Below are 45,727 nucleotides of genomic sequence, written 5' to 3' on the forward strand. Positions count from 1 at the left end.
GCCCACCTCGCGCGAGGTGGGCGGCCGCCGTCGTTATTGACTCTGTTGCCGTACTAGCTGGCCGGGTAGTTGCGCTCCGGCTCCCCTGTGTAGAGCTGCCGCGGACGGCCGATCTTGGTCTGGGGATCGTTGATCATCTCACGCCACTGGGCAATCCAGCCCGGGAGGCGTCCAATGGCGAAGAGAACCGTGAACATCTTCTCCGGGAAGCCCATGGCCTTGTAGATGAGGCCGGTGTAGAAGTCGACGTTCGGGTACAGCTTGCGCTGGATGAAGTAGTCGTCAGCCAGTGCCTTCTCTTCAAGGCGCATGGCGATGTCCAGCAGTTCATCGTTGCCGCCGAGCTTGCCCAGAACTTCGTGTGCCGTTGCCTTGATGATCTTGGCGCGGGGATCGTAGTTCTTGTAGACGCGGTGCCCGAAGCCCATGAGGCGGACGCCGTCTTCCTTGTTCTTGACCTTCTCCATGTAGTCCTCGGGCTTGATGCCGTCGGCCTGGATCTGGCGGAGCATCTTCAGCACGGCCTCGTTGGCGCCGCCGTGTGCAGGGCCAAAAAGGGCGTTGATGCCGGCGGACACCGAGGCGAAGAGGTTCGCGTTGGACGAGCCCACCAGTCGCACGGTGGACGTGGAACAGTTCTGCTCGTGGTCCGCGTGCAGGATGAGCAGCAGGTCCAGGGCCTTGACGACCACCGGGTCCATTTCGTACTGCTCGGCGGGGAGACCGAAGCTAAGACGCAGGAAGTTCTCCACCAGGTTCATGGAGTTGTCCGGGTAGAGCATGGGCTGCCCGATGGATTTCTTGTGGGCGTAAGCAGCGATGACCGGCAGCTTGGCCATGAGGCGGATGGTGGATACTTCCACGTGCTCCGCATTGAAGGGGTCCAGCGAGTCCTGGTAGAACGTGGACAGCGCCGAAACAGCCGAAGAGAGCACCGGCATGGGGTGGGCGTCGCGCGGGAAGCCACCGAAGAAGCCCTTGAGCTCTTCGTGTAGGAGCGTGTGGCGGCGGATCTTCTGGTCGAACTCTTCCAGCTCCGTGGGAGTGGGAAGGTTGCCGTAGATCAGCAGGTAGGAAACTTCGAGGAAGCTCGAGTGCTGCGCGAGCTGCTCGATGGGGTAGCCGCGGTAACGCAGAACGCCTGCGTCGCCGTCGATGTAGGTGATGGCCGAGGTGGTGGCCGCTGTGTTCATGAAGCCGGGGTCATAGGCGACGGCGCCCGTCTGCTTCAGCAGCTTGGAAACGTCGTAGCCTTCGTTTCCTTCTACAACCTTGATGCGCGGCAGTTCGAGCTCGCCGCCGGCATGGCGCAGTGTCGCGCTGGTGGTCTCAGTCATGGAGTCCCCTTCATGAGGCCTCAGGGCCTCTATCGAACGCTTGTCCAACCACCTTCTGGTGTCGCCGCCTTCGGCCCTACTGTTGCAGGGCTCCAACGGCCGAAGTGCTTTCTTAGAGAAGGCCACCATTGATAGTCAGTTAAAAAGCTACCGCCAGTAACCCTGCGGAACTAATCCGCATCATCCGGTTACTGGCGGAATGACGCCTTTAGTGGCGCAAGTCACAGCATTGTTATGAGGCTGTGGCAAGCCGTTCCACAGCGGAATCAATTCGCTCGTCACTGCCGGTGAGGGCAACCCGGATGAAGCCGTTGCCGGCATCCCCATAGAAAACACCCGGGCCAACTACGATGCCGAGTTCAGCGAACCGCGCCACCGTGTCCCATGTGGCTTCGCCGGCAGTGGACCACAAATACAGTCCTGCCTTGGATTGGTGGATCTCCAGACCGAACTTCTCCAGTGCCGGGACGATCCTCTCGCGGCGCCCCCGGTAAAGATCCTTCTGGGCCAGGACATGGCTGGCGTCACCCAGTGCGACACGCATGGCTTCCTGCACGGGGTAGGGAACGATCATGCCCGCATGCTTGCGGCTATTGACCAGATTGGCGATGATCGCGGAATCTCCAGCGACGAACGCGGCACGGTAGCCGGCAAGGTTGGACTGCTTGCTGAGCGAGTAGACGCACAGCAAGCCATCGGTGGAACCCCCAGTGACCCGGGGATCCAGGATGCTGGGGACGGCTTCTCCGTCACGCTGGGCATCCCACTCGCCCCATCCAAGCTCTGCGTAGCATTCGTCAGAGGCCACCACGGCACCCAGCTCCCGGGCCTGGCCCACGATCCGTTGGAGCGACTCAACGTCACTCACGCTGCCAGTGGGATTGCCTGGCGAGTTGATCCAGATCAAGCGGACCTTCGCACGCGTTGCCGGATCAAGTTCATCCAGGTCATCAGCGGCAACGGCCGTGGCGCCTGCCAGCGAGGCGCCGATGTCATAGGTGGGGTAGGCAACGGTGGGACGGACAACGACGTCGCCAGCGCTCAAGCCCAGCAGGAACGGCAACCACGCCACGAGCTCCTTGGATCCCACAGTCGGCATGACGTCTTTGGGGTCCAGCCCCGGGACGCTGCGACGGCTGGCGAACCAGTCCACAACCGCCTGCCGTAAGGACTCCGTACCGTGGACCGTGGGATAGCCATGGGCATCAGCGGCATTTGCCAGAGCCTCGCGGATCACCCCGGGCGTGGGATCAACCGGCGTTCCGATGGAGAGGTTAACTATACCGCCAGGGTGCTTGGCAGCCGTGGCAACATACGGCGCCATGGCCTCCCAAGGGTAGTCAGGCAGGTTCAGGCCGAAAGCCGGCGCCGCGGAAATCAAGGAAACTACCGCCTAGTGGTCTTGGTTCTGCGGGGGCAGTGCAGCGATGTACGGGTGATCCTTGCCGGTGTTGCCGATCTTGGCGGCACCGCCCGGGGAACCGAGGTCATCAAAGAACTCCACATTGGCCTTGTAGTAATCGGCCCATTCTTCCGGAGTGTCATCCTCGTAATAGATGGCCTCAACCGGGCACACGGGTTCGCAAGCACCACAGTCGACGCATTCATCGGGGTGGATGTAGAGGGAGCGCTCACCTTCGTAAATGCAGTCGACCGGGCATTCTTCAATACATGCCTTGTCCTTGACATCCACACACGGCTGCGCGATTACGTACGTCACGTCCCAGACCTCTCCACGGTTTGTCCCGGCGATGGCCGGGGTAATACGGCCGGCATCATGCCGGGCACTGAACTTCCGAGCCTATTATCCAACAGTGCGCTGACGCCAACCTAGCCCGCGTCTTAGTATGAAACGGTGACTCCCCCGAATTTGCCGCCCCGACAATTCCTCCTCACCGCAGAACCAGGCATTCGGGTGGTGGTCCGGTACAGGATTGATGACGGGTTGACCGACGCTTTGGGCTATCTGGTGGAGACCACCGAAGGTTTCTGTACCGTCCGCACCCGTACGGCCGACGTCGAAATTCCGCTGGATATGGTTATGGCGGCGAAAGAGGTTCCACCGCCACCGCCCCGGCGGCAGGGCGTCCGCGTCGCCAACTGAGGACTTGTCGGCTGCCGACCACAAGCATGATTAACGTCACTACACCGATGCCGAAGACCCACACATTGCCCGCGGCGTCTCCAAGTATCAGCCGCTTGGCCGGACCGGATGAGGACAGGATTCCGACGGCGGCGTAGCTCACCACGCCTGCCACCGCCGTCGGAATCACCGAGCGGGACCATGCAGCCAGCCACAACTGCACTGACGCAAGCAGCAGCAAGGCTGCTGCCACGCCCCACGGGAGTTCGACGCCGGCCCAAAGCATGGCCTGCCGATGCAGTACTGTGCCTGCCAGGGCAACGAAAAGAGCCGCCGGCACGGCCGCGGCAATGCCACGAACCGAACCGGCGGCTCCTTTCTTCATTCAGCTGTTCCGAACTGGTTCAGGCCAGTTGGGACTAGGACTTGGCGCGGGCGCGGTTGGCCTTGGCGCGTTCGTTGGAGTCCAGGATGACCTTACGGATACGGATGGCATCCGGGGTTACCTCAACGCACTCGTCTTCGCGGGCGAATTCGAGTGACTCTTCGAGGGTGAGATCGCGCGGCGGCGTCAGGTTTTCGAAGGTGTCGGAGGAAGCGGCACGCATGTTGGTGAGCTTCTTTTCCTTGGTGATGTTGACGTCCATGTCATCAGCGCGGGAGTTCTCGCCAACAATCATGCCTTCGTAAACCTCGGAGGTGGGCTTCACGAAGAAGGAACCGCGCTCCTGGAGGTTAATCATGGCGAAGGGCGTAACAACGCCTGCGCGGTCGGCAATCATCGAACCGTTGGTACGGTATTCGATCGGTCCGGCCCAGGGCTCGTAACCTTCCGAGATGGAGGCAGCGATACCCGCGCCACGGGTGTCCGTCAGGAACCGGGTACGGAAGCCGATCAGGCCACGTGCAGGAACGATGAATTCCATGCGGCACCAGCCGGTGCCATGGTTGGCCATGTTGGTCATGCGGCCCTTGCGGGCAGCCATGAGCTGCGTGACGGCGCCGAGGTATTCCTCGGGCACATCGATGGTCATGTGTTCCATCGGCTCGTGCAGCTTGCCGTCGATGGTCTTGGTGACAACCTGCGGCTTGCCAACGGTCAGCTCGAAGCCTTCACGACGCATCTGCTCAACCAGGATGGCCAGCGCGAGCTCGCCACGACCCTGGACTTCCCAGGCGTCGGGACGCTCGGTGGGGAGAACCTTGATGGAGACGTTACCGATCAGTTCCTTGTCCAGGCGATCCTTCACCTGGCGGGCAGTAACCTTGGCACCCTTGACCTTGCCGGCCAGCGGCGAGGTGTTGATACCGATGGTCATGGAGATCGCGGGATCGTCCACGGTGATCAGCGGCAGCGGCTGCGGGTTCTCGGCGTCGGTGAGGGTCTCACCAATCGTGATTTCCTCGATGCCGGCGACGGCGACAATCTCGCCGGGACCTGCGGATTCGGCAGGAACACGGGTGAGTGCCTTGGTAGCGAGGAGTTCGGTGATCTTGACGTTCTTGAGTTCACCGTTTGCCCGTGCCCAGGCAACCGTCTGACCCTTGCGGAGCGTGCCGTTGTAGATGCGGAGCAGGGCGAGGCGGCCAAGGAACGGCGATGCGTCCAGGTTGGTCACGTGTGCCTGCAGCACGCCATCCGGGTTGTAAGTGGGAGCCGGGATGTGCTCGATGATGGTCTTGAAGAGGGGCTCGAGGTCCTCGTTCTCCGGAGCCGAGCCGTTGTCCGGCTGGTCCAGGGAAGCGCGGCCAACCTTGGCGGCTGCGTAGACGACGGGAACTTCCAGGACCTTGTCCAGGTCCAGGTCCGGAACTTCGTCGGCGAGGTCCGAAGCGAGGCCCAGGAGCAGGTCCATGGACTCGTGGACAACTTCGTCGATGCGGGCGTCGGGACGGTCGGTCTTGTTGACCAGGAGGATGACCGGGAGGTGCGCGGCAAGGGCCTTGCGGAGCACGAAGCGGGTCTGGGGCAGGGGGCCCTCGGAGGAGTCGACCAGCAGGACGACGCCGTCAACCATGGAGAGACCGCGCTCTACCTCGCCACCGAAGTCGGCGTGGCCGGGGGTGTCGATGACGTTGATGGTGATGGTTTCGCCGTTGGACGACGGGCCGTTGTAGGCAACCGTGGTGTTCTTGGCGAGGATGGTGATGCCCTTTTCGCGCTCCAGGTCACCGGAGTCCATGACACGGTCCTCAACCTCACCATGGGAAGCGAAGGAGTTGGTCTGCTTGAGCATGGCGTCGACCAGGGTGGTCTTGCCGTGGTCAACGTGTGCGACGATCGCGACGTTGCGCAGATCGCTCCGCGACGCAGTGTTGGTGATGGTTTCAGACATGCGTTAATGACTCGTTTCAGTGGTGAAGTCAGCTGTTTGTATCCGCGCGCATACCTGATCGACTTGATCGGAACACACAGCGAAAAGACCCCGGGACACAGGGCACCTGCATCCAGTCTAAACGCAGTTGCATTTCTGAGCCTAAAAAGCAAGCTAATCTGCGCTGCAATGTGGCGCTGCTCACACTTGGATGCCGTTACGTAATCGCAAGTCCAGATGCTGGATTTTCCCTCCTCCGTGCACCATGATGGGCTGCAGAACCAGTGCCACGTGGAGAACAACGATGCGACAAGCTCCGGCCGTGTTCCGACTGCTCGCACCATTGATCGCCATAGGCGTTCTCTCGGTAGGCTGCGGATCAAGCCCAGCGCCAATCACCGCCCCCTCTGGATCAACCGCGCCCGGACCAGCGCAGACAGCGGCAGCTGATAAACCGCTCAGGATTGCACCTGCCCCCAGCTCGCTCAACCTGCCCGTGGGCTCGCTGTACAAGAACCCCGCCAACAACCGCAGCGAACTGGTTCTCGCGGACGTGCGCCACACCGCAGTACTTATTGGCGACTCCCAGTCGATGCCGAAGGACTCCTGGCCGCAGCAGGCCATCGCCGCCATGGGCTACAAGTTGCACGTAGTGGGCATGGGTGGCACAGGCTTCGTGGCCACCAACGGAAAGACCGGCAACTACATCGACGCACTGCAGCGCGGTGACTGGGTGCTGCCCTTCGGCGACCCGCCGTTGATCGTGATCCAAGGTGGTGGCAACGATGCCACCCAACGTGCCACCGACGCCCAGATCACCAGCAACGCCGAGCGGCTTCTCGCGGCCCTGAAGAAGCGCTACCCTGGCACCACAATAGCCATGATTGGAACCCTGGCCAGGGGCGTGAGCAACGGAGGCGGACGCCGCACGGAGATAGATGCCCTCCTGGGTCGTATCGCCGCCAAGCACGGAATACCGTTCGTCAGCGCAGGCGACTGGCTCACCCGCTACAACGCGATCGGCGACCTCCAGGACGGAGTTCACTTGAAGCCGGCCGGGCATGCAAAGCTGGGCGCCGCGCTGGCTCACGAATTCGCCGCCCTTGGCCTGACGGCACGCCCCGACAGCGCCGAGCCGGCGAAGTAGCCGCCGCCGTCGTCGTAGCTTTCGTTGTAAGGCCCGCTCTGCGCGCTTCGTGAGCGCTACGACACGCACAGCGGGCCTCACAATGCGAGGTAAACGGCAAGAGCCGGCGGTTCCCTTAATCGGGAACCACCGGCTCTGTTGCAGAACGGCTAACGAAACTTACGACGCCGGTCAGGCCACTTCAGGGGGCAACAGCAGGGAACCGCCCGGGATAGCGTCCAAAAGGGCCTGCGTGTATGCCTCACGGGGGTTGTCAAAGACGTCATCCGTGCTACCCGTTTCCACGAGCTTGCCCTTCTGCATGACACAGACGTGATCCGCGATCTGCCGCACCACAGCGAGGTCGTGCGTGATGAACAGGTACGTCAGGCCGAGGTTGTCCTGCAGGTCAGCCAAGAGATTCAGGACCTGGGCCTGAACAAGGACGTCCAGCGCCGAGACGGCTTCGTCGCAGATGATGACTTCCGGGTCCAAGGCCAAGGCGCGAGCAATGGCAATGCGCTGACGCTGGCCTCCGGAGAGCTCGTTGGGGTACCGGCGCATGGTGGACTGCGGCAGGGCCACCTGATCCAAAAGCTCGCGGACCTTCTTTTCACGACTGGCCTTGGTACCGATCTTGTGGGTCCTCAACGGTTCTTCAATGGTGCGGAAGATGTTGTACATGGGGTCGAGGGAACCGTACGGATCCTGGAAGATCGGCTGCACCCGACGACGGAACTTGAACAGGTCCCTACTGCTGAGGGTGGATGTGTCGACGCCGTCAAAGATGATTTTTCCGGATGTCGGTTCCAGCAGGTTGAGAACCATCTGCGCCACGGTTGACTTGCCGGATCCCGACTCGCCAACAATTGCCGTGGTAGTTCCGCGTTTGACAGCAAAAGATACAGAGTCGACGGCAGTGAAATCCGTAGACTTACCGATGCCGCCGCGAAGCTTGAAGACCTTGGTCAGGTTTTCAACCTTCAACACTTCCTCCGGCAACGCCGCCTCGATAACCACCGGCTCAGTAGGAGCCAGCAGCTCGTCCGATTCGATGCCCTGCTCCTTGGCAACCTGAATACGGCGTGAAGCCAGCGAAGGCGCCGAAGCGACAAGTCGTTTGGTGTAGGGGTGTCGTGGGTTGCGGAGCAACTCAAGTGAAGGACCTGACTCCACAACCTGGCCTTTGTACATGACAACCACTTTGTCCGCGCGCTCGGCTGCGAGGCCGAGGTCGTGGGTAATAAGAAGTACGGCCGTTCCCAGCTCAGAGGTCATCTTGTCCAAGTGATCCAGAATCTGGCGCTGGACCGTGACGTCAAGGGCGGAAGTCGGTTCATCCGCAATCAGGAGGCGCGGCTGGCACGAAAGTCCGATCGCAATCAGTGCGCGCTGGCGCATGCCTCCGGAGAATTCGTGCGGGTACTGCTTGGCCCGGCGGGAAGCATCGGGCAGGCCCGCCTCGGAAAGCACTTTAGCCACGTCATCAGGCCCGGAAGGAAGACCGTTCGCTTTCAACGTCTCCTTGACTTGGAAACCGATTTTCCACACGGGGTTCAGGTTGGACATCGGGTCCTGTGGAACCATGCCGATGGAATTGCCGCGCAGCTCGATCATCCGCTTCTCGCTGGCATGGGCAATGTCTTCGCCGTCAAAGAGAATTTCTCCGGCGGCTACCCGCCCATTCCCGGGAAGCAAGCCAATGGCCGCCAAGGCGGAGGTGGATTTGCCTGAGCCTGACTCCCCCACAATCGCCACAGTTTCGCCGGGCATGACCGTGAGATGGGCGTTCCTCACCGCGTTAACCTCACCGTTACTGGTGGTGAAGTTGATAGCGAGGTTCTTGATCTCCAGCAGCGGACGCTCCGAGCCGGCGACTTCTTCCTTGATGTGAACTGAAGAGTTCATGGCTTCGCCTTTCATCGTTTACGCGCCTTGGGGTCCAGGGCATCCCGCAAAGCATCGCCCAACATGATGAAGCTCAAGACTGTTATGGAAAGAGCTATGGCGGGATACAGCAAGGGCATCGGGTTGGACCGCAGTGATGCCTGCGCCGCTTGAATGTCATTACCCCACGACATGACGCTCGGGGGCAGCCCAATACCCAGGAAGGAAAGGGTCGATTCAGCAACGATGAAGGTGCCGAGGGAGATGGTGGCCACGACGATGATCGGGGCCAGCGAGTTTGGCAGCACGTGGCGCAGGAGCGACCGGAAACGCGACACACCAAGTGACCGGGCCGCCATGACAAAGTCAGCATTCCTGACCTCAATCACCGCGCCTCTGGTAATGCGGGCGATCTGCGGCCAGCCAAAGACGATGAGGATCAACACCAGAGTCCACACCGTGCGGTTGGCCCGGAAAACGGGAAGCTGCATCATGACAATTGCGCCCAGGATAAGCGGCAATGCAAAGAAGATGTCCGTCAGGCGGGCCAAGAGGGCATCAGCCCAGCCACCGTAGTAGCCGGCGAGTGCACCAACAACACCGCCGAAAAGAACGACGCCGATGGTCGTGAAGAGGCCAACGGTCACCGACGAGCGGGTACCAAAGATCACGCGCGCGTAGACGTCACAGCCCTGCTGGGTAAAACCGAGCGGGTGTCCGCTGGTTGGTCCGCCGTCCGAGTTGGCCAGTTGGCAAGCCTCGGAGGACGGATCGATCTGTGAGAACAAGCCGGGGAAGAGTGACACCACCACAACGGCCAGGATCATGATCGCCGAGATGATGAACAGTGGCTGCTTGCGCAGGTTCTTCCATGCCTCGCCCCACAGGCTTGAGGGGGCACTGTCTTCCTTGACCTTGTCGGTGGCCTGGAGCGGCGTTTCGTCAAGATCGGCAACGAAGTGCTCGATGTGTCGCCGGGTGGTGTCCTGCCCGGTCAGGTTACTTTCAGGAGTCATAGCGGATCCTTGGGTCAAGCCAGGCGTATAGGAGGTCAACAAGCAGGTTGGAGAGGCAGTAGATCAACACCAACACCGTGACAATCGAGACCACTGTGGGTCCCTCACCCGACAAGACGGCCCGATAAAGCCTGTTGCCCACGCCGGGAACGTTGAAGATACCTTCTGTGACAATCGCTCCACCCATGAGGGTGCCAAGATCCGCTCCCAGGAACGTCACCACCGGAATAAGGGAGTTCCGCAGGATGTGGACATTGACAACCCTGAATCGGGACAAGCCCTTGGCCGTCGCTGTCCGGACGTAGTCGGCGTTCATGTTCTCGATGACGCTGGTCCGGGTCAAGCGCAAAACGTACGCAAAGGAAGCCAGGCCCAGGACAATCGCTGGAAGGATAAGGTCTTGGACTGTGGCTGCCGCACTGACAGTCGGTTTCGCCCACCCCAACTGCACACCGATGAAGAACTGAAGAATGAAGCCGAGCACGAAGATCGGGATTCCGATAACGATCAGCGACGCAATCAGTACGGTGCCGTCGAAGAGCTTGCCCTTGCGAAGACCTGCGATGAGCCCGAAGGCGATGCCGAAGACCGCTTCAAAGATCAGAGCCATCACAGCAAGGCGGGCTGTGACCGGGAAGACTTCGCCTAGAACCGCGGCGATCGGCCGACCGGAGAAGTCCTGGCCGAGGTCGAACGTGAAGATGCTCTTCAGATAGAGCAAGTATTGAATGATGAAGGGCTGATCCAGGTTGTACTGTGCCCTCAGTTTCGCAGCAACAGCTTCATTAACGGGCTTATCGCCGAAGAGGGCGGCGATGGGGTCGCCGGGAAGACTGAAAACCAGGAAATAGACCAGCAGCGTAGCACCCAGGAAAACGGGAATCAGCTGGAGGAATCGCTTAAGGATGTATGCGGCCATCAGCGCATCACACCCCGATCAGCAGGCACCCTGTCCAGGGGTGCAGCGGTGTTGTTCATTGAAGAACCTTTTCGTCTGATGTGCAAACGTTCCATGCCAAGGCAAAGTAAGCCTGCACAAGGACGCCCAACCGGAGTTGGGCGTCATTGATTTGCAACAAGATACGGCGGCGAAGGCGCTCAACAGAGCACCCACGCCGCCGCTTCGCTTACTTGCCAGTGATGTTGTAGTACAGCGGGACGCCGTTCCAGCCGTAGTCAACGTTCGTGACGCTGTCGCTCCAGCCGCCCTGGGCCACTTGGTACCACAGTGGAATAGCCGGCAGATCCCTGAGCAGGAACTCCTGCGCCTTGTTCATCGCTTTGTTGCCGTCAGCAACCGAGGGTGCCGATAGTCCATCAGAGAGCGTCTTGTCGAACTCGGGGTTCTCATAGCGGGCATCGTTCGAGCTGACGCCAGTCTTGTAGATCGGTCCGAGGAAGTTGTACAGCGACGGATAGTCGCCCTGCCATCCGGCGCGGATGGCTCCGGTCAGCTTGCCTGTGGTTGCGAGATCGCGAGCTTCCTTGAACGTTGCGAACGGAAGGCCCTCGGCCTTGATGCCGAGGTTGTTCTTCAGCTGGTTCGTAAGAGCTTCAACCCAAGCCTTGTGCCCACCCTTGTCAGCGTTGTACGCAATGGTGAATGCAGTGTTCGGGTCCCACTTTTGGATGGCATCAGCCTTGGCCCAGAGATCCTTGGCCTTGGTGACGTCGAAGTTCAGATTTTCCGAGCCCGGAATGCTGTCGCTGTAACCGTCCAAGACAGGGGCTGTGAAGTCCTTGGCTGGCTGACGACCGCCGCTGAAGATCACCTTTGTGATCTCTTCCCGGTTGATGGCCATGGAGATTGCCTGTCGACGGAGCTTACCGGCTTCACCGCTCCATTCCGGAAGGTATTCCGGGATGGCGATGGTCTGGTTGCCGGCGTAAGGCTTCTCGATGAAGCGGTCACCCAGATCCGACTTGAAGTTTTTCAGCGCACTCGTGGGAATGACCTGCAGGATATCCAGGTTATTGGACAGAAGATCCTGGTAGGCGGCGTCATCGTTCTGGAAGATCTTGAATGTCACACCGCCATTCTTTGCCTTGCGGGGACCGTTGTAGTCGGGGTTCGGGACGAGCTGAATCTGAACGTTGTGCTGCCAGCCGCTTTCGGCCATCTTGTAAGGACCGTTACCTACCGGCTTCTCCCCATACGTCTTGGGATCAGCAAGTGCAGGTGTCGGAACGGGCATGAACGCGGTGTAGCCGAGTCGAAGCGGCCAGTCAGACTCCGGTTGCTTCAGTTCGACTGTGAAAGTGGTGTCGTCCACTACCTTCAAGCCGGACATGGTCTCGACGGTGGAACCTTCTGCGCTGGTCTCATCGAAACCCTTGATGCTGGAGAAGAAGTCCGCGCCCAACTGTGCGTTCTTAGCAGCGGCACCATAGTTCCACGCATCAACGAATGTCTTGGCCGTGATGGCCTCGCCGTTAGTGAACTTCTGGTCCTTCTTCAGCTTGATGGTGAAGTTCTGCGCGTCAGGTGCCTCGATGGACTCCGCCAACTCGTTGACGGGCTTACCGGAAGGGTCGTAGCTAACGAGGCCGGCGAAAAGGAGCTCGGCAATCTTGCCACCGCCGACTTCGTTGATGTCTGCGGGCATCAGTGGGCGCTGTGGCTCCGAACCGTCAGCAATGATGACCTTGTTCGGATCACCGGCCGATGTGCCAGAGTCGTTGCTGCCGCCACCGCATCCGGTAGCTGCGAGGGCGATGATCGCCGCTACGCCTAGAGCTTTGGAAGTGCGCGAGAAACGCATTCCGCCTCCTATGAGTCGTGGAGTTGAACAGGGGAAATTCGTGATTTCCCCCAGGCAAGGCACAGATAGCTACTGTGACGTTGCCTACATGTGTGTGTAAGCCTACCCACATTGCGTCCGGATGTTGGGACATGCTGGCCAAACTGTAACCGTTCCGCAACCTCCACATGCCTAAATTGGCGGGGATTTCAAGTCAAACCCTACTCGGTGGTAATATTCGCTGTCTGACAGCAGGACAGGACGGATTCCGCGCAAAAAAGGACCCCGGTTCTGTTGAACCAGGGTCCTCGGAATTCCCATGCTTACCGCTTGAATGATTTACGTCGACCCCCTACTCGAGGAGCCGGTACCCGCGGACTGACTGAATTTCGTTCTTGAAGAACGTCCGGCTGTACCAGCCGACATCGAAGCCATAGGTCGCCCCGATGATGAATTCCGCTGCGACTTCTTCCCGGTTATCGAAGCCAACGCCCCGGGATATTCCCAAAGTCCCGCAGTTGGTGGTCTTCACCAGGACTGAGGCGGTCGAAGCTCCCCCTCGTGTTCCGCCTGAGCTGGTTCTCGGCTCTGCCGATACGACCTCGCACTGAAATGTCCGCACGTCTTTCGAGTCCAACCAGGGACCAAGAAGGACGAAGACCAGGACAGAGACCATAGGAACGGCCAGCCAGGCCAAAAAGAAATCCATACCTGACAGCTTCTTGCGCTGCGTCTGGGTCGCCTGGGTAGCTTGACGCTCCACAGGTGCTAGTCCAAGTTCGCTTAGGCGTGAATTAAGCTTGAGGGCAGCCGCCTCCTGCTTTTTGCGCGCGTACACGGATCGACACTGCGCCGTGGTCCAACCGGCTTTCCGGTAAGCTGCCCACTGCCTGCGGGCAGGCGCCTCAATGACGAACAAGACCAAGGCCACGACGAACGCAAGTACCTGGCTGAGGCCTCCGAACATGAGGCCGAAGACGGCTATGTTAGCGACCATCTCCGGATCCGCATGAAGCTCATGACCGGTACTGTCCATGTATCCAAAGAACATTCCCATGACAATGGCCGGGAGGGGAATGAACAGGGCATACCGCCAGAGATAGGACCAAAAGAGCCAATGGGCCGGAGGCGTCGTTCCCACTGACGGCAGGGATGTTCCAGTCACGGTCCCATCACTCATGGTTCTCTCCTCGGGCGATGATGCGAGGCGCGACTTTTCGGTCGTCTCTGACTGCGGGATGGCCGTCTCGCGGCACACGAGTCACTGCCGCGGGACAACATCAGAACAAACGACGAAATCACACGTTGAAGCGGAACTCCACCACGTCGCCGTCGGCCATCACGTACTCTTTGCCTTCGATCCGCACCTTGCCGCGGGACTTTGCCTCGGCCATGGAACCGGCATCAATGAGGTCATCGAAGGAGACAACTTCTGCCTTGATGAAGCCGCGCTGGAAATCAGAGTGGATCACGCCTGCGGCCTGGGGTGCGGTGTCGCCCTGGCGAATGGTCCAGGCACGGGTTTCCTTGGGACCGGCCGTGAGGTAAGTCTGCAGGCCGAGGGTGTGGAAGCCGACGCGCGCCAACTGGTCCAGGCCGGATTCGCTCTGCCCGTTCATTTCCAGCATCTCGCGGGCCTCTTCCTCGTCCAATTCAACAAGGTCGGCTTCAAGCTTGGCATCAAGGAACACTGCATCTGCGGGAGCCACCAAAGCGCGCAGCTCGTCCTGCTTTTCCTGGTCACCCAGGATTCCTTCATCGGCGTTGAAGACGTAAATGAAAGGCTTGGCCGTGAGAAGTCCGAGCTCCTTGAGGTGCCCCATCTCCAGCTTGTCGCTCTTGATCGAGGAGAAAATGGTGTCGCCGCGTTCCAGAACTGCCTGGGCTGCGTTGATGGCGGCCAGTTCGGCTGCATCGCGCTTCTTGATCTTGACTTCTTTTTCGATGCGCGGGATCGCGTTTTCAATGGTCTGAAGGTCTGCCAGGATCAGCTCGGTGTTGATGGTCTCCATGTCGGAGCGCGGATCAACCTTGCCGTCAACGTGGATGACGTCGGGGTCGTCAAAGACACGAACGACCTGCGCGATGGCCTCTGCCTCGCGGATGTTAGCGAGGAACTTGTTGCCCAGGCCTTCGCCTTCGGAGGCGCCCTTCACAATGCCGGCGATGTCCACGAAGGACACGGGAGCGGGAAGCAACTTCTGCGAACCGAAGATCTCTGCCAGCTTCGCCAGACGGGGATCCGGGAGGTTGACTACTCCCACGTTCGGTTCGATCGTTGCGAACGGATAGTTCGCAGCGAGCACCTGATTACGGGTCAGTGCGTTGAAAAGAGTTGATTTGCCGACGTTGGGCAGTCCGACGATGCCAATAGTAAGAGCCACGAGCATTGATTCTACCCGTTGGAACCATGTCCGCGGTTGTTCCCTCCCTCAATCGATACAGCGGCTGCAGCCTCGCTAAAACTGTCGTACCCCTATGACAGGGTTGCTTCATGGATGGATTTGGATTGGTTTTGGCCCTGCTCATGCTGCTGATTGGCGCTGCGGTTGGTCTCGCGGCCGGCTACGTTGTCTTCCGACGCCGGGGCGCCGGCTTGGAAGAGGACTTCGACGCCGTTTCGGCGCGGCTCTCAGAGGTGACGGCACAGCTGGCAGCGGCCGACGCCGAACGTCGGCTTTTGTTTACACAGAACCGCGAGCTGAGCGCGGCAAGGAATTCTGATGGCAGCGTGCTGCGTGCTCTCGCTCCCGTGGCGGAAAAGCTGACGGCGGTACAGCAGCAGGTGTCGCTCCTTGAGAGGGACAGGGTGGAGCAGTACGGGCAACTTGCCCAGCAGCTGCAGGACGCACGTTCGTCAGATGAACAGCTCTTGCGGTCAACGCATGCTTTGGCCTCCGCGCTGCGTTCCAACAGTGCACGCGGCCAGTGGGGCGAGGTCCAGCTCCGAAGGGTGGTGGAGGCCTCGGGAATGCTCCGGCACGTGGATTTCCACGAGCAGGTTCATTCGGGCCGTAGCGACAACACGCTGCGGCCGGACCTTGTGGTTCAGCTTCCCGGTGGGAAACAACTGGTGGTTGATGCCAAGGTCCCGCTGGCTTCCTACCTCGCCGCGCAGGAACAACTCCATGGAGACGGTTCCTTCGGTGAGTCGGTGGGACCCACCGTCAACCACGACTCCAAGACGCTTTTGTCACAGCATGCAAAGGCGCTCAAGGCTCACATCGATGCTCTTGCAGCCAAAAAATACTGGGACATCCCCGGGAACTCCCCCGAGCTGGTGATCTGCTTTCTTCCGGCGGAGTCCATCCTGGCATCAGCCCTTGAAGCCGACCCGGCCCTGCTTGAACACGCCCTGTCCAGGAACGTTGTCCTGGCATCGCCCGGGACCCTGCTGGCAGTCCTCAAGTCGGTTGCCTTCACGTGGCGACAGGACGTCCTCACGGACAGTGCCCACGAGCTGTTCGAGCTCGCCAAGCAACTGTACGAGCGCATGGGCACTTTGGGCGAGAACGTTGGAAAGCTCGGAACCTCTTTGAAGACATCCGTGGATCGCTACAACGCCATGGTGGGAACGCTGGAGGCACGGGTACTCCCGACTGCGCGCAAGCTCAACTCCATGGACGATGCTGGTCTTGCCGCACCGATGTCCGTGGAGGCCGTCCCCCGCGCCTTGGCAGCCCCGGAATTGCTGGCTGTCGACACCCGAGGGCATCAGGATTCGACGCAGGGCCATGAGGACAGCGAAGACCGGGAGTCGGCCGCCTAAAGGAGTCAGTACTGAGACTCGTTTATAGACGGAACCGGCGCTCAGTGCTTAACGGAACCGGCCCGCAGTGGAAGCTTTCCCGTAGGAAGGCAACCACTGCGGGCCAATGTTGTATGCAGTAGCGGCTAGGACGTCTGACGGTTCCCACGGCCGCCGACGGCACGTGTCACGTCGCCGGCTTTCTTCAAGGTGGCGCGCAGCTCCTTGGGAAGCGAGAAAAGCAGGTCTTCCTCTGCCGTCACCACTTCCTGGACTTCGCCGTAACCGTAGTCAGCCAGGAGTCGCAGAACATCCTTGACGAGCACCTCAGGAACCGAAGCTCCCGAAGTCACGCCCACGGTTGCGACGCCCTCGAACCAGGACTCGTCCACTTCATTGGCGAAGTCCACACGGTAAGAACTCCTGGCACCGTATTCGAGGGCTACCTCAACCAAGCGGACGGAGTTCGAAGAGTTAGCCGATCCCACTACGATGACGAGGTCAGCCTGCGGTGCGATCTTCTTGATGGCCACCTGACGGTTGGTGGTGGCATAGCAAATGTCGTCGCTGGGCGGATCCTGCAGCGTGGGGAACCGGTCCTTCAGCAGGCGAACGGTTTCCATGGTTTCGTCCACGCTTAGCGTGGTCTGCGAGAGCCAGATGGTTTTCTCCGGATCACGAACAGTGACCTTATCCACCTCATGCGGTCCGTTGATGATCTGGATATGCTCCGGGGCTTCACCGGCGGTTCCTTCGACTTCCTCATGACCCTCGTGGCCGATGAGCAGGATGTCGTAGTCTTCCTTGGCGAAGCGGACCGCTTCTTTATGGACTTTTGTCACCAGGGGGCACGTGGCATCGATAGTGCGCAACCCACGGTCCTCAGCTGACTGAACCACAGCAGGAGAGACACCATGCGCCGAGAAGATCACCAGGGCACCTTCGGGGACCTCGTCGGTCTCCTCAACGAAGATGGCCCCTTGTTCCTCCAGGGAGCTGACCACATGCACGTTGTGGACAATCTGCTTGCGTACGTAGACAGGAGGACCGTAGTGCTCCAAGGCCTTCTCCACAGCAATGACAGCCCGGTCCACGCCGGCGCAATACCCTCGGGGAGCCGCCAACAGGACCTTCTTGGGACCCGTGACGGGCGCCGCTGCCTGAACCTCTTCCGGGGAACGGCGTCTGCGTGGCACCGTGGGCATAGGAATGGAAACTGCTGTGCTGGTCATTCCTCCATGCTACCGGGCCGGACTTTGCCGCCAAGCTACCGAGCCTGACTTTAGCTGCGGGCCGAACGTGACCCTCGTCGCCCTGACACAACTGACGCTATGACGCCTGCCACAAGGACGACCCCTGACACCACCGCCGCGATCACAACCCATTCCCCAAAGCCTGACCTGGCTGCCGTGAGAAACTCCTGCTTGAACAGTTCAGCCACGCCGTTTGCACTGGACAGGTTCCCAACCACTCCCCCGGCGACGTCTGCACCGGCCGTCCATAGGGCAGCAAGCGCCAATCCGCCCAGTCCAAGGAAAACCAACACCAAGGAGCGCCGGCGCGCAGCAACAAGCGCCAGGAGTACGGAAATCAGGGCACCGAGCGCAGCTACCCACCACAGGGGCGCAAACGCAGCCACCCGCTCCACCAGTTGGCGATGGGAGGGCTCCCCCAAAGACACCAAACTTTCCGCTGGAACATCAATATTGATCCGGGTTGCCTGTGCGAAGTGATCTCGAATGATTCTGACCATAGGGCTGATATCCAGAACCAAGGCAGTGGTAGCGGTGGTCTCCTCGCTTTGGTTCGCTGCGCCGAAGTTCAGCCTGTGGCTGTTGCGTACTGTCTCTTCCCACGCTTGAGGGTAGTCGCTCCACGATTGCATGCCCGATGTAGCGCTGCGAAGTGCGTCTACCGCCAAGGCCTGGATAGGACCTGGAAGATCTACGGAGGACTCAAAGGTTCCCACAGCGGCAGCGGCCAGGCGGTTCTGGAATTCCGGGTCGTTGCCCAGTGCACCTGCTATCCGGACGAAGCCCTCTTCCTTGACGATGTTCTGGTCAACCCACGCTGTGGGAACCGCTACGGCTGTGAGGAGTAAGGCGAGGATCACTCCCAATGCTGAAACGAAAGTACGCAAGGTCATCCTCAGGCTCGGGGGCTGTGACACCATCCTAGGTCTGTCCACATGGCAGAAAAAATGTCAGGGGCCTCGCCCAAGCTATGGATAGAGTTGGAAGGCCGGTTGGCAACCACAGCCGCACCCCGGAGCGAGGACTATGACAATGCAGGAACAAGCACGGCGACTGAACCAGGCATGGACTGCCCATGTCCGCTGAAGCCACTCCGGAGTCCACACTGCCGGGGACTGCCGCGGAAACCAGCCCGGATAACCCCTGGCCTCTGCAGTTGCTGTCCCGCAAGCTCAAGGCACACATAGAGCGGGCTCCGGCCGCGTGGATCGAGGGTCAGGTCATTGAGCTGAACCGCCGGGGTGGTAACGCTTTCCTGACTCTGCGCGATGTTGATGCCGAAATTTCCCTTCCCGCTTCAGTATGGTCAACGGTTCTTGACCGCCAGAAGATACCCCTGGAACGCGGCTCCCGCGTGGTCGCCTTGGTGAAGGCGGACTTCTGGGTGAAGACCGGGCGCCTGAACATGTCCGTGAAGGACATCCGTCCTGTGGGCCTTGGTGATCTGCTGGCAAGAATCGAACGGCTGCGCCAAGCATTGGCCGCCGAGGGCCTGTTCGCGGATTCCCGGAAGCGAAAGCTCCCGCTTCTCCCCCACCGCATTGGCCTCATCACCGGCCGGGACTCTGACGCAAAGAAGGACGTCATGCGCAACGCTGCCTTGCGCTGGCCAGCAGTCGAGTTTGACGTCCGCGAAGTGGCTGTCCAAGGCAACACCGCGGTGTCGCAGATCATTGCCGCATTGAAAAAGCTCGACGCCGACCCCCACGTGGATGTCATCGTCCTCGCTCGTGGTGGCGGCTCGTTGGAGGATCTCCTGCCATTCAGTAACGAGGACCTCATTCGAGCCGTATCGGCAGCGACTACTCCCATTGTTAGTGCGATCGGCCATGAAGCGGACAGGCCCATCCTGGACGACGTGGCGGACCTGCGGGCATCAACGCCCACGGACGCAGCTAAACGCATAGTTCCGGACGTGGCCGAGGAACTGGCCATGGTTCGGCAGGCCCGGGACCATCTCCGCCGAAGTATCAGCCGCATGGTGGACCGGGAGACAGATAGGCTTCATGCGCTGAGGTCCCGGCCCGTACTGGCTACTCCTGCTTCAATGGTGGATGCCCGCTCCGAAGATATTCATCGCCTGCAGCGCAGGACCCATTCTGCAGTCAATACCGCGGTCCTCAGGGCCTTGGACCAGGTCCACCACTTGCGTGCTCAAGTCCGTGCCCTCTCGCCACAAAAGACCCTTGACCGCGGCTACGCCGTTGTCCAACTCGTCGGTGAGGACCAGGCGGGGCACCACGTTGTCAGCAGCCCGGAAGAAGCGCCGGACGGAACACAACTAAGCATCCGCGTTGCCGAGGGCCGTTTCAGGGCTGTCTCAGCAGGCCAAGGACAACTCGCCGAACACTGAAACTGCTCGAACACAGAAACTGCTGAAATCAACCGTCTCCACCACAGCAAAGGACACCATGACTGAGAACAATCCAACGGCAGCGATGCCTGATTCCCTCGACGGACTGAGCTACGAGGAAGCCCGCGAACAGCTTGTGGCAGTTGTAGGCCGTCTGGAAGCCGGCGGAGCCAGCCTGGAAGAGTCCCTGGCGCTCTGGGAGCGCGGCGAGGCTCTGGCGAAACGCTGCGAGGACTGGCTTGAGGGCGCCCGAAAACGTCTGGCAACCGCACGGGAGGCAAGCAACGATGCCGGCACTGCCGCAGGCTCCGACTGACAGTCCCGGTTCCGACTTAAAAACCCAGGTAGCGGCTGCCTAGGACTCCACCACAAGCGCTCTCTCAGCGGCGACATCGAAGTCAGCTTTGGGCCAGTCCAGCTGCAAACCACCGAGAGCATCCAACAGCAGTTGCTGGACTGCGATACGCGCGTACCATTTCTTGTTGGCAGGCACCACGTGCCACGGCGCTGTGTCCGTCGAGGTTTTCTCGAACGCAACGCTGTAGGCGTCCATGTAGTCATCCCAGAACGCACGCTCCGCGAGGTCGCCGCGACTGTACTTCCAGTGCTTTGCAGGATCGTCCAAACGGGCGATCAGACGCTTTTTCTGTTCGTCTTTGCTGATATTGAGCATGACCTTGACAATGGTGGTTCCCTGCTCGGCCAGGCGGGATTCGAAATCGTTGATCGCGGCGTATCGGCGCTCCAGTTCGGCAGCGTCCGCCCAACCATGGACCCGGTGAATCAGGACATCCTCGTACTGCGAACGGTCAAAGACACCCACCATCCCGGCGGCAGGGGCTTGCTTTTCGATCCTCCACAGGAAGTCGTGCGCCTTCTCCTCGTCCGTAGGAGCCTTGAAAGCCGTCAGCTGCACGCCCTGAGGGTCCATGGCGCCAACAACATGGCTGACGATGCCACCCTTGCCGGCGGTGTCCATTGCTTGCAGGATCAGCAGCAGCCGTTTGGAACTGCCGAACTTCCCTTCGGCAAAGAGCTTTTCCTGCAGTTCCTCGAGCCGATCATCCTGAGCGGCCAGCAGCGCCTTACCGTCAGCTTTCGCACCGGTGTAGCCGGGGGTGGATTCCGGATCCACCCCCGCCAGCGAAAAGCCCGACCCCACCCTTAGTACTTCGGCCGGACTCTTGGCGAACTCAACTGCTGCAGCCATTGGCATGCCTTTCTGCCCGGCCGCGCCCCCGTGGCGCGGCTATGGACCTCAGGCTAGTTGCCCGGGTACCTCGACAGGAAGTCCGCCATGCGACCAATCGCTTCTTCAATGTCTTTGACGTTGGGCAGGGTCACCATACGGAAGTGGTCCGGACGAACCCAATTGAAGGCACGTCCGTGGGAGACCAGGATTTTCTGTTCCTTCAACAGGTCCAGGACGAATTTCTCGTCATCACGGATGTGGAAGACCTCCGGGTCCAACTTCGGGAACAAGTACAAGGCGCCCCTGGCCTGCTGGGTGCTGACGCCCGGGATGGCGTTCAGGAGGTCGTAGGCCTTATTGCGCTGCTCCAGGAGCCTGCCGCCGGGAAGGATGAGATCGTTGATGCTTTGGTAACCACCCAGCGCAGTTTGGATGGCATGTTGGGCCGGGACATTGGCGCACAAGCGCATGTTGGCCAGCAGGTTGATGCCTTCAAGGTAGTCCGCAGCATCCTTTTTGGGACCGGAAATAGCCATCCAGCCAGCCCGGTAGCCACACACACGGTAAGCCTTGGACAGGCCACTGAACGTCAGGCACAGGACGTCATCTCCGGTGAGCCCTGCGAGGTTCACGTGGACGGCGTCTTCGTACAGGATTTTCTCGTAGATCTCATCAGCAAAGAGAACAAGTCCGTGCTTCTCTGCCAAGGCCACGATTTTCTTGAGGGTTTCCTCCGGGTAGACGGCGCCGGTGGGGTTGTTGGGGTTGATCACCACAATGCCCTTGGTCCGCGGCGTGATCCTGGATTCCATATCCTCAAGATCGGGCTGCCATCCGGACTCTTCATCGCAGAGGTAGTGCACGGGACGCCCTCCTGCCAGAGCCACCGAAGCGGTCCACAGCGGGTAGTCCGGAGTGGGAATCAGTACTTCGTCACCGTCGTCCAGGAGCGCCATGAGGGACATGGTGATGAGCTCGCTGACCCCGTTGCCGAGGTAAATATCGTCAACGTGGATGTTCTGGATGCCACGTGTCTGGTAGTACTGCGAGACTGCGGTACGGGCAGAGAAAATACCACGGGAATCGCTGTATCCCTGGGCGTTGGGCAGGTGGCGGATCATGTCCACCAAAATGGCGTCAGGCGCTTCAAAACCAAAGGGTGCCGGGTTCCCGATGTTCAGTTTGAGGATCCGGTGACCCTCCGCTTCCATTTGCTGGGCGGCCTGAAGGATCGGTCCACGGATGTCGTAGAGGACATTGTGAAGCTTGGTGGACTGCTTGAAATTCGCCATTCCTCAAATATGCCACACGGGTGATGGGGTTCAGCTGAGACATGACTCACACATACGACGACGGCGGTGACGGACCCGCGCGGGTCCGTCACCGCCGTCGTTCGCGGTTTTGTTCAGGTATTACTTGACGATCCCCTTGTCCTTCAGCCATGCGGCTGCGGCATCCTTGGGGCTCTGCTTCTGGTCGCCGCTGACTGCGCGGTTCAGGTTGATGAGGTCGTCCGTGGTGAGGATCTTGGAGACGTTGTTGAGCGCTTCTTTGGCCTTGTCCGTCATCTTGGCCTCCTTGACCAACGGCAAGACCTGCTGCGCCTTGAAGTTGTTCTTCGGGTCTTCCAGGACAACGAGGTCGTTGTCCGCGATGGACGGCGTCGTGGTGTAAATGTCCGCCACCTGGACCTTGTCTTCAAGGAGGGCCTGGAGCGTCAGGTTGCCACCGCCGTCGTTGAAGGGCTGAAGCCCCTTGAGCTCGCAACCATAGTTGGCCTTCAGCCCCGGGAAACCGTAGGCGCGGGTCTCAAACGTGGCCGGTGCAGCCATAGTGAAGTCCTTGCAGACCTTGGCGAGGTCCTCGATGGACTTCAACTGGTACTTTTCGGCCGTGGCCTTGGTGACCACCATGGCGTCCTTGGACTCAGCCTTGGCTGGCTCCAAGACCGCAAGGCCGTCCGGAAGCTTGCCCGGCAGCGCCTTGTACACGTCCTCGGCGGACACTTCCTTGGCCTCGGTGTCCACGTAGGAGAGGAGGTTGCCGGAGTAGTCGGGGACGAGGTCGACAGAGCCGTCCTGGACAGCCTTGAAGTAGATCTCGCGTGAGCCGATGTTCGGCTTGGAGGTGGCAGTGAGACCAGCGGCGTTGAGGGCACCGACATAAATCTCTGCGATGACCTGGCTCTCCGGGAAGTCTGCCGAACCAACCACCAGTGAGCCTCCGGCGGTGGAACCGCTGGGAGCCGCTGTGGAAGGCGTGGCCAAGGGACTGCCGCCGCATGCGCTCAACGCGAGGGCCACACCCACTCCAGCGGCAAGGCCGCCGAGACCACGGCGCGTAAGGGTCATGGGGACGGGGTTTTTCATGGTGTACCTCCTTGAACGGCAGCCCCGGCGGGAACCGCGGCTGTGAGATCGTCGGCTGCCTTCTGGCGGCCGCTTGAGTCGAGGGTCAGGCCGGGCGAGGTGACAAGCCTCTGGACGCCGGCCAGGATCAGGTCAACTGCGATGGCCAACCCCGCGATAAGCAGGGAGCCTCCGAGCATCCTGGGAAAGTCCTGCAGGACGAGGCCGTCGAACAAGTATCGGCCAAGCCCACCCAACGGAAGGTAGGCAACCACGGAGACCGTGGCGATGACCTGCAAGACGGCAGTGCGGATGCCGCCGAACATGACCTGCAGCCCATTGGGCAATTCCACCCGGAACAGGATCTGAAGTTCCGTCATGCCCATGGCCCTGGCGGCGTCCACCACGTTGGCATCAACGCTAGAAATGCCGGCGTAGGTCCCGGCCAGCAGCGGCGGCACCGTGAGGATGACCAGCGCCCACACGGGAGGCATCAGGCCACTGCCGGCAAGCAACGCGAAGAGGACCAGCAAACCGAGCGTCGGCAGGGCGCGCAACGCACCCGCCACCGCAACCGCGACCACCCGGCCACGCCCGGTGTGCCCGATGTAGAGGCCGATCGGCACTGCAATGGCTGCCGCGATGAGCAGCACCAAAGCGCTGTACTGCAGGTGCTCCATCAATCGGGTAGGGATTCCGCCGCTTCCGGTCCAGTTCCTGGGGTTTGTCAGCCAGGCGATGGTTTCAGCAAAGATGTTCATGCGGACGCTCCCGGGTCCGGGCGGAGTGCCGCGTGCGGCGTCGCGGGTCCGGCCTTGGGCTCGGTGAGAAGTGTGTTGGCATCGGGGCGTGACGACTTTCCGCCTGCTGCGCGGGTCCACGGCGTCAAAAGCCGCTCCAACACCACCAGAACGGCGTCCATCAACAGCGCAAGCACCAGGATGGCGATGATACCCACCACAACTTCGGTAATGAACGTCCGCTGCAGGCCATCAGTGAACAGGACGCCAAGATTGCCCACTCCCAAGAGGGCAGCCACGCTCACAAGCGAAACATTGCTGACCGAGACCACGCGGAGACCTGCGAAGAGCACGGGCAACGACAGCGGAAGGTCCACTTGGAAGAAGCGGGCCATCGGCTTGAAACCCATGGCCACGGCGGCGTTTCGGAGGTCGTCGTCCACGGAGTCGAAGGCGTCAATCGCTGCACGGACCAACAGGGCCACGGCATAAATGGTCAGAGCCACCACCACGTTCAGCGGATCCAGGATCCGCGTACCAAGGATAGTGGGAAGAATGATGAACAAGGCCAGTGACGGAATGGTGTAAAGCAAGGAGGTGGCTGTCGCCACCACCGACCTGAGCGTGCTGTTGCGCCTGGCCAACTGGGCCAAGGGAATGGAGATGAGCAAGCCAAGAATCATGGGTATGATCGCGAGCACCATGTGCTGCCCGGCCAGGCCCAGGACCATGCCACTGTTGGCAAGGAACCACTCCATCAGGTGGCGTCCTCCCTGTGGTGGCGGACTTCTTCAATGAGTGCCAGGACTTCCGGCGCCTTCAGCACCCCGGCCACCCGGCCGTCGTCGTCCACCGCAACGCCAAGGCCCGACGGCGACGACAACGCCGCGTCCAGCGCGCGCCGCAACGTATCTCCCTTGCGGAACAGTGAGCCACCCGGGATCAACCCCGCACCATCGCGCGGGGAGGACCACCCGAGCGGCCGGGAATCATCATCCACAACCAAGGCCCACTCCCCCGATTGGCGGCCGGCGTGCTGGCCGTCGGAGGAACTCACCATGGTGACCGGGTGCAAGGTAACCGCGTCTGCGGCGTTGAAGGCAAGGTGCCGGAAGCCGCGGTCGCGTCCCACGAAGGAAGCCACGAAATCGTTGGCAGGCGCCCGAAGAATCTCCTCCGGGGCCGCGTACTGGGCGAGCTTGCCTCCCACTGCGAAGACAGCCACCTTGTCGCCAAGAACAGTGGCTTCGTCGATGTCGTGCGTGACAAACACGATGGTCTTGGCCAGTTCCCGCTGCAGGCGCAGGAGTTCCTGCTGCAGTTCATCACGGACCACAGGATCCACGGCACTGAAGGGTTCGTCCATCAGCAGGACCGGCGGATCAGCAGCGAGCGCGCGGGCGACCCCGACGCGTTGCTGCTGACCACCTGAAAGCTGGGACGGGTACCGCTTGCCGAGGACGGAAGCCAACCCAACGACGTCGAGCAGTTCCGCAGCGCGTTTCCGCGCTGCTGCCTTGGGAACGCCGTTGAGCCGGGGAACCGTGGCGATGTTGTCCAGCACGGAACGGTGCGGCAGCAGGCCCGATGACTGCATGACATAGCCCATGGAACGCCGGAGCTTCGCTGCGGGAACCTGCGAGACATCCTCGCCCGCCACAGTGATGGACCCGCTGGTGGGCTCCACCATCCGGTTGATCATGCGCAGGGAGGTGGTTTTACCGCACCCCGAAGGGCCAACGAACACCGTGATGGCGCCCTTGTCGATTGACATGGTGAGCGCGTCCACCGCCGGTTGCCCGTCCTGGTATTTCTTGGTGACGCTCTTGAACTCAATCATGGCTTCGGCCATACCCGGGCTTACCTATCTGTGGTGGAGAACATCGGTAGAGCCTGATGATCATATGCACTCTTATTACTTGGCTGCAAAGCAATCTTCACCCAGCGTAGCCAGCACCACGGACGATGTCAGCGCCGCCACGAGTTCCGTAATGAATCGGCAATGTTCAGCGTCTCCGTCGCTTGCCGCCCCTCTCCTCCGCCCGGTCATGCTTGTATCGTTCCGCTGCGCGCTGCCCGCGGTCCGCCGACATCATCTTCTGGTGCCATTCCCGTTGGTAGGCCCGACGGGCGGCCGCATCATGCTTCCTGGCCAAGGCCGCGAGTTCACGCTGCAGTTTCAGGTAGCTTGCCCAGCGCCGGGGATCCAAGGCTTCGTTCGCGAACGCCTCCTGAACAGCGCATCCCGGTTCTGCTTGGTGGGCACAGTCGGTGAAGCGGCACCGTGAGAAGAGTTCCTCCAGGTCGCCGAACATCTCCTCCATGCCCTCGTCCGCATCGAAGAGCCCGAAGCCGCGTACACCCGGCGTGTCCATAAGTACGGCGCCGCCCGCCAGTGGCACCAACTCCCGCGAGGTAGTGGTGTGTTTGCCTTTGCCGTCGCCGGCCCGGACCTCGCCTCTCTGCTGGACCTCACGCCCTGCGAGCGCGTTGATAAGCGTCGATTTCCCGGCGCCGGAAGGACCCAGCAGGACCAAGGTGGCGCCTTCAGGAATACGCTGCATTAGTTCGTCGAGGCCGTCCCCTTGCTCAGCGGAGGTGGTGACGACGTCAACACCCGCTGCCTGGAGGATGACTTCCCCCACCACGTCGTCTGCGAGGTGGGCCAGGTCAGCTTTGGTGATGACCACCAGCGGCGTGGCACCGGAATCCCACGCGGCCACCAACGTCCTCTCAAGACGGTTATGCGTCAGCGGACGGTCCACAGGGACCACCACGGCAACAATATCGATGTTGCTGCCCAGGATTTGTTCTTCGGAGGAAGCCTCAAAGGCCCGCTTGCGACTCAGCGCTGAATACCGTGGAAGGACCTCGACGACGGCAGGCTCACCGACGTTGTTGTTGCCAAGCCACACCCAGTCCCCGGTGGCTGGAACGAGGCCGTGGGTCGGGTAAGGCAAGTGCAGGAGACCTTCAGCCGAGGCTACGAGCACCCGGTTCCTGTCCAGGCGCACCACGCGGCCGGGACGGGCATTTTCCTGGGAGCCAGGCGGGGTGTGGGCACGGAAAAGCTCCGCGGTTTTGTCGGTGAAACCGTACTCCCTTGGTCCGCGAAGTTCGGTAGTGGCGCGAAGTTCGGTAGTGGGTAGTTGCTTGGTAGAGCCAAAAGAAGGGTCGCTGGAAGAAGCGTAAGTGTTCAATGAAATGCCTCTGATGAGGCCCGGCCGCCTAGTTTTGGCAGGCTGATGCCGGGACAGGAATGGTGGGCTGATGACGGCGCGCCGCAAGCGGGTGCGGGGCGCGCAAGATCGCGGCAATCATCAAATCCACCTCCTCGGCATCCAGGCCGGCAACTGGTGAACCGGCAACGAAGTTCAGCGTAGCCAACATCGTGCACTTTTGGCTAGGTCTTCCAGCTCCTTTCCAGTCTCCTGGCTCAGTCTGCCTGGCTTAGCTTCCCGTCGGCCGGGCGCTCCCGGTGCAGGCGGAGCGCCGTGTCCACCAGGGACACCCGGTTGAGTTTCCCGATGTCCTTCATAGGGATCCAAGCAGCGTGCGTGGTGCTGCCGTCCACTTCATGGGTGAGTTCACCGCCCACCACGGTGGCTTCGTAGACCAGCCGGAGGGCCTGAAAATCCTTCACGGAACCATCGGGGCGGATCTCACCCGGCCAGTGGCCGACGTCGATACCGAGCATGCGATCAATGCGCGCTTCGTATCCGGTTTCCTCGAAGACTTCACGCCTGCAACCGTCCACCGGATGTTCTGCAAGATCCAGTCCTCCGCCGGGTAGCGTCCATCCTTCCTTGCCGTCCTGCTTCCAATACGCCAGCAGGATCTTCTCGTCCTTGACAATCACGGCATAGGCGGCTGGGCGGGTATCGAACTGGAGGGTCATGGAAGTCAGCATAAATCCTTGCGCCGGATCCCTAGGGAAGCTCGGCCGCCGCGATCGGGCCGGCTTCTTCCGGGCCCAGGTCAGGCACTTCGCGAAGTTCGACGACGGTGCCCGGCTTCGCGAGTTCCAGCACCTTGATGCTGTTACGGCCGGTCTTAAGCAACGGAGCGGGTGCGTAAAGGGTCACCTGTGGGCCCTTCTCCCAGTACCTGCCCAGGAGGAAGCCATTGAGCCAGACGAAGCCTTTCCCAGAATCGGGTAAGGCAATGTAGGTGTCGGCTGGTTCCCCCACCTCGAAGTCGACGCCTGCCAACCCCTCAAGGTCATCTTGTGTCCAGTCCGCAAGGGCAACAGGGGTCTGCGTCCAGTGGAAGGTGTAGCGCTGGTTGATGAGGACCCCGCCCAGGATGCCCTTGCCACGGCCGGTCAGGGGTCCGTAGTTGATGCGGCCGAGGTTCTCCACCAGGATCTCAAGCTTGGCTGAGGTGCCCGTACCCATGACATGCAGTCCCTCTGAACCGTTGACGTCGTCCAGGACACCGGCAAACACGCCGTCCACCCACACATAGGCCCGGTCATTCAAGCCCGCAATCTTCAGACGGCTCTCGGTAGGAGCGTCAGGGCGGCCAGGAAGGATGGCAACAGCTGTGTAGAGGACCATGCCCGCGTCGAGTCCCAACTGCTCAAAGCTGAGTGGTTTCACGCTGCTGACTGGTTTGCCGGCATCCCGCACGAGCTCGAGCAATTCAGTCCCAGCGGTCAAGGGCAGCGACTGGGCCGGAAGTACCGGCATGTCGGCCAACAACTCCACGGGAAGTTCAGGTAGGTCTTCAATGCCCTGTGCCTTGAAGAACTCCCTGCGGAAGGCGTGGAATTTGGGCGTCAACGCCCCGTTCTCTGCAATGGGTGCATCGGAGTCGTAGCTGGTGACCGTCGGCTGCACCATGGTGCCATCGTGGTTACTGCCGGAAGTAAGCCCGAAGTTGGTCCCGCCGTGGGCCATGTAGGCGCAGAGTGAGCCCCCGAGATCGAGCACCTTGCGCGCTTCCAGTGCCGCATCCTCTGCGTCCCGGCGGTGGTGGTGTTCGCCCCAGTGATCGAACCAACCACCCCAGAACTCAACGTTGAAGAACGGCTCACCTGGACGGCGTCGCTGCCAGGTAGCTACGGCTTCGTCACCCCGGCTTCCCAGCGTTGCTGTCGCCCAGGTTCCCTCGATGGAACCGCCGTCGAGGAAGTAGTCCGTGCCGCCGTCGGCCGTGAAAAGGAGCTCAGTGATGCCGCGCTCCTCCAGGACGCGCCGGTTCCAGCGGATGTACTCGTGATCGTCGCCGTAGCTGCCGTATTCGTTCTCAATTTGGACTGCCACCACGGGACCGCCGGCAGACGCCTGCCGGGAGGCAACGATCGGGAGGAGGTGATCGAACCACTCCTCGATGGCACCGGTGAAGAGCGGGTCCATGCACCGCAACCCGATACCGGGGATGCCTGTCAGCCAGGCGGGGAAACCACCGTTGTCCCACTCGGCGCAGATGTACGGACCGGGGCGAACGATGACATCGAGACCTTCCTCGGCCGCGAGGTCAATGAACCGGCCCAAATCCCGCCAGCCGCTGAAGTTCGGGGCCTCATCGCGCTTAGGCTGGTGGAAGTTCCAGGCAACGTACGTGTCCACCGTGTTGGCACCCATCGCTTTGAGCCGACGCAGCCGGTCCCGCCATAGGTCCGGGTGTACACGGAAGTAGTGGATGGCTCCGGCGAGGATGCGATACGGTTCACCCGAACGGTAAAGGACAGCGTCGTGGTAGCTCAGGAGGGCGTTGTTCACGTGGAACAGATTAGCTCAATTTCCAACATTTATGCACAGGCGATGATCACATGACCAATCTTGATACTTCCCCCGCACAGGAAGTCTGCCCCGCGGCGCCGGAAGGTCAAGGTCCTTGCGTTCAGCTGTGGCCCGAGCGTGAGGTGCCTTTGGGTGGCGTGCGGGCCATGAATGTCATGCGGACGCTTCCCCAGCGGGGACTGCCCACTGTGGGCGCCTGGTGCTTCCTGGACAGCTTCGGGCCGGATCGGGTGGCCATGAGCGTACTCCCGCACCCACATTGTGGACTTCAAACGGTCACTTGGCCCATGGAAGGCGCCGTGCGGCACCGCGATAGTGTGGGCAGCGATGTAGTGGTCCGCCCCGGCGAGTTGAACATCATGACGGCAGGCCATGGCATCTCCCACTCCGAGTTCTCCGTCCTTCCGGCCACCACCGGTGCCGGATCGAGTCCGCTGGTGGAGGAAATTCCCATGTCCCGAGGACTCCAGTTGTGGGTTGCCCTTCCGGAGGAGCACCGGCACCGCGCACCGTCCTTTGAACAGGTGAAGGACCTGCCGGTTGTGATCGGTGAAGGCTTCACGGCCACCGTGATGGTGGGCGAATTCGCTGGCCGGCAATCCCCCGCCACGATGTTCAGTCCAATTGTTGGAGCCGATATCACCGGCACCGGGACCCTTGAACTGCCGTTGCGGCCGGACTTTGAGCACGCCGTACTTGTCCTGGATGGACAGGTGGTCATTGATGGCCAGGACGTCACCGCCGGCCCTCTGGCCTACTTGGGTGCCGGCAGGTCCAGCCTGGCCGTCCAAGCGCAGCCGGACACCCACTTCATGCTCCTCGGTGGCGAACCGTTCGGTGAAGACCTGCTCATGTGGTGGAACTTCGTGGGCAGGACACACGAGGAAGTGGAAAAAGCACGTGAGGAGTGGGAAGCCGAGGGACTACTCGACGACGCCGCTGCCGCCACGTCGCGCTTCGGCTTCGTCCCTGGCCACGGTCCTGACGCTGGACCGGAAGCCGGCCGCATCCCCGCCCCGCCCCTGCCTGGCGTCAAGCTGCGGCCACGAACCCGCGGGTGAGTTTTTGTACAGCTAATGCCCTCTTTCACGCCTTTTCGGGGCATCAGCTGTACAAAAACTCTATTAGCGGCGCTGCTCAGCCACGAGCCGCGGGACGCCGAACACGGGATCCTGCTGAAGAATCCGTACATCAGTAATGCCACTTTCGGCCAGCTTGGCTGTGAACGCTTCCTGCAGGCGGGGGACGTTCATGCCGAGTCCGCTCCCGAGGATCACCGGACCGTCCAGGCCCAGTTGGCGGACGGCTTGTGCGGCGAGATCAGCCAGGTCCTTTCCTGCCTGCTCCACCAACCGCTTACTGATTTCGTCGCCGGCATCGGCAGCTTCCACTACCAGCCGGGCCTGCTGCGCCCAGTAACGGCGGCCGGTGTCCGGGGAGTGGAACAACGCGATCAGCTTGCCGGGCTCATCCACGCCAACGGAGTCCAAAAGTGCACGGCTAAGCCGGTCAGGTTCCAGGCCTTGGTTCATCCGGCGCAGGCTGTGGCGGACAGCTTCGCGTCCCAGCCAGTAGCCGCTTCCTTCATCGCCCAGGAGATAGCCCCAGCCGCCCGCCCGGGCTTCCTCGCCGGCGTCGTTCTTTCCCCATGCGGCCGAGCCCGTGCCGGCAATCACCGCGACACCTGTGCTCGCTCCCCCGGCTGCCAGCAGCAGGCGTGAATCGTGAACCACCGTGATGCGCGCGCCGGGAGCATGGGGTGCGATGAGGTCAGCGAGCGCTTGGGCGTCTTCATCCGTATCGATTCCGCCTGCACCGGCGTAGACCTCGTCAACGTGGCCGCCACCGATCTTCCCGAACAATTCGGCGAGGTTCGCCGCGGCCACCTCACGGCTGACATTTTGGACATTGGAGCTGCCTGCGCTCTCATCCTGCACGGGCGTTCCGTCGTGGAACCGCACGCCGCGGGTTTTCGTGCCGCCGATGTCGAGCCCGATGACGGTGCCGCGCACGGCTTCAGGAGCGGTTAAGTAATGCTGGGCAGAGTCAGGATTGTTCACCGTGAAAGACTAGCTTGGAGCGTCCCGAGGAGAAACCGAATATGACTGAATCCATCTTTGGCACACCGTTTATTGCAGCCCCTATGGCCGGGGGAACATCCACGCCTGCGTTGGTGAAAGCAGTTCATGAAGGTGGCGGGCTGGGTTTCATTGCTGCCGGTTACAAGGGCCCCGAAGCGATGACGGCCGAAGTCGCTGCCACGCGCGAACTGAACGTCCCGTTTGGGATGAACTTGTTCGTACCGGACCCAAGCCAGCTTCCGCCAAGTCCTGAAGCACGGGCGCACCTTGAGGCGTACCGTGCCGAATTGGAACCGGAAGCGGCCCGCTACGGCGTGACCCTACCTCCCCTTCGTCTCGATGACGACGACGCCTGGCAGGACAAGATCGACGCCCTTCTGGCCGACCCGGTGGAGTTTGTGAGCTTCGCTTTTGGCCTCCCGGGCAAGCCGGTGGTCCTGGCCTTGCAAAAGGCAGGCAGCCGGGTCATTTCCAGTGTTACCACTGTGGAGGAAGCTCTTGCAGCTGCAGAACAGGGACCTGATGCCATCGCAGTGCAGCACAGCTCCGCGGGCGGACACACCGCAGCTTTCCTGCCTGGCCGTCGGGAACAAGCAGCCCGTACGACGGCGGAGCTGGTCGCCCAGGTGCGCGGCGCCGTCGGACTTCCACTCATTGCGGCAGGAGCCATCATGGATAACGCGGCGCTCCGTGAAGTGCTGGCAGCGGGCGCAGCGGCCGCTCAAGTCGGCACCGCCCTGGTTCGCACTGAAGAGAGCGGTGCAAGGAAGCCACACAAGGACGCCTTGGGTGACCCCGCCTTTACGGAGACGGCAATGACGCGCGCCTTTACGGGAAGATGGGCGCGGTCCCTGGTCAACGAATTCGTCCGTGATCATCGTGAAGCGCCGGAGGGCTATCCGGCGATCCACCATCTGACCAGCCCCGTCCGGGCTGCATCATCCGCAGCCGGAGACGCACACCGCCTCAACCTGTGGGCGGGGACCGGCTGGCAGCAGGCTCGGGAAGGATCTGCCAAGGACGTGGTCAGGGAGTTCCTGAACGGGCTCTGACAAGTTCGGCGAGCAAGCCCCCGCCCTCGCTGACCACGAGTTCCCGGAAGAGCCTGACAGCGTCCGGTTCGAAGCTTCGCTCCCGCCATGCGATGCCGATCTGCCGAAACGCCAGGTCCGATTCGATGGCCACTTCAACGAGCCCGAGCTCGGCGTCGGGAAGGAACTGGCCCGTCCCTGAACCGGGTCCTGCTGGCGGCAGGATACTGAATCCCAGCCCGGCAGAGACCAATCCGCGGGCTGAAGTGGACTCCTGGACTTCGAAGGCTGTGCGCGGGCGGAAGCCTGCTTCGCGCAGGAGCGCCTCTCCCAGCGCCCGCAGGCCTACTCCTTCGGGGAGCGTGATGTAGGGGTCGTTCCTTAGTTCGGAGAGGTGCACGCTGGACCGTCCGGCCAGGGGGTGCCGGTAGTGCAGCACCGCCCGCAACGGTTCGCGGTACAGCGGCAGGGCGTGAATGCCCCTGCCTTCGGGCGCAATGGGTGCTGTCAACGCAAAATCCATGTCCCCGCTGGCGAGTTGCTTCAGGCAATCGTCGCGGGGACCCTGCCAGAGTTCGAACAGCGTGTGCGGGTGGCGGCCACGAAAGGCGCTGATGAGCAGAGGGAGCGTGGCTTCACCGAAGGTGTGTTGGAACGAGACCCCGATCCGGCCCCTCACAACGTCCGACTCCTGGCGCACCCTGTCCAGCCCGGCTTGGAAATCCTCCAGCGCTGCCTCGATGTAGGGCAGCAGCGTCCTCGCGGCGGCTGTCAAGCGGATACCGCGACCCTCGCGGATCAGCAGGTCCATCCCCACTATTGCGCTGGCCCGTGCCACGGCCCGGCTCAGCGTCGACTGTGGAACACCCAGGATCTCGGCTGTTTCAGTCATGTGTTCGGTGCGCCCCAACTCCGCCAAGACGGGCAGCAAAGGCAGAAGTTGGACGAGTTGCTGATGGTCGGGCTCCATGAGGCTCCGATGCTGGGAGGATGCATTCATGCGTTGATGCATCAATTCTAGAGGACCTATGCATTGGAGCATGGAGTTCCGGCCGTTCTAGTCTGGCTCGGTGAGCAAAGCAACCTCCATGGCCAGCACCGAATCGTGGGATGGTCACGTCAAAGGGTCCCGCGGTTACAGTCGCGTCCTGGCCGCTTTGGCCCTTGCCGGTGTAGCGACGTTCGCTCAGCTGTATTCCACGCAGGCAGTGCTCCCCCTCATGGCCACTGACCTCAAGATCACGGCAGCAGAAGCCGCGCTAAGCATTTCCCTCGCGACCGTGGGCCTGGCCGTCACCGTGCTGCCGTGGTCCTTCCTGGCCGACAGGATCGGCAGGGTCCGTGCCATGGCCATAGGCATCACCATCGCCACGCTATTGGGGTTGCTGGTGCCGCTGGCACCGACGGTGCCCTTGCTGTTGGGTCTCCGAACCCTCGAAGGCATGGCACTGGGTGGAATCCCGGCCATCGCCATCGCCTACCTCAATGAGGAAGTTACCAGGATCCACACCGCCCTGGCGGCGGGCAGCTACGTTGCAGGAACCACCTTGGGCGGCTTGGCCGGGCGTTTGGTGGCCGGACCCGTTGGAGAACTTTGGGGGTGGCGTGCCGCGGCCCTGGCTGTGTCCTTGTTGGCCACCGCTGCCGCTGTCCTCTTCCTGGTACTCATTCCGAAGCAACGTCGGTTCAGTCCGTCCCCGGCCATGGGGTTTCGCGGAGCGCTCCGGACATTGCGCGGACACTCGAGCAACCCCAAGTTGTTGTCACTGTATTTGCAGGCTTTCCTGCTGATGGGCGGCTTCGTTGCCGTCTACAACTACCTCGGCTTCCGGTTGCATGCCGAGCCCTTCAGTCTTCCGGCGACCTTGGTCAGCCTCATTTTCCTGGCCTACCTCTCCGGCACGGTGAGCTCACGCTGGGCCGCGGGGCTGACCACCAGGTTTGGCCGTCGGAACGTCTTGGTGGCAGGCATCGCCATCATGTCCGTTGGCTTGGCACTGACGTTGATAGAAAACCTGGCGGCCACCCTGGCAGGGCTGGTGATCTTCACTGGGGGCTTCTTCGCCGCCCATGGCGTTGGTTCAGGGTGGACCGGAACCATCGCCACCACCGGCCGCGCGCAAGCGGCATCCCTGTATAACCTGTCCTATTACCTTGGATCCAGCGTCATTGGCTGGGCCGGTGGTCTTGCCTTTCAGGCGTTCGGTTGGCCGGCTTTGGCGTTGAGTGTCATCGCACTGTCGTTCACGACGGCGGCAGTCACTTTGGTGGTTCACCGCCCGCCGCGCCACTCCCGCTGATTTCTGCCCGGCTGCCCCTACAATCGGAGGCATGACACAGGTCACGAAAAGCCGGGAGCTGTCGTCGCCGGAGCGTTTGCAGGCGTTTACCGATGCCGTGGTGGCGATTGCTTTGACGTTGTTGATCCTGCCCCTCATGGAGAGCGTGGGCGAGCTGGCGGACCATCACGGAACTACCGCCGAGTGGCTGGCAGAGGAACAGTACGCCCTGCTCGGCTTTGTCCTGAGCTTCATCCTCATCGCAGTTTTTTGGGTGCACCACCATAAGCTTTTCCGCAGCGTCAAACGCGTCGACTCCGGTTTGCTGTGGCTGACGGTGTCATGGATGTTCACCATCGTGGTGATGCCCGTGGCTACATCTCTGTCCACCCAGATGCAGTCTGACTGGGCCCAACCGCTCGTCTACATCGGAACCCTGTTTGCCACCAGCCTCATGCTCCTTCTGGCCCGTGCCTATTTGCGGTCCCACCCGGACCTCCACACCATGGAAGACACCGAAGCAGTATCAGGAATTCGAGCGAGTGGCATCGTTTCGGGTCTCTTCCTCGCTGCGCTTGTCCTGGCCCTCGTCATCCCGGATGCAGGAAACTGGCCCCTGTTGGTGATGCTGCTCAGTGAGCCGCTTCAACGACTGGACCGGCGACGGGCCCGCCCGCGCCCCTCCAAACAATAGTCACCTGAAGAATTCGCCGATTAGGATGGACAAGAGGCAATTTCAGGAGGATCCGTGAGCAACCCCACGAAGAATGTTCGGTCAAGCACCGGAAGCGCAGAGCCGCTGGACGCGATCGATGAACGGATTCTCGCAGCGTTGGTGGACGACGCCAGGATCTCCAACAAGCAGTTGGCTGAACTTGTGGGGATTGCACCCTCCACGGCCCTGATGCGCACCAGGGCGCTCTCTGAACGCGGAATCATCGAGGGCTTCGAAGCCGTGTTGAGCCTCCCTGCCATCGGTCGCTCCGTCCAGGCCCTCATAGCTGTTCGCCTGCGCGCCCACGACCGTGACCAGATTGACCGCTTCACCGCAAGGGTACCCAAGCTTCCGGCTGTCATTTCCACGTTCCACACAACCGGCTCAGTGGACTACCTGCTGCATATTGCCGTCGCCAACACGGACGACCTCCGCAATTGGCTCCTGGACAACCTCGCTACGGACCCCGTGGTCGGTCACACGGAAACCACCATGGTCTTCCAACACATTCCCGGCAACCGGGGACCACTGCCTGAAGAGGACGCCTGAAGCGCTTAAGGAGCAGCGAGCGGCTCAGGAGCAAACGAGCATTTAGGAGCAAACGAGCATTTAGGAGCGCAGTACGCTTCGAAGGGACACTGCCGCAAGCGTCAGGGCAGCAACGCCGCACAAAGCAGTGAAACCCACGACGGCGGCCTGCAGGCCGAGCGCCGAGACAGCCAATCCCAACCCAATGACCGGTACAGCACTCCCCAAGTATGTGATGACGTAGACGGTGCTGATGACTTGGGCGTGTCGGGCCGCTTCAACCTTGCCGGCAACCTCATTGAAGACCTGCCGGAAGGCGATCCCTTGGCCTACACCGGCCGTGATGCTGGCAGCTACGAGCAGACCGGGGCTGGACCACGCCGCGGCGGCTCCAATCAAAACCACCGAGACACCCAGCACGGCAAGGGCCACGGGGACAAGGAAGCGTCCTTGCGCACCCAGCAACTGGCTCAGGGCCGAAACGCCCAAAGTGACGCCGGCAAGCAGGCCGATCAAGGGCCTCGAATCGGCGTGGACCACGCCGGCAAAGTAACCGGGCGCCAAGGAAAGGCAGAAACCGAACACCGCGAAGCTCAAAAATCCGGTGGCCGAAGCCATCCAGAATGCTCCGCGGGCTTCGTGGGAGATGGATGGCTTCCGCGGGGCAAGGACCTTCAGTGGCTTCGGACCTGCCGCCGGCGCGATGGCCGGCCTGGCTTTCAGCAGCCACAGGGGAATGAGGGCAGCGAGCAATACCGCGGAGTGCACGTAGTACGGCGTACGTGTGGGGTCCGGCATAACGGACAGGAGACCACCGATTGCAGGACCCGCGGCTACGCCTCCAGCCGAGGAAAGCAGTGTAAACCGGGACGCCCAGTCCGGCCGCTGGGGAAGCAGTTCGCGCAGTGCAGCCGAGCTGGCTCCCGTAGCTAGTCCCACGGCCATGCCTTGCAGCGCACGGCCCAGGGACAACGTGAGGAGAGTGTCCGCATTCGCGAAGATCACGCCTCCCACCAAACCGACCAGGACAGCGAGCACCAGCGCAGCCCTCCGACCAATGTGGTCCGACCAATGACCCGCCACCATGAGAACGGCTACCAGCGCCAAAACGTAGCTGGAGAAGGCAACCGTCACGCCCAGGGACGACATGCCGATCCGGGCTTGCAGCAACGGGTACAAGGGCGTGGCGAGGTTGGCGCCAACCAGCAGCGTAAAGATCACCACCCCGGCCAGTACCAACCTGGCAGTGGTGGTGGCATCCCATCCCCAGCGTTCGGCGGTGGCCGGACGCATGCGGAGTTCGCTCAAGACAGTCATTTCCATGCCTTCGGACTCGGTGGCCGGACTGTTGGTTTCCTTGTGGGAGGCGCAGCCCGGCTAAGTATTGATGGCAATAGAATGCAGTATCGCTGATCCAAGAGAGCGTTAGGGATGCAAAGATTGAGCAAAACACTCAAAGTAGTACAAGCCAAGTGATCTGGAGTGACCATTTGAACACCCTTGACCCTATGGACCTGAAGATCCTCTTGGAACTGATCAAGGATCCCCGCATCCAGATCGCCGAGCTAAGTGACGAACTGGGCATTGCGCGCAATACGGCCCAAAGCAGGGTCAAGCGCCTTCTCCGTTCGGGCGTACTGCAGGCTGCCGGGCGGGAAGTGGACCTCGAAAAGGTGGGGTACGACGTCGTCGCATTCGTCACCATTGAAGTCACCCACCGGGAACTCGACGGCGTTATTGGCGCCTTGCGCCTGATCCCCCAGGTGTTGGAAGTCCACGAAATCTCCGGCCGCGGCGATTTGTGGTGCCGTGTGGTGGCAACGGATACGCACAACCTGCAGTCGGCCTTACGCTCAGTGCTCCGCACCAAGGGAGTCATCAGGACAGAAACAGTTTTGGCCCTGCACACCCACATCCCGTACCGCACGGAGCCACTCATCGGGAGGATGTCAGCACCACCAACACGGTCCAGGCCAGAGGGACGAAGCGCCGGGTCAGAGGCCGGAGCACATTAGGCTTTTAGGCATGGATTGGCTCTCACACATCTCGCAGATCAACTGGCTCGCCGTACTTCTGGCCTTCGTTTCAAGCATGGTGATCGGCTTCGTCTGGTACATGCCGGCTGTACTGGGACGCAGGTGGATGCAGGCAATCGGCAAAACCGAAGACGACCTCAAGAACATTGAAGGCGGCGCCTCCATCTGGGTTCCCATGATGGTGGCAGCTGCAGTGACCAGCCTCCTCCTCGCTGTCCTCATCAGCGCCCTGGACCTCAACACCTTCCTTGCCGGCGGTTTCTTCGCGCTGATCCTTGCCTTGGTCTTCCGTGCCGGCGGCCACGTCATCCACAACGGCTTCGCAGGGCGTCCATTCGCAGTGACCCTGATCGACTCAGGCCATGACGTCCTGGCAATGACCCTGGCGGGCGCCATCATCGGAGCCATGCAGTAGCGTTCAACCAGTGACCATCATCGACAACGCCGTATATGTAGACGGCGTACGCACTGCCACCCCGCACAGCCTCGAACAGACGTTTGAGACGCTCGCGGAACATGGCGGCATGGCCTGGATTGGCCTGTACCGTCCAACCAAGGACGAGATGGCAGCCGTTGCCGAAGAGTTCGGCCTTCACGAACTCGCAGTGGAAGACGCCGTCTCGGCGCATCAGCGGCCCAAGCTTGAGCGCTACGATCACAACCTGTTCACGGTCCTCCGGCCAGCCAGGTACCTCGACGAAACCGAAACAGTGGAGTTCGGCGAGCTCCACGTCTTCACGGGGCCCAACTTTGTGGTGACCATCCGACATGCCGAAACCGGTGGCGTGGCCCGGGTGCGCAAGCGGCTCGAGGATCGCCCTGACCTCCTACGCCATGGCCCGGAGGCGGTCCTCTACGCCCTACTGGACCAAGTAGTGGACGATTACGCGCCCGTGGTTGCAGGCCTTGAAAACGACATCGATGAGATTGAAGACCAGCTCTTCAGCGGTGACAGTGCCGTTTCCCGCCGCATCTATGAGCTTGCCCGCGAAGTCATCCAATTCCAGCGGGCCATCCATCCGCTTCCGGACATGATGGTGTTGTTGGAAAAAGGCTTTGAAAAGTACGGCGTGGATATCGAACTTCAGCGCTCCCTCCGTGACGTCGAGGACCACGTCCAGCGCGTGATCTCCAGGGCCAACTCATTCAGGGATCTTCTACAGAACGCCCTCACCTTGGATGGCACGCTGACCGCCAACCGTCAGAACGAGGCCAGCGCCGCCCAAAACGAGCAGGTCAAAAAGATCTCGTCCTGGGCTGCCATCCTCTTCGCTCCATCCTTCGTGGCGGGCGTCTACGGGATGAACTTCGACAAAATGCCTGAGCTGCATTGGGACTTTGGCTATCCTCTGGCTCTTGGGCTCATGTTCGGCGCCGCCCTGCTCATGTACGTCATCTTCAAACGCAAAAGCTGGTTGTGACGCTGCCATTGCGGCCTGCTTCACGCACCTCACGGGACGTCATGTCATGAGGACTCCGGTTGAGGGCATGGTGCACGACGCCTGCGCCTCGGGTTTTCGTCGTTTTCCGGCTGCCGGAACCACCCCGGCTACGGGTCATGGTGCGTTCCGGTCAGGCCGCATCATCTCCCCCGGGATTTTCCGGCCTTGGCTGAAACGTTCAGGACGCGGGTCATCGACGACGTCCCCTCCCCAGCGGATGGTGACGCTGCGTCCGCGCCTGCCTGGCAGCGGTTCAGCAACGTGGTTGACGTGCTCTATGACCAGGACATCACCCTGTTCCTGGTGGGCAATGGCCCCCTCGACTGGGATGTTGAGTCAAGCGGCAACGTGCTGCCGGTGGACCTGGCGCGCATCGCGAGCCGTCTATCCCTGCTTGGCCGCTCCCCTTCGGACGAAGCCAAGGCAAGCGAAGAGGCCGCCGGAAGTTAGGCATCCAGCGGCCTCTTGATGTGTCTGCCCGGAGTTGGCAGTTAGATAACGCCTCCGGCGGCGGAAGGAGCACTGGTGTCGTGCCCGCCGTCGCCGACGGTCTCGCGGGCGACGTAGTTCTCGATGTCGAAGAGGTTCTCAGCACGTTCGGTGATGTTCAGCAGCGTGGTCATTGAGGCAACTTCCTCGACCTGTTCCTTCAGGAACCAGAGCATGAACTGCTCACCCAAAGCATCACCCTCTGCACGGGCAACACGGAACATTTCCTCGATATTGCGGGTAACTTCCTTTTCCTGCTCCAAGGCGAGCGCAATGGGCTCCTTGGCATTGGTGAAGTTGTTGCGCACCGGGGCGATACCCGGGATCTCCACGTGCACGTTGCGGTCCAGCATGTACTGGACCATCATCATGGCGTGGTTGCGCTCCTCGAGGGACTGGCGATAGAAGTGACGGGCCAGCTGTGGCAAGTCTTCGCCATCAAAATACACAGCTACTGCGATGTATTGCTGGGAGGCCGCAAACTCATTGGCGACCTGGGCGGACAACAGCTCATTGAAAGTCTTCTTAGCCATGGCTCGATCCTACAGCTGGGCCATGACTCTTCTACTGGTGAGGTTCGCCACTGGAAAAGCCGGCAGCAAGTCAAGGCAGCAACAGGCTGATCCCCACTCCTGCAAAAGCGGAAAGAACGCACGCCGCCATGGATCCCAACCCGTTGATGACCGCCATTCCTGTCCTGCCGCTTTGGATCAGCCGGATGGTCTCCAGGCTCGCCGTACTGAACGTCGTGTATCCGCCCAGGAAGCCCGTCCCCGCGATCACGAACAGGGACTCAGGCGCCTGCCCGCGCATCAGAAGTCCGGCAAGAAACCCGAGCGCCAAGGAACCCGAGACGTTGATGAGGATGGTTCCCCATGGGAGGGACGTCCTGAGGCGTTGCCTGATCAAACCGTCCACGATGAACCTGGCCGCGGCTCCGAGTCCACCTGCAAGCGCGAGGAGTATGGCCGTCACCATTGATGTCCCTTTGCACGCCGGTGATGCCAGGCACCCAACCAGACGCCTGCAGTAGTGGCCACGGCTCCACCGACCAAGCTCAGCGACAGGTACCCAACGGCTCCAGGCGCCTCACCCGCCGTGAACAGTTGGACTGCGTCCAAAGCCAAGGTGCTGTACGTGGTGTAAGCGCCCAGGAACCCCGTACCCAAGGCGAGCCGCAGAACCCGGCGATTGCCGACGTCCGGCCCTCTGCGGGAGAGGCCTTCCAATAAGGCGCCCAAAGCCAGCGCGCCCGAGAGATTGATGAGCAGGATGGGCAGCGGCCAGGCGCCTGGCGCAGGTATCGCCAGTCCAAGGCCGTAGCGGGTGAGTGCTCCGAACACACCACCGGCGGCCACTATCCCGATGAAGCGCCACTGAAGGTGGATCGGTCTTTTTGCTTCAGTCCTCGTCATCGTCGTCCGGGACCCGGGGGTTCACGGGGACAACGAGCACAGGTACGTCTTGGCGATGGAACAGATGCCGGGCTACCGAGCCCGCCGTCAGTTCCTTGAGGGCGGCGCTGAGCTTATGCTCCCGCGTCCCCACCACGATCATGGAGGCGCCGATCTCCGCAGCCTCGCGGGCCAAGGCACGCGAAGGCTCCCCGGCCAGCGGCACGATGGTCCACGTTACGTCCCGCCCGGCCAGTTGCCCGGCGATGGTCGTTTTCAGTGACTCCGGGATTCCATGGGCTTCGTCAGCGCCGTCCGGATCAATCGGGGCCGCTGGCCCGCCCGTTGTTCCGTCCACGGGATATACCGTGGCATCGGCATATGCGCAGACCAGCGGGAGACCGGCACTGGCGGCCACCTGTACTGCTTGCTTCACCACAACGGCATCTTGCCCGGGCATCACGCCAACCAGGATGGGGCCTGCCATGTTGGCGGGGCCCTGGGGATGTGGGGCAGGGGTCTCATTCACAGGGCAATTCTACGACCCACGGAGTCGGCTCACAGATTGCCTCGCCCCGACCATAAGCCATAGACCAGCGGAACCGCAGAAGCGATCATCAGCACGTTGCCGAGCACTAAGTCGTCGGCTCGAATAACAGAACCAGCCACCAGCAAGGCGCCGAAGATCAGCGCCCCCACTGCCCGCTTTACCAAGACGACAATGCGGGCCAATTGTCGTTCCAAGCGCCGATTGGAGACCTGCAGTGAGCCGTCTTCAAGCTTGGTGACCAAGCCGTCGAGCCTTTTCGGCAGGCGCAAGGCAACCGCGGCGGCGTCGAACGCCTGCGAAGCGACGTCATTGATGAGGTTGCCGCGCTCATCGCGCAGCAACTGCGCCGCGTAAGGCTCCACGGAGTCCCACAGGTTGAAGCGGGCGTTCAGGGAGCTGCAAACCCCCGATGTCAGGGACATGGCACGGATGATGAGCAGGAAATTCTCCGGCAATTGAAACGGAAGTGACCTGATCACGTTGCCGAACTCGGCACCAAAATCGCGGAACTCCCGCGGATCCACGTCGCGAAGCTCAGCGAAACCCATGCCGCCGAAGCGTGCAAAGAGCTGCGTCATGGCCCGTTCCAACTCCGCAGTGTCAGCCGAAGGCATCAGGACGCCGACATTGCTGATAGCTGCCACAAGGCCTCTGCCATCCCGCGAAGCAGCCGCGATCAGGAGCTGACGAAGTCCGCTTCTGGTCTTCGCGGGAACTTCGCCCATCATCCCGAAATCTATAAACGTCAGCTTCCATGGATGGCCCGCTGCTCCCGCGTTGGGTGTGACAAAGATGTTGCCGGGGTGGGGATCCGCATGGAAGAAGCCGTTGGTGAACAACTGGTCGAACATTACGGAAGCGAAAACAGGGGCGACCGAGGCAGGGTCGATCCCCGCCATGCGGAGCGACTCCGCATCAGTGATCTTGATGGCTGTGACGTCTTCCAAGGTGAGCACGCGGCGGGTGGTCCGCTCCCAGACCACCCCCGGCACCGTTACCCGGGCATCGTCAATGAAGTCGGCAGCAAAACGCTCCGAGTTTGCTGCCTCATTCAGATAGTCGATCGCCTCGAGGCTGGTCTGTGCAAACTCCTTGATCAGGGCCGGAACATCAGCACGGTTTGAGACGATACGGATACGGCTGAGCCAGCCACCCACTCTCCGCAGGGCGGCCAGATCAACGTCCACGATCGTATCGATGCCGGGCCTCTGCACTTTGAAAACCACGCTGCTGAGGCCGGTGTCCTCTGCGGTGCCGGGAAGGAGCTTCGCCCGGTGGGCCTGCCCGAGAGATGCAGCAGCTATGGGTGTTTCCTCGACGGAAGCGAACACTGTATCCAGGGGCGCCCCGAGCTCCGCCTCGGCAAGTGCCCGGATGGCAGGGAAAGGAACCGGGGGAACTTCGTCTTGAAGTCCCTCCAGCTCGGCCGTGATCTCCGGTGGCAGCACGTCGAGCCTCGACGACATGAATTGGCCCACCTTGATCATCAGGCCTCCGAGTTCCACCGCGAGCCCATGGAAGCGTTGTGCGAAGCGCCGCATCCTTCGGGAGCGGTTGCGTTCAGTCAGCCTCCGCAGGCCCAGACGGGGAAGGAAAAGTTCGAACCACCAGGTGACCAGCAAGTGCCATGCCGCAAAGCGCAGGATTCGACGATAACGGGCTCGGGCTTCCCCGGCCAGCGGATCTTTCAGGTCGCGTCGAACCGACGACACCCTTTCAGTCCTGTGCGAGGATCGAGTACAGCCGACGGCGTGCATCTTCCAGCACCGTCACAGCTTCCTGCACCTGCTTCGGTGTTCCGGTGCGCCCGACTTGGGCCGCGGCCTGAGCAAGCTCAACCCCTGCTTTAGGCAGGGCTCCGAAGCCGGGGGTGTTGCCGGCAGACTCCCAAGGCGCTGCTGTTTCAGCACTGGCAACGTCCTCACGGCCCGCTTCAGTGAGGGAGTATATTTTGCGGCCATTTGATTCTTCCGTGCTGACAAATCCTTCATCTGCCAGCAGTTGAAGGGTCGGATAGACAGACCCGGCGCTTGGCTTCCAGCTTCCACCGCTGCGTTCTTCAATTTCACGAATAATCTGGTAGCCGTGCATTGGACGTTCGGCCAGGAGGGCCAGAATTGCTGTCCTCAACTCGCCCCTCCCGGCCCGGGTGCCGGAGCGCTTCTCAAAACGTGACCGGAACTCCTCCACGGCCTGCCACATGCCGTCCAGGTTGTTTCCCATAAATCCGTTTGCAGGGAATGAATTGTGCATCAGGCTCACCTCGGTATGTCGCGAACGATAGTTAACGATATACATGGTTGGCCCCTGAAACAATGGTTCGTGAAAGCTGCTCGTGGTCTATGCGATCCGCAGGGCGGGGCCACGCCATTTGCGCAGGGCCGGACAGCACTTCCGGGTGATGCCGTCCGGCCCCTGCCGCGGATCCTTGGGCAGCCCCGGCCAACGAGGGGGGTCATTAGCCGTTGCAGGGATCCGCTGAATCCAGTAAAGACGTGCTGCCAGGCAGGCGCACGAGTAGTTGGTACTCGACTTTTGCTTCTCCCGGAGGAAGTACTACCTGCCCTGGGCCAGGACGCACAGATGGTCCGGTCAGTCCTGCCACTACTGACTCTTACCTTGATCGCCGAGGACGAGTCCTACGGGTACCAATTGATCGAGCGGTTGGCCAACCTTGGGCTGAATGTCACAACCGGTTTGGTCTACCCGGTCCTCAGCCGGCTTGAACGCGATGGCTTGGTCAGCAGCCGGATGATCGCCTCCACCAACGGCCCTCCGAGGAAGTACTTCGCCCTTACGACGGCGGGCGAAGCAGCCCAAGCGTCCGCCATGGATCAGTGGCGGCTCCTAAACTCCGCCACCCAAGAAAGCAACCGAGAAGGGTTTCTCCAAAACATGAGCAACGTAGAAGCGGCCGGCCCACCCCGGAGGTCATTCCGCGACCGGATACAGACTGATATCTACCTCACCCGGCTCGACTGGCACCGCTGGTCTACTGGGCCCTGTTCCTGGCGTTCAGCTTTGGCATGGTTGCGGCCGTCGACGCGAACGCGCCCATGGAAGCCCCGTCGGGTTAAGTCTTCGACGCGCAGGCGCCACAACCCGTGCCAGGATGGTCTTGAGGTTTTCTTGAGGAACTGTTGACCGAACACAGGATTTGTTCTTGATCCGGGCCCGGCACAGTAGTTCTTGTCCTGTCTCTTATACACATCTCCGAGCCCACGAGACATTGATACTGATCTGGGGGGGGGTTTTTTTTTTTTTGGGGGGGGGGGGGGGGGGGGGGGGGGGGGGGG

General features: G+C 61.4%; 46 protein-coding genes. 15 read left to right on the top strand and 31 right to left on the bottom strand.

The genetic code is table 11. The features are described from left to right. Positions 1 to 53: 53 nt before the first annotated feature. The 3 genes from ACLRGI_RS21235 to fdxA form a co-directional block, all read right to left on the bottom strand. Entirely contained in the window at positions 54 to 1,337 is a 1,284-nt protein-coding gene (locus tag ACLRGI_RS21235) for a citrate synthase (RefSeq protein WP_419203438.1), read from the bottom strand. 232 nt (positions 1,338 to 1,569) lie between these two features. Continuing rightward, entirely contained in the window at positions 1,570 to 2,718 is a 1,149-nt protein-coding gene (dapC, locus tag ACLRGI_RS21240) for a succinyldiaminopimelate transaminase (RefSeq protein ID WP_419203439.1), read from the bottom strand. Positions 2,719 to 2,730: 12 nt separating this feature from the next. Continuing rightward, on the bottom strand, positions 2,731 to 3,057 hold the full coding sequence (gene fdxA, locus ACLRGI_RS21245; RefSeq protein WP_017200392.1) for a ferredoxin: 327 nt from the start codon (positions 3,055 to 3,057) through the stop codon (positions 2,731 to 2,733). A gap of 198 nt (positions 3,058 to 3,255) precedes the next feature. Between fdxA and ACLRGI_RS21250 the strand changes: the two genes are divergently transcribed. Further along, positions 3,256 to 3,441 carry a hypothetical protein gene (locus tag ACLRGI_RS21250; protein ID WP_419203478.1) on the top strand — a complete coding sequence of 62 codons (186 nt, stop codon included), beginning with the start codon at positions 3,256 to 3,258 and terminating at the stop codon, positions 3,439 to 3,441. Here the strand turns inward: ACLRGI_RS21250 and ACLRGI_RS21255 are convergent. Then, positions 3,377 to 3,805 carry a hypothetical protein gene (locus ACLRGI_RS21255; RefSeq protein ID WP_419203440.1) on the bottom strand — a complete coding sequence of 143 codons (429 nt, stop codon included), beginning with the start codon at positions 3,803 to 3,805 and terminating at the stop codon, positions 3,377 to 3,379. The two genes, ACLRGI_RS21250 and ACLRGI_RS21255, sit on opposite strands and share 65 nt — an antisense overlap. Before the next feature lie 34 nt (positions 3,806 to 3,839). Further along, positions 3,840 to 5,756, bottom strand: a complete 1,917-nt coding sequence (gene typA / locus ACLRGI_RS21260) for a translational GTPase TypA (protein ID WP_419203441.1) — start codon at positions 5,754 to 5,756, stop codon at positions 3,840 to 3,842. Positions 5,757 to 5,946: 190 nt separating this feature from the next. On the opposite strand from typA, the gene ACLRGI_RS21265 reads away from it, so the two are divergent. Further along, the gene (locus ACLRGI_RS21265) at positions 5,947 to 6,882 is read left to right on the top strand and encodes an SGNH/GDSL hydrolase family protein (RefSeq protein ID WP_419203442.1); all 936 of its coding nucleotides are present in this window, start codon (positions 5,947 to 5,949) and stop codon (positions 6,880 to 6,882) included. A gap of 171 nt (positions 6,883 to 7,053) precedes the next feature. On the opposite strand, the gene ACLRGI_RS21270 is transcribed toward ACLRGI_RS21265, so the two are convergent. The 6 genes from ACLRGI_RS21270 to ychF all read right to left on the bottom strand — a co-directional run bounded on the left by ACLRGI_RS21270 (position 7,054) and on the right by ychF (position 14,889). After that, complete coding sequence (locus tag ACLRGI_RS21270) at positions 7,054 to 8,769, bottom strand: ABC transporter ATP-binding protein (protein WP_419203443.1); 1,716 nt, start codon at positions 8,767 to 8,769, stop codon at positions 7,054 to 7,056. Between the two features lie 11 nt (positions 8,770 to 8,780). Further along, on the bottom strand, positions 8,781 to 9,764 hold the full coding sequence (locus ACLRGI_RS21275) for an ABC transporter permease (RefSeq protein ID WP_419203444.1): 984 nt from the start codon (positions 9,762 to 9,764) through the stop codon (positions 8,781 to 8,783). After that, positions 9,754 to 10,683 carry an ABC transporter permease gene (locus tag ACLRGI_RS21280; RefSeq protein ID WP_419203445.1) on the bottom strand — a complete coding sequence of 310 codons (930 nt, stop codon included), beginning with the start codon at positions 10,681 to 10,683 and terminating at the stop codon, positions 9,754 to 9,756. The genes ACLRGI_RS21275 and ACLRGI_RS21280 overlap by 11 nt, the downstream gene beginning before the upstream one ends. Positions 10,684 to 10,891: 208 nt before the next feature. After that, positions 10,892 to 12,526, bottom strand: a complete 1,635-nt coding sequence (locus ACLRGI_RS21285; protein WP_419203446.1) for a peptide ABC transporter substrate-binding protein — start codon at positions 12,524 to 12,526, stop codon at positions 10,892 to 10,894. Between the two features lie 331 nt (positions 12,527 to 12,857). Further along, complete coding sequence (locus ACLRGI_RS21290; RefSeq protein WP_419203447.1) at positions 12,858 to 13,685, bottom strand: hypothetical protein; 828 nt, start codon at positions 13,683 to 13,685, stop codon at positions 12,858 to 12,860. A gap of 118 nt (positions 13,686 to 13,803) precedes the next feature. Beyond that, positions 13,804 to 14,889, bottom strand: coding sequence for a redox-regulated ATPase YchF (gene ychF, locus ACLRGI_RS21295; RefSeq protein ID WP_419203448.1), 1,086 nt, complete (start codon positions 14,887 to 14,889; stop codon positions 13,804 to 13,806). Positions 14,890 to 14,999: 110 nt separating this feature from the next. On the opposite strand from ychF, the gene ACLRGI_RS21300 reads away from it, so the two are divergent. Continuing rightward, entirely contained in the window at positions 15,000 to 16,274 is a 1,275-nt protein-coding gene (locus ACLRGI_RS21300) for a DNA recombination protein RmuC (protein ID WP_419203449.1), read from the top strand. A 125-nt stretch (positions 16,275 to 16,399) separates the two neighbouring features. Here ACLRGI_RS21300 and ACLRGI_RS21305 read toward each other — a convergent pair whose 3' ends face one another. Both ACLRGI_RS21305 and ACLRGI_RS21310 read right to left on the bottom strand, forming a co-directional pair. Continuing rightward, positions 16,400 to 17,485 (bottom strand): 4-hydroxy-3-methylbut-2-enyl diphosphate reductase, encoded by a 1,086-nt coding sequence (locus ACLRGI_RS21305; protein ID WP_419203450.1) that lies wholly within the window; start codon positions 17,483 to 17,485, stop codon positions 16,400 to 16,402. A 50-nt stretch (positions 17,486 to 17,535) separates the two neighbouring features. Further along, complete coding sequence (locus tag ACLRGI_RS21310) at positions 17,536 to 18,399, bottom strand: hypothetical protein (RefSeq protein ID WP_419203479.1); 864 nt, start codon at positions 18,397 to 18,399, stop codon at positions 17,536 to 17,538. Positions 18,400 to 18,581: 182 nt separating this feature from the next. On the opposite strand from ACLRGI_RS21310, the gene xseA reads away from it, so the two are divergent. Continuing rightward, on the top strand, positions 18,582 to 19,859 hold the full coding sequence (xseA, locus tag ACLRGI_RS21315) for an exodeoxyribonuclease VII large subunit (protein WP_419203451.1): 1,278 nt from the start codon (positions 18,582 to 18,584) through the stop codon (positions 19,857 to 19,859). A 58-nt stretch (positions 19,860 to 19,917) separates the two neighbouring features. Beyond that, complete coding sequence (locus tag ACLRGI_RS21320) at positions 19,918 to 20,175, top strand: exodeoxyribonuclease VII small subunit (RefSeq protein WP_419203452.1); 258 nt, start codon at positions 19,918 to 19,920, stop codon at positions 20,173 to 20,175. Positions 20,176 to 20,214: 39 nt separating this feature from the next. Here the strand turns inward: ACLRGI_RS21320 and ACLRGI_RS21325 are convergent, their stop codons facing one another. From ACLRGI_RS21325 to ACLRGI_RS21365, 9 genes are all read right to left on the bottom strand, one after another. Next, a complete protein-coding gene (locus ACLRGI_RS21325; RefSeq protein WP_419203453.1) occupies positions 20,215 to 21,069 on the bottom strand; it encodes a polyphosphate kinase 2 family protein in 855 nt (284 codons plus the stop codon). Between the two features lie 53 nt (positions 21,070 to 21,122). After that, positions 21,123 to 22,343 (bottom strand): pyridoxal phosphate-dependent aminotransferase, encoded by a 1,221-nt coding sequence (locus ACLRGI_RS21330; RefSeq protein WP_419203454.1) that lies wholly within the window; start codon positions 22,341 to 22,343, stop codon positions 21,123 to 21,125. A gap of 120 nt (positions 22,344 to 22,463) precedes the next feature. Beyond that, complete coding sequence (locus ACLRGI_RS21335) at positions 22,464 to 23,420, bottom strand: ABC transporter substrate-binding protein (RefSeq protein ID WP_419203455.1); 957 nt, start codon at positions 23,418 to 23,420, stop codon at positions 22,464 to 22,466. Beyond that, complete coding sequence (locus ACLRGI_RS21340) at positions 23,417 to 24,160, bottom strand: ABC transporter permease (protein WP_419203456.1); 744 nt, start codon at positions 24,158 to 24,160, stop codon at positions 23,417 to 23,419. Before ACLRGI_RS21340 ends, ACLRGI_RS21335 begins: the two co-directional genes overlap by 4 nt. Continuing rightward, entirely contained in the window at positions 24,157 to 24,897 is a 741-nt protein-coding gene (locus ACLRGI_RS21345) for an ABC transporter permease (protein WP_419203457.1), read from the bottom strand. The genes ACLRGI_RS21340 and ACLRGI_RS21345 overlap by 4 nt, the downstream gene beginning before the upstream one ends. After that, positions 24,897 to 25,991 carry an ABC transporter ATP-binding protein gene (locus ACLRGI_RS21350; protein ID WP_419203458.1) on the bottom strand — a complete coding sequence of 365 codons (1,095 nt, stop codon included), beginning with the start codon at positions 25,989 to 25,991 and terminating at the stop codon, positions 24,897 to 24,899. The genes ACLRGI_RS21345 and ACLRGI_RS21350 overlap by 1 nt, the downstream gene beginning before the upstream one ends. Before the next feature lie 154 nt (positions 25,992 to 26,145). After that, positions 26,146 to 27,339 carry a ribosome small subunit-dependent GTPase A gene (gene rsgA, locus ACLRGI_RS21355; RefSeq protein WP_419203459.1) on the bottom strand — a complete coding sequence of 398 codons (1,194 nt, stop codon included), beginning with the start codon at positions 27,337 to 27,339 and terminating at the stop codon, positions 26,146 to 26,148. Between the two features lie 236 nt (positions 27,340 to 27,575). Continuing rightward, positions 27,576 to 28,037, bottom strand: coding sequence for an NUDIX hydrolase (locus tag ACLRGI_RS21360; protein ID WP_419203460.1), 462 nt, complete (start codon positions 28,035 to 28,037; stop codon positions 27,576 to 27,578). Positions 28,038 to 28,068: 31 nt separating this feature from the next. After that, complete coding sequence (locus ACLRGI_RS21365; RefSeq protein ID WP_419203461.1) at positions 28,069 to 29,865, bottom strand: glycoside hydrolase family 35 protein; 1,797 nt, start codon at positions 29,863 to 29,865, stop codon at positions 28,069 to 28,071. Positions 29,866 to 29,915: 50 nt separating this feature from the next. Between ACLRGI_RS21365 and ACLRGI_RS21370 the strand changes: the two genes are divergently transcribed. Then, on the top strand, positions 29,916 to 30,947 hold the full coding sequence (locus ACLRGI_RS21370; RefSeq protein WP_419203462.1) for a pirin family protein: 1,032 nt from the start codon (positions 29,916 to 29,918) through the stop codon (positions 30,945 to 30,947). A 63-nt stretch (positions 30,948 to 31,010) separates the two neighbouring features. Here the strand turns inward: ACLRGI_RS21370 and ACLRGI_RS21375 are convergent, their stop codons facing one another. Next, the gene (locus ACLRGI_RS21375; RefSeq protein WP_419203463.1) at positions 31,011 to 31,946 is read right to left on the bottom strand and encodes an N-acetylglucosamine kinase; all 936 of its coding nucleotides are present in this window, start codon (positions 31,944 to 31,946) and stop codon (positions 31,011 to 31,013) included. 41 nt (positions 31,947 to 31,987) lie between these two features. Between ACLRGI_RS21375 and ACLRGI_RS21380 the strand changes: the two genes are divergently transcribed. Continuing rightward, positions 31,988 to 33,019 carry a nitronate monooxygenase gene (locus ACLRGI_RS21380; protein WP_419203464.1) on the top strand — a complete coding sequence of 344 codons (1,032 nt, stop codon included), beginning with the start codon at positions 31,988 to 31,990 and terminating at the stop codon, positions 33,017 to 33,019. Here ACLRGI_RS21380 and ACLRGI_RS21385 read toward each other — a convergent pair. Continuing rightward, positions 32,994 to 33,968, bottom strand: coding sequence for a LysR family transcriptional regulator (locus ACLRGI_RS21385; protein ID WP_419203480.1), 975 nt, complete (start codon positions 33,966 to 33,968; stop codon positions 32,994 to 32,996). The genes ACLRGI_RS21380 and ACLRGI_RS21385 overlap by 26 nt on opposite strands. Positions 33,969 to 34,068: 100 nt before the next feature. Here ACLRGI_RS21385 and ACLRGI_RS21390 point away from each other — a divergent pair, with 100 nt between their 5' ends. Genes ACLRGI_RS21390 through ACLRGI_RS21400 form a run of 3 tightly spaced genes read left to right on the top strand, consistent with a single transcriptional unit; the run spans position 34,069 to position 36,541 of the window. After that, the gene (locus tag ACLRGI_RS21390) at positions 34,069 to 35,298 is read left to right on the top strand and encodes an MFS transporter (protein ID WP_419203465.1); all 1,230 of its coding nucleotides are present in this window, start codon (positions 34,069 to 34,071) and stop codon (positions 35,296 to 35,298) included. Positions 35,299 to 35,329: 31 nt separating this feature from the next. After that, entirely contained in the window at positions 35,330 to 35,971 is a 642-nt protein-coding gene (locus tag ACLRGI_RS21395; RefSeq protein WP_419203466.1) for a TMEM175 family protein, read from the top strand. Positions 35,972 to 36,025: 54 nt separating this feature from the next. Continuing rightward, positions 36,026 to 36,541 (top strand): Lrp/AsnC family transcriptional regulator, encoded by a 516-nt coding sequence (locus tag ACLRGI_RS21400; RefSeq protein ID WP_419203467.1) that lies wholly within the window; start codon positions 36,026 to 36,028, stop codon positions 36,539 to 36,541. Positions 36,542 to 36,601: 60 nt separating this feature from the next. On the opposite strand, the gene ACLRGI_RS21405 is transcribed toward ACLRGI_RS21400, so the two are convergent. Further along, a complete protein-coding gene (locus tag ACLRGI_RS21405; protein ID WP_419203468.1) occupies positions 36,602 to 37,837 on the bottom strand; it encodes an MFS transporter in 1,236 nt (411 codons plus the stop codon). A 173-nt stretch (positions 37,838 to 38,010) separates the two neighbouring features. On the opposite strand from ACLRGI_RS21405, the gene ACLRGI_RS21410 reads away from it, so the two are divergent. The 4 genes from ACLRGI_RS21410 to zapE all read left to right on the top strand — a co-directional run bounded on the left by ACLRGI_RS21410 (position 38,011) and on the right by zapE (position 40,448). Continuing rightward, positions 38,011 to 38,535: an Lrp/AsnC family transcriptional regulator gene (locus ACLRGI_RS21410; protein WP_419203469.1), complete on the top strand. Its 525-nt coding sequence runs from the start codon at positions 38,011 to 38,013 to the stop codon at positions 38,533 to 38,535. Between the two features lie 10 nt (positions 38,536 to 38,545). Then, on the top strand, positions 38,546 to 38,971 hold the full coding sequence (locus ACLRGI_RS21415) for a DUF1761 domain-containing protein (RefSeq protein ID WP_419203470.1): 426 nt from the start codon (positions 38,546 to 38,548) through the stop codon (positions 38,969 to 38,971). A 10-nt stretch (positions 38,972 to 38,981) separates the two neighbouring features. Next, on the top strand, positions 38,982 to 39,977 hold the full coding sequence (gene corA / locus ACLRGI_RS21420; RefSeq protein WP_419203471.1) for a magnesium/cobalt transporter CorA: 996 nt from the start codon (positions 38,982 to 38,984) through the stop codon (positions 39,975 to 39,977). A 186-nt stretch (positions 39,978 to 40,163) separates the two neighbouring features. After that, on the top strand, positions 40,164 to 40,448 hold the full coding sequence (gene zapE, locus ACLRGI_RS21425; RefSeq protein ID WP_419203472.1) for an AFG1/ZapE family ATPase: 285 nt from the start codon (positions 40,164 to 40,166) through the stop codon (positions 40,446 to 40,448). A gap of 41 nt (positions 40,449 to 40,489) precedes the next feature. Here the strand turns inward: zapE and ACLRGI_RS21430 are convergent, their stop codons facing one another. The 6 genes from ACLRGI_RS21430 to ACLRGI_RS21455 form a co-directional block, all read right to left on the bottom strand. After that, positions 40,490 to 41,020, bottom strand: a complete 531-nt coding sequence (locus tag ACLRGI_RS21430) for a ferritin (protein WP_419203473.1) — start codon at positions 41,018 to 41,020, stop codon at positions 40,490 to 40,492. A 70-nt stretch (positions 41,021 to 41,090) separates the two neighbouring features. Beyond that, the gene (crcB, locus tag ACLRGI_RS21435; protein ID WP_419203481.1) at positions 41,091 to 41,462 is read right to left on the bottom strand and encodes a fluoride efflux transporter CrcB; all 372 of its coding nucleotides are present in this window, start codon (positions 41,460 to 41,462) and stop codon (positions 41,091 to 41,093) included. Further along, the gene (locus ACLRGI_RS21440; protein WP_419203474.1) at positions 41,459 to 41,902 is read right to left on the bottom strand and encodes a fluoride efflux transporter FluC; all 444 of its coding nucleotides are present in this window, start codon (positions 41,900 to 41,902) and stop codon (positions 41,459 to 41,461) included. The genes crcB and ACLRGI_RS21440 overlap by 4 nt, the downstream gene beginning before the upstream one ends. After that, positions 41,889 to 42,410 (bottom strand): universal stress protein, encoded by a 522-nt coding sequence (locus ACLRGI_RS21445; protein WP_419203475.1) that lies wholly within the window; start codon positions 42,408 to 42,410, stop codon positions 41,889 to 41,891. The genes ACLRGI_RS21440 and ACLRGI_RS21445 overlap by 14 nt, the downstream gene beginning before the upstream one ends. Before the next feature lie 29 nt (positions 42,411 to 42,439). Further along, positions 42,440 to 44,143, bottom strand: coding sequence for an ABC1 kinase family protein (locus ACLRGI_RS21450; RefSeq protein ID WP_419203476.1), 1,704 nt, complete (start codon positions 44,141 to 44,143; stop codon positions 42,440 to 42,442). Positions 44,144 to 44,147: 4 nt separating this feature from the next. Then, positions 44,148 to 44,684 carry a PadR family transcriptional regulator gene (locus ACLRGI_RS21455; RefSeq protein ID WP_091468858.1) on the bottom strand — a complete coding sequence of 179 codons (537 nt, stop codon included), beginning with the start codon at positions 44,682 to 44,684 and terminating at the stop codon, positions 44,148 to 44,150. Between the two features lie 330 nt (positions 44,685 to 45,014). Between ACLRGI_RS21455 and ACLRGI_RS21460 the strand changes: the two genes are divergently transcribed. Next, entirely contained in the window at positions 45,015 to 45,575 is a 561-nt protein-coding gene (locus ACLRGI_RS21460) for a PadR family transcriptional regulator (protein ID WP_419203477.1), read from the top strand. Positions 45,576 to 45,727: the final 152 nt, after the last annotated feature.

It is taken from the genome of Paenarthrobacter sp. PPS72, from assembly GCF_048537125.1.
Lineage (GTDB): Bacteria > Actinomycetota > Actinomycetes > Actinomycetales > Micrococcaceae > Arthrobacter > Arthrobacter nitroguajacolicus_E.

Bases quoted from the DNA above. Each gene is read 5' to 3' on its own strand.
- ACLRGI_RS21350 (WP_419203458.1), bottom strand. From the start codon at position 25,991: ATGGCCGAAGCCATGATTGAGTTCAAGAGCGTCACCAAGAAATACCAG.
- ACLRGI_RS21300 (WP_419203449.1), top strand. From the start codon at position 15,000: ATGGATGGATTTGGATTGGTTTTGGCCCTGCTCATGCTGCTGATTGGC.
- ACLRGI_RS21285 (WP_419203446.1), bottom strand. From the start codon at position 12,526: ATGCGTTTCTCGCGCACTTCCAAAGCTCTAGGCGTAGCGGCGATCATC.
- ACLRGI_RS21395 (WP_419203466.1), top strand. From the start codon at position 35,330: ATGACACAGGTCACGAAAAGCCGGGAGCTGTCGTCGCCGGAGCGTTTG.
- typA (WP_419203441.1), bottom strand. From the start codon at position 5,756: ATGTCTGAAACCATCACCAACACTGCGTCGCGGAGCGATCTGCGCAAC.
- ACLRGI_RS21370 (WP_419203462.1), top strand. From the start codon at position 29,916: ATGACCAATCTTGATACTTCCCCCGCACAGGAAGTCTGCCCCGCGGCG.
- ACLRGI_RS21280 (WP_419203445.1), bottom strand. From the start codon at position 10,683: ATGGCCGCATACATCCTTAAGCGATTCCTCCAGCTGATTCCCGTTTTC.
- ACLRGI_RS21415 (WP_419203470.1), top strand. From the start codon at position 38,546: ATGGATTGGCTCTCACACATCTCGCAGATCAACTGGCTCGCCGTACTT.
- ACLRGI_RS21440 (WP_419203474.1), bottom strand. From the start codon at position 41,902: ATGACGAGGACTGAAGCAAAAAGACCGATCCACCTTCAGTGGCGCTTC.
- ACLRGI_RS21270 (WP_419203443.1), bottom strand. From the start codon at position 8,769: ATGAACTCTTCAGTTCACATCAAGGAAGAAGTCGCCGGCTCGGAGCGT.
- ACLRGI_RS21405 (WP_419203468.1), bottom strand. From the start codon at position 37,837: ATGACTGTCTTGAGCGAACTCCGCATGCGTCCGGCCACCGCCGAACGC.
- xseA (WP_419203451.1), top strand. From the start codon at position 18,582: ATGTCCGCTGAAGCCACTCCGGAGTCCACACTGCCGGGGACTGCCGCG.
- ACLRGI_RS21325 (WP_419203453.1), bottom strand. From the start codon at position 21,069: ATGGCTGCAGCAGTTGAGTTCGCCAAGAGTCCGGCCGAAGTACTAAGG.
- ACLRGI_RS21460 (WP_419203477.1), top strand. From the start codon at position 45,015: ATGGTCCGGTCAGTCCTGCCACTACTGACTCTTACCTTGATCGCCGAG.
- ACLRGI_RS21380 (WP_419203464.1), top strand. From the start codon at position 31,988: ATGACTGAATCCATCTTTGGCACACCGTTTATTGCAGCCCCTATGGCC.
- ACLRGI_RS21335 (WP_419203455.1), bottom strand. From the start codon at position 23,420: ATGAAAAACCCCGTCCCCATGACCCTTACGCGCCGTGGTCTCGGCGGC.
- ACLRGI_RS21305 (WP_419203450.1), bottom strand. From the start codon at position 17,485: ATGACCAGCACAGCAGTTTCCATTCCTATGCCCACGGTGCCACGCAGA.
- ACLRGI_RS21310 (WP_419203479.1), bottom strand. From the start codon at position 18,399: ATGACCTTGCGTACTTTCGTTTCAGCATTGGGAGTGATCCTCGCCTTA.
- ACLRGI_RS21455 (WP_091468858.1), bottom strand. From the start codon at position 44,684: ATGCACAATTCATTCCCTGCAAACGGATTTATGGGAAACAACCTGGAC.
- ACLRGI_RS21330 (WP_419203454.1), bottom strand. From the start codon at position 22,343: ATGGCGAATTTCAAGCAGTCCACCAAGCTTCACAATGTCCTCTACGAC.
- ACLRGI_RS21255 (WP_419203440.1), bottom strand. From the start codon at position 3,805: ATGAAGAAAGGAGCCGCCGGTTCGGTTCGTGGCATTGCCGCGGCCGTG.
- ACLRGI_RS21235 (WP_419203438.1), bottom strand. From the start codon at position 1,337: ATGACTGAGACCACCAGCGCGACACTGCGCCATGCCGGCGGCGAGCTC.
- ACLRGI_RS21320 (WP_419203452.1), top strand. From the start codon at position 19,918: ATGACTGAGAACAATCCAACGGCAGCGATGCCTGATTCCCTCGACGGA.
- ACLRGI_RS21345 (WP_419203457.1), bottom strand. From the start codon at position 24,897: ATGGAGTGGTTCCTTGCCAACAGTGGCATGGTCCTGGGCCTGGCCGGG.
- ACLRGI_RS21340 (WP_419203456.1), bottom strand. From the start codon at position 24,160: ATGAACATCTTTGCTGAAACCATCGCCTGGCTGACAAACCCCAGGAAC.
- ACLRGI_RS21265 (WP_419203442.1), top strand. From the start codon at position 5,947: ATGCCGTTACGTAATCGCAAGTCCAGATGCTGGATTTTCCCTCCTCCG.
- ACLRGI_RS21290 (WP_419203447.1), bottom strand. From the start codon at position 13,685: ATGAGTGATGGGACCGTGACTGGAACATCCCTGCCGTCAGTGGGAACG.
- ACLRGI_RS21385 (WP_419203480.1), bottom strand. From the start codon at position 33,968: ATGGAGCCCGACCATCAGCAACTCGTCCAACTTCTGCCTTTGCTGCCC.
- ACLRGI_RS21360 (WP_419203460.1), bottom strand. From the start codon at position 28,037: ATGACCCTCCAGTTCGATACCCGCCCAGCCGCCTATGCCGTGATTGTC.
- ACLRGI_RS21430 (WP_419203473.1), bottom strand. From the start codon at position 41,020: ATGGCTAAGAAGACTTTCAATGAGCTGTTGTCCGCCCAGGTCGCCAAT.
- ACLRGI_RS21275 (WP_419203444.1), bottom strand. From the start codon at position 9,764: ATGACTCCTGAAAGTAACCTGACCGGGCAGGACACCACCCGGCGACAC.